Annotated in this window: 42 protein-coding genes (1 of these 42 cut by a window edge); 23 read left to right on the forward strand and 19 right to left on the reverse strand. The window is 58.4% G+C overall.

The window, feature by feature from the left end; translation table 11 throughout:
• Positions 1-913: the 3' portion of an arylsulfatase gene (locus BLU89_RS13425; protein WP_074737341.1), read on the forward strand. 656 nt of this gene lie to the left of the window's left edge; only the last 913 of its 1,569 coding nucleotides appear in the window; its start codon lies beyond the left edge, outside the window; it ends in the stop codon at positions 911-913.
• A 231-nt stretch (positions 914-1,144) separates the two neighbouring features.
• On the forward strand, positions 1,145-2,746 hold the full coding sequence (locus BLU89_RS13430) for a BCCT family transporter (protein ID WP_074737342.1): 1,602 nt from the start codon (positions 1,145-1,147) through the stop codon (positions 2,744-2,746).
• Positions 2,747-2,856: 110 nt separating this feature from the next.
• On the opposite strand, the gene BLU89_RS21330 is transcribed toward BLU89_RS13430, so the two are convergent.
• Complete coding sequence (locus BLU89_RS21330; protein ID WP_143030579.1) at positions 2,857-3,066, reverse strand: hypothetical protein; 210 nt, start codon at positions 3,064-3,066, stop codon at positions 2,857-2,859.
• 818 nt (positions 3,067-3,884) lie between these two features.
• Between BLU89_RS21330 and BLU89_RS13435 the strand changes: the two genes are divergently transcribed.
• Positions 3,885-5,531 (forward strand): VPLPA-CTERM sorting domain-containing protein, encoded by a 1,647-nt coding sequence (locus BLU89_RS13435; RefSeq protein WP_074737343.1) that lies wholly within the window; start codon positions 3,885-3,887, stop codon positions 5,529-5,531.
• A gap of 150 nt (positions 5,532-5,681) precedes the next feature.
• Here BLU89_RS13435 and rpsO read toward each other — a convergent pair whose 3' ends face one another.
• The 6 genes from rpsO to rbfA form a co-directional block, all read right to left on the reverse strand.
• Positions 5,682-5,951, reverse strand: a complete 270-nt coding sequence (gene rpsO / locus BLU89_RS13440) for a 30S ribosomal protein S15 (protein WP_074737344.1) — start codon at positions 5,949-5,951, stop codon at positions 5,682-5,684.
• Positions 5,952-6,095: 144 nt separating this feature from the next.
• The gene (locus BLU89_RS13445) at positions 6,096-7,118 is read right to left on the reverse strand and encodes a calcium-binding protein (RefSeq protein WP_074737345.1); all 1,023 of its coding nucleotides are present in this window, start codon (positions 7,116-7,118) and stop codon (positions 6,096-6,098) included.
• Positions 7,119-7,214: 96 nt separating this feature from the next.
• Positions 7,215-7,718 (reverse strand): DUF1643 domain-containing protein, encoded by a 504-nt coding sequence (locus BLU89_RS13450; protein ID WP_074737346.1) that lies wholly within the window; start codon positions 7,716-7,718, stop codon positions 7,215-7,217.
• Positions 7,719-7,739: 21 nt separating this feature from the next.
• Positions 7,740-8,645: a tRNA pseudouridine(55) synthase TruB gene (gene truB, locus BLU89_RS13455; RefSeq protein ID WP_074737347.1), complete on the reverse strand. Its 906-nt coding sequence runs from the start codon at positions 8,643-8,645 to the stop codon at positions 7,740-7,742.
• 54 nt (positions 8,646-8,699) lie between these two features.
• Positions 8,700-9,443 carry a phosphodiester glycosidase family protein gene (locus tag BLU89_RS13460; protein WP_074737348.1) on the reverse strand — a complete coding sequence of 248 codons (744 nt, stop codon included), beginning with the start codon at positions 9,441-9,443 and terminating at the stop codon, positions 8,700-8,702.
• Positions 9,440-9,835, reverse strand: coding sequence for a 30S ribosome-binding factor RbfA (gene rbfA / locus BLU89_RS13465; RefSeq protein WP_074737349.1), 396 nt, complete (start codon positions 9,833-9,835; stop codon positions 9,440-9,442). Before rbfA ends, BLU89_RS13460 begins: the two co-directional genes overlap by 4 nt.
• A 92-nt stretch (positions 9,836-9,927) precedes the next feature.
• Between rbfA and dapB the strand changes: the two genes are divergently transcribed.
• A complete protein-coding gene (gene dapB, locus BLU89_RS13470; RefSeq protein ID WP_074737350.1) occupies positions 9,928-10,737 on the forward strand; it encodes a 4-hydroxy-tetrahydrodipicolinate reductase in 810 nt (269 codons plus the stop codon).
• 71 nt (positions 10,738-10,808) lie between these two features.
• Here dapB and tmpB read toward each other — a convergent pair whose 3' ends face one another.
• Together tmpB and tmpA are read right to left on the reverse strand one after the other, a co-directional pair.
• Positions 10,809-11,399, reverse strand: a complete 591-nt coding sequence (gene tmpB / locus BLU89_RS13475; protein WP_074737351.1) for a (R)-1-hydroxy-2-trimethylaminoethylphosphonate oxygenase — start codon at positions 11,397-11,399, stop codon at positions 10,809-10,811.
• Positions 11,396-12,532, reverse strand: coding sequence for a 2-trimethylaminoethylphosphonate dioxygenase (gene tmpA / locus BLU89_RS13480; RefSeq protein ID WP_074737352.1), 1,137 nt, complete (start codon positions 12,530-12,532; stop codon positions 11,396-11,398). Before tmpA ends, tmpB begins: the two co-directional genes overlap by 4 nt.
• A gap of 98 nt (positions 12,533-12,630) precedes the next feature.
• Between tmpA and BLU89_RS13485 the strand changes: the two genes are divergently transcribed.
• Positions 12,631-13,488 carry a LysR family transcriptional regulator gene (locus tag BLU89_RS13485; RefSeq protein ID WP_074737353.1) on the forward strand — a complete coding sequence of 286 codons (858 nt, stop codon included), beginning with the start codon at positions 12,631-12,633 and terminating at the stop codon, positions 13,486-13,488.
• Here BLU89_RS13485 and BLU89_RS13490 read toward each other — a convergent pair whose 3' ends face one another.
• Positions 13,489-13,671, reverse strand: coding sequence for a DUF1674 domain-containing protein (locus BLU89_RS13490; protein ID WP_074737398.1), 183 nt, complete (start codon positions 13,669-13,671; stop codon positions 13,489-13,491).
• 91 nt (positions 13,672-13,762) lie between these two features.
• Here BLU89_RS13490 and BLU89_RS13495 point away from each other — a divergent pair, with 91 nt between their 5' ends.
• The 7 genes from BLU89_RS13495 to BLU89_RS13525 all read left to right on the forward strand — a co-directional run bounded on the left by BLU89_RS13495 (position 13,763) and on the right by BLU89_RS13525 (position 22,234).
• Positions 13,763-15,022: an RsmB/NOP family class I SAM-dependent RNA methyltransferase gene (locus BLU89_RS13495; RefSeq protein WP_074737354.1), complete on the forward strand. Its 1,260-nt coding sequence runs from the start codon at positions 13,763-13,765 to the stop codon at positions 15,020-15,022.
• Positions 15,023-15,110: 88 nt separating this feature from the next.
• On the forward strand, positions 15,111-16,850 hold the full coding sequence (locus tag BLU89_RS13500) for a heparinase II/III family protein (RefSeq protein ID WP_074737355.1): 1,740 nt from the start codon (positions 15,111-15,113) through the stop codon (positions 16,848-16,850).
• Positions 16,851-16,872: 22 nt separating this feature from the next.
• Positions 16,873-18,465 (forward strand): bifunctional phosphoribosylaminoimidazolecarboxamide formyltransferase/IMP cyclohydrolase, encoded by a 1,593-nt coding sequence (purH, locus tag BLU89_RS13505; RefSeq protein ID WP_074737356.1) that lies wholly within the window; start codon positions 16,873-16,875, stop codon positions 18,463-18,465.
• The gene (lspA, locus tag BLU89_RS13510) at positions 18,465-18,935 is read left to right on the forward strand and encodes a signal peptidase II (RefSeq protein ID WP_074737357.1); all 471 of its coding nucleotides are present in this window, start codon (positions 18,465-18,467) and stop codon (positions 18,933-18,935) included. Before purH ends, lspA begins: the two co-directional genes overlap by 1 nt.
• Before the next feature lie 50 nt (positions 18,936-18,985).
• Positions 18,986-19,501, forward strand: a complete 516-nt coding sequence (locus BLU89_RS13515) for a DUF3035 domain-containing protein (protein ID WP_074737358.1) — start codon at positions 18,986-18,988, stop codon at positions 19,499-19,501.
• A gap of 85 nt (positions 19,502-19,586) precedes the next feature.
• Positions 19,587-20,927, forward strand: coding sequence for a M16 family metallopeptidase (locus BLU89_RS13520; RefSeq protein WP_074737359.1), 1,341 nt, complete (start codon positions 19,587-19,589; stop codon positions 20,925-20,927).
• Positions 20,924-22,234, forward strand: a complete 1,311-nt coding sequence (locus BLU89_RS13525; protein ID WP_074737360.1) for a M16 family metallopeptidase — start codon at positions 20,924-20,926, stop codon at positions 22,232-22,234. Before BLU89_RS13520 ends, BLU89_RS13525 begins: the two co-directional genes overlap by 4 nt.
• 162 nt (positions 22,235-22,396) lie before the next feature.
• Here the strand turns inward: BLU89_RS13525 and BLU89_RS13530 are convergent, their stop codons facing one another.
• Genes BLU89_RS13530 through deoC form a run of 3 tightly spaced genes read right to left on the reverse strand, consistent with a single transcriptional unit; the run spans position 22,397 to position 26,580 of the window.
• Positions 22,397-23,212: an SDR family oxidoreductase gene (locus BLU89_RS13530; protein ID WP_074737361.1), complete on the reverse strand. Its 816-nt coding sequence runs from the start codon at positions 23,210-23,212 to the stop codon at positions 22,397-22,399.
• Positions 23,213-23,236: 24 nt separating this feature from the next.
• Entirely contained in the window at positions 23,237-25,570 is a 2,334-nt protein-coding gene (locus tag BLU89_RS13535) for an aldehyde dehydrogenase family protein (RefSeq protein WP_074737362.1), read from the reverse strand.
• 11 nt (positions 25,571-25,581) lie between these two features.
• Positions 25,582-26,580 (reverse strand): deoxyribose-phosphate aldolase, encoded by a 999-nt coding sequence (gene deoC / locus BLU89_RS13540; RefSeq protein ID WP_074737363.1) that lies wholly within the window; start codon positions 26,578-26,580, stop codon positions 25,582-25,584.
• 197 nt (positions 26,581-26,777) lie between these two features.
• On the opposite strand from deoC, the gene BLU89_RS13545 reads away from it, so the two are divergent.
• The 6 genes from BLU89_RS13545 to BLU89_RS13570 all read left to right on the forward strand — a co-directional run bounded on the left by BLU89_RS13545 (position 26,778) and on the right by BLU89_RS13570 (position 34,089).
• Positions 26,778-27,731: a metal ABC transporter solute-binding protein, Zn/Mn family gene (locus BLU89_RS13545; RefSeq protein WP_074737364.1), complete on the forward strand. Its 954-nt coding sequence runs from the start codon at positions 26,778-26,780 to the stop codon at positions 27,729-27,731.
• Between the two features lie 3 nt (positions 27,732-27,734).
• The gene (locus BLU89_RS13550; protein WP_074737365.1) at positions 27,735-28,538 is read left to right on the forward strand and encodes a metal ABC transporter ATP-binding protein; all 804 of its coding nucleotides are present in this window, start codon (positions 27,735-27,737) and stop codon (positions 28,536-28,538) included.
• A 2-nt stretch (positions 28,539-28,540) separates the two neighbouring features.
• The gene (locus tag BLU89_RS13555; RefSeq protein ID WP_074737366.1) at positions 28,541-29,746 is read left to right on the forward strand and encodes a metal ABC transporter permease; all 1,206 of its coding nucleotides are present in this window, start codon (positions 28,541-28,543) and stop codon (positions 29,744-29,746) included.
• Positions 29,743-30,672, forward strand: a complete 930-nt coding sequence (locus BLU89_RS13560; RefSeq protein ID WP_074737367.1) for a metal ABC transporter permease — start codon at positions 29,743-29,745, stop codon at positions 30,670-30,672. Before BLU89_RS13555 ends, BLU89_RS13560 begins: the two co-directional genes overlap by 4 nt.
• Positions 30,673-30,956: 284 nt before the next feature.
• Positions 30,957-32,807 carry a DNA mismatch repair endonuclease MutL gene (gene mutL / locus BLU89_RS13565; protein ID WP_074737368.1) on the forward strand — a complete coding sequence of 617 codons (1,851 nt, stop codon included), beginning with the start codon at positions 30,957-30,959 and terminating at the stop codon, positions 32,805-32,807.
• 52 nt (positions 32,808-32,859) lie between these two features.
• Positions 32,860-34,089, forward strand: coding sequence for a DNA recombination protein RmuC (locus tag BLU89_RS13570; protein ID WP_074737369.1), 1,230 nt, complete (start codon positions 32,860-32,862; stop codon positions 34,087-34,089).
• A 10-nt stretch (positions 34,090-34,099) separates the two neighbouring features.
• Here the strand turns inward: BLU89_RS13570 and BLU89_RS13575 are convergent, their stop codons facing one another.
• Both BLU89_RS13575 and BLU89_RS13580 read right to left on the reverse strand, forming a co-directional pair.
• Positions 34,100-34,750 (reverse strand): ChrR family anti-sigma-E factor, encoded by a 651-nt coding sequence (locus BLU89_RS13575; RefSeq protein ID WP_074737399.1) that lies wholly within the window; start codon positions 34,748-34,750, stop codon positions 34,100-34,102.
• Positions 34,751-34,760: 10 nt separating this feature from the next.
• The gene (locus BLU89_RS13580) at positions 34,761-35,417 is read right to left on the reverse strand and encodes a sigma-70 family RNA polymerase sigma factor (RefSeq protein WP_074737370.1); all 657 of its coding nucleotides are present in this window, start codon (positions 35,415-35,417) and stop codon (positions 34,761-34,763) included.
• A gap of 149 nt (positions 35,418-35,566) precedes the next feature.
• On the opposite strand from BLU89_RS13580, the gene BLU89_RS13585 reads away from it, so the two are divergent.
• The 4 genes from BLU89_RS13585 (at position 35,567) to BLU89_RS13600 (ending at position 37,962) form a co-directional block, all read left to right on the forward strand.
• On the forward strand, positions 35,567-36,337 hold the full coding sequence (locus BLU89_RS13585) for a DUF1365 domain-containing protein (RefSeq protein ID WP_074737371.1): 771 nt from the start codon (positions 35,567-35,569) through the stop codon (positions 36,335-36,337).
• 87 nt (positions 36,338-36,424) lie between these two features.
• Positions 36,425-36,742, forward strand: a complete 318-nt coding sequence (locus BLU89_RS13590) for a DUF3775 domain-containing protein (protein ID WP_074737372.1) — start codon at positions 36,425-36,427, stop codon at positions 36,740-36,742.
• A 137-nt stretch (positions 36,743-36,879) separates the two neighbouring features.
• Positions 36,880-37,470: a tetratricopeptide repeat protein gene (locus tag BLU89_RS13595; RefSeq protein WP_074737373.1), complete on the forward strand. Its 591-nt coding sequence runs from the start codon at positions 36,880-36,882 to the stop codon at positions 37,468-37,470.
• Positions 37,471-37,497: 27 nt separating this feature from the next.
• The gene (locus BLU89_RS13600) at positions 37,498-37,962 is read left to right on the forward strand and encodes a hypothetical protein (protein WP_143030580.1); all 465 of its coding nucleotides are present in this window, start codon (positions 37,498-37,500) and stop codon (positions 37,960-37,962) included.
• Positions 37,963-38,000: 38 nt separating this feature from the next.
• Here BLU89_RS13600 and BLU89_RS13605 read toward each other — a convergent pair whose 3' ends face one another.
• Genes BLU89_RS13605 through BLU89_RS13620 form a run of 4 tightly spaced genes read right to left on the reverse strand, consistent with a single transcriptional unit; the run spans position 38,001 to position 41,497 of the window.
• Positions 38,001-39,143 carry a saccharopine dehydrogenase family protein gene (locus BLU89_RS13605; RefSeq protein WP_074737375.1) on the reverse strand — a complete coding sequence of 381 codons (1,143 nt, stop codon included), beginning with the start codon at positions 39,141-39,143 and terminating at the stop codon, positions 38,001-38,003.
• 3 nt (positions 39,144-39,146) lie between these two features.
• Positions 39,147-40,202: a saccharopine dehydrogenase gene (locus BLU89_RS13610; RefSeq protein WP_074737376.1), complete on the reverse strand. Its 1,056-nt coding sequence runs from the start codon at positions 40,200-40,202 to the stop codon at positions 39,147-39,149.
• 14 nt (positions 40,203-40,216) lie between these two features.
• On the reverse strand, positions 40,217-40,831 hold the full coding sequence (locus BLU89_RS13615) for a glutathione S-transferase family protein (RefSeq protein ID WP_074737377.1): 615 nt from the start codon (positions 40,829-40,831) through the stop codon (positions 40,217-40,219).
• 15 nt (positions 40,832-40,846) lie between these two features.
• Positions 40,847-41,497 (reverse strand): histidine phosphatase family protein, encoded by a 651-nt coding sequence (locus tag BLU89_RS13620; protein ID WP_074737378.1) that lies wholly within the window; start codon positions 41,495-41,497, stop codon positions 40,847-40,849.
• 129 nt (positions 41,498-41,626) lie between these two features.
• Here BLU89_RS13620 and BLU89_RS13625 point away from each other — a divergent pair, with 129 nt between their 5' ends.
• On the forward strand, positions 41,627-42,820 hold the full coding sequence (locus BLU89_RS13625) for a Zn-dependent hydrolase (RefSeq protein WP_074737379.1): 1,194 nt from the start codon (positions 41,627-41,629) through the stop codon (positions 42,818-42,820).
• The last annotated feature ends 385 nt before the right edge of the window (positions 42,821-43,205 follow it).

Here is a 43,205-nt window from a genome sequence, read left to right on the forward strand (position 1 = left end):
GAAAACGCTGGATGATGAGGTGACAGCCCACACCATCGACTTCATCAATCGTGCCGTCGACAGCGACACACCGTTCTTTGTTTGGATGGCCCCGGCGCGTGCGCATGTCTGGACCCATCTCAGCGCGGAATACGAGGCGATGCTGGGCGATGGGCGCGGCCTGCAGGATGTGGTCATGAAAGAGCTTGATGACAATGTGGGCAAAGTCACCGCGCATCTCGAGGAATTGGGCATCGTCGACAACACCATCGTTCTCTTCACCTCGGACAACGGCCCGGAAACGATGACATGGCCTGATGGTGGCACCACGCCGTTCCACGGCGAAAAAGGCACAACATGGGAGGGCGGTTTCCGCGTGCCCGCCATCATCCGCTGGCCGGGCACGATCGCCGAAGGTCAGGTTCTGAACGGCATCTTTGACGGTATGGACTGGATGCCCACGCTGGTTGCTGCTGCCGGTGGATCGCAGGATTTGCCCGCCGATCTGTTGAAGGGATATGATGGTTATCAGGTGCATCTGGACGGGTACAATCAGCTCTCGTATCTGGCCGGTGAGACCCCAAGCAACCGCAAGGAAATCGTTTACTACGAAGGCACCGACCTGCAGGCGATCCGCTATCAAGACTGGAAAGCGCATTTCACCATTCAGGAAAAAGGCTGGGCCGGCCCCAAGGAGGAACTGAACGCGCCATTGTTGTTCAACCTGCGCCGTGACCCCTATGAAAAAGCAGCCGAGGAATCGGGTATGTACACCCGTTGGATGGGCAACAAGATGTGGGCCTTCGGCCCCGCCGCCCGACTGGTGCAGGCACATCTGTCAAGTTTTGCCGATTTCCCGCCTCGCGGTGCGACAGTAGGCAACGAAACCCATGTTCAAGAGCAGGTCAGCAGCGAAGGCGGCATGTCGCAATAGCGCCCGGCCGCCCCTTCAGTTGATCAGAAAACGTCCGTCAATGTGCGGGCGTTTTTTGTATTAATATTCGAGTTATTGAATGCATTTGGTGAAAGTTTAGTATCCGTATAGGCTAGAACCACCATACCTGCGGTCGATAAGACGGAACTTCGCCAAGGGAATACCAATACCATCTCCGTCCGCCGGTCGAATACCTTGGCGTTTGCATGTCGCGAACAGAAGGGCAGACGCATGGCACAAACAAAGAAAATGTTGGATCCGGATCCCCGGATTTATGACTTTGAGACCGAATATGAGCTTGGGCAGGATAACGTCCGACCTTTCGGTCTGGACATCCACAATCCGGTCTTTCTGATCTCAAGTGTATTGATATTCGCGTTCGTCCTGATCGCGCTTGCCAATCAAGAGGCCGCAGCAACCTTCTTTGGGTGGCTCCGGCCATGGCTGACCAGCACGTTTGACTGGTTTCTGGTTCTATCAGTCGATGCGATAACCCTGTTCTGTCTGGTGCTGATCATCCTGCCGGTGGGCAAGGTGCGGATCGGTGGCAAAGACGCCAAGCCCGACTATTCGTACGCCGGTTGGATTGCGATGATGTTCGCCGCAGGCATCGGCATTGGGCTGCTGTTCTTCGGCGTGATGGAACCGGTTTATTACAACTTTGCTGAAGACGGCAACGCAGTGCCGCTGGGCATCGACATCGCGGTGCCGGGCAATGAATACGCCGGCATCGTTGGCACGATCCACCACTGGGGGCTTGAAGGTTGGGCGGTCTATGCTGCCGTGGGTCTGAGCCTTGCGATTTTCAGCTATAACCTCGGGTTGCCACTGACCTTGCGCTCGGCGTTTTACCCAATTCTGGGCGAGCGCGTCTGGGGCTGGTGGGGCCACATGATTGATACGCTGGCAGTGTTTGCCACGCTCTTTGGTTTGACCACATCTCTGGGACTGGGGGCGCAGCAGGTTGCGGCAGGCCTGTACGAGGTCTTTGGCATTGAACCCAGCCCCACCGTCACTGTGCTGTTGATCATCGGTATTACCCTGATCGCGCTGGGCTCGGTCCTGATGGGGATGGACGCGGGTGTCAAACGATTGAGCGAGATCAATATGATCATGGCTGTCGGCCTGTTCGTGTTTGTCATCGCAATGACTGGCATCGGCACCGCTATTGCGCGCTATTTCAGCGTGATGACGGATTACGTGCTGCACTTACCAGCACTGTCAAACCCGTTCGGGCGCGAAGACACCAGCTATTTCCACGGCTGGACAACATTCTACTGGGCCTGGTGGATTGCGTGGTCGCCTTTCGTGGGAATGTTCATTGCCCGGATCTCCAAAGGCCGAACGGTGCGGGAATTCATCATCTGCGCCCTTCTGGCCCCTACGGCGGTTTGCGCGCTGTGGATGTCGACTTTCGGTGGTGCAGCCATCGACATGCTGAACGCAGGTGGCGCCGAAGGCGTTCGCGCGACGGTAATTGACAGCTATGCCCCCGAAGGTGCGCTGTTCGGCTTCCTGAAAGAACTCCCGCTCAATGGCATCGTCGCACCCATCGCGCTGATCCTGATCGTGGTGTTCTTTGTCACTTCGTCAGACTCGGGCTCGCTGGTGATCGATACGATCACAGCCGGCGGCAAGATGGACGCGCCAGTGGTGCAGCGCGTATTCTGGTGCACACTTGAAGGTCTGGTTGCCATCGCGCTTCTGCTCGGAGGCGGCCTTGCCGCGTTGCAAGGCGCCGCCGTTTCGACCGGTATCCCGTTTACGCTGGTGGTTCTGATCATGTGCTATTGCCTCTGGCTGGCACTGAAATCGGAACGCTCTAAGATGTAAGCATGGTTTGCTGACAAACACGAAACGCCCGCTGAAAAGGCGGGCGTTTTCTTGTTTACGGTATGATCTTTATGCTCTCGCCAGAACGCTGATGATCCAGCGGAAAGGCGTTACTGCAGCGAGTCCTCGCGCGGGCGCTGGGTCGGGTGTTCCATCCGCTCGTCTTCAAGAATACCTCGGAGGACGGCTGCGGTTTCAACTTTCGAAATCGACTTTTTCGCCAGATCTGGATCAGACGGCATCATGGATGTTCTGGTAATGTTGGCATCGTGAAACATCTTGCTCGCAAGCACACGATTCAGGACTGTTCTCAAAGGCATCATTCAACTCCAGCATAAATTGGTCGTCAAATCGTTGTCGCCGCGGGTCAGGCCCAAGCCACTTGAGGGAAAGGCTCAAAGACCATACTCCGTGAGTGGTAACCCGCAGCGACACGGCGCATGTAAGAAATAGTTGACCCCGAGAAAGGGGGAAGAAATCCGGGTTTCGTATCATTTTTCAGACCGCGCTGAAAAAAACGAAAGCATAGCTTACGCTTACGTCAACTTCCTGAGCCAAAGCCGATTGTTCGCGACGCTACGTCACAATTTCAATCCCGTTGGCGCAGGCTGGACAGCGTTAAAATGACCGCCCGATCAGAAGCGTTGGCATGACCGCAATCCAGGCCGGGAAAGGGTCTTGCGTCACCAACGAAAAAGGGCGCGCCCGGTACAGGCGCGCCCAGTAAAAGGGAGGGCTATGAAAAACCTGACGCTCGAAACAAAAGAAGCGTCCACTCACTAACACACTCAGGATGGTGCAATCCGCACCTGCGGTCAGTGAAGTGGTTCACATGAAGCGAAGATTTTGTCACCGGGCAAAACAATCTGCTGGTGAAGTGCAAGTTGTTACAGGGGTGATGACGGCAGTGCGCCGATCATTGCGCGGCCTTGTGCAAGACCGAATACTCAAGATTGATCATCCAGTTTCGTGGCCAATAGCATGAGATTTTTTTGACCCGGAACTCTGATACCAAGTTCCGGATTAATCGCGCGCTTAATCCGCTTAAAATCCACAATTCTTTACAAATTGGCCGAATACTGATAGTTTTCAGTGTTATTCTGCATGTTTTTTTCTGAGTTCTTTCTGGGGGAAAGTTATGGTTAAGCTGCTTACAAGCGCTTCATGCGCTGCAATTCTCATCGCATTAAAAACGCAGGCCGCGACGATAACCGTCGGCGACGGCATTGTATATCCTGCGAATGGATTGGAAGGTGGTCAAATAGATGCGGGTCGCAGCGGGAATGGCTCAGTTACCATCAATGGAGGAGATATTGTTACGCTGGAAAGCGGAACATCATCCGTAGAGTTTGAAGCGCGCCCCAAGATCGACGTCGGTGATGGCGGGGTTGGCACCGTCACCGTAACTGGTCTGGGGACCACGGTGAACCTGGACGGGACAAACTCTGGTTCCAAGCTTGAGGTTGGTACTTTTGTCGGCAACTCCGGAACCTTGGAAGTTCTTGATGGGGCCACGATCAACATGACGGATGATGGTCCGATTTCAGGTGACGACAACGAAAATGTCTTTTTGCAGTTTGGTGAAGATCAGGCCGATGGCACGCTCATAATGGATAATGGTACAATTAACGCCACCGGGCACAGCCGGATTGGACTAATGGTTGGCGTTCATGGAAACACGCCGATTGCTGGGAATGGTGTGATCGACATGACCAATTCGACGATCGACATGACCAACCTCACAACTACGAGAGAGAGCTTCATTATTGTCGGGGATCAAAGCAACGGGACCGGTGACATCGGCATGGTGAATTCTGACATCAGCTTGGTTACACCCAACGGAAGTACCTATGTTGGACTGGGCACAGATGGCGGTGATGGAAACATTTCACTTTCATCCGGTTCCAACTTTGAGGTGGTAGCCGATGGTCTAGAAGTCGAAATCGGACAAGGGTCTGGATCTTCGGGAACGATCACAGTTGGCACCAATTCCACGACAACTTTTGAGTCAACGGGTTCCGTCGAATTGGATATTGGTCGGAGTCCTGGGAGCACGGGTTCCGTAACCGTTGAGAGTACCGGAGAGTTTACCGTCAGAGGGACATCTGGCCGGGTACAGATCGGTTCCGACAGTTCGACCACAGAGACTGGTTCTGGCACGTTGAATGTGCATGGGCTTTTCGATTCCGATGTAGGTGTTCAGGTTGGTTCAGCATTCTCCGGAACAAATAACCAGACCGGCGAAGTTGTAATGACCGACGGTGTGCTCAGAGCCCCCGAAGTTGTTGTCGGTACAGGAGGCAGTATTACCGGAACCGGCACGATCGATGCGGTTCAAACCGTTTTGTCGGGCGGGTCTATTTCAGCAGGGTTTTCGCCGGGGATACTTGAATTTACCGGTGATCTGGAACTGCGTAGCGGATCATTGCTGTTTGAGATCGGGGGAACGGCCCCATCGCTATTCGACTCGATTTTGGTGGGCGGCACGCTGTTTGCGACCGATGTTTTTGATGTCCAGATCAGCTTTATTGACGGCTTCCTTCCATCGGAGACGGATAGTTTTGAGCTATTCAGCGCAAACTCTATCGAATCCAGCTTCTTTTCATTTGCGAACTTTGCTTCGGATTCTCCGTTCTCGTTTGAAAACAATAATGGTTCATTGAGTTTGAATTTTACTCAAGTTTCTCCCGTTCCAATTCCGGCAGGTTTGCCATTGCTGCTGACTGCTTTGGGGGCGACTGTAGTACTTCGAGGTCGCCGAAAAACTCAGGTGTGCCGTAGCTAGGTCATAACCCTAAGTCTTGGAACAGGGTGAGGTCCAAACCGAATAAGTTCGACCAGTACAAACAAATACGCCCGCCAATTGGCGGGCGTACAAGATGTACTATGTGTTCAAAAAGGCTTTCAGAACCCGTGCAACACGCACAAAACGCGTTTAGCGGCGGATGCCCAGCTTTTTGATCAGGTCCTGGTAACGCGCTTCTTCTTTGCCCTTCAGGTAGTCCAGCAGTTTACGACGCTGGGCGACCATCTTCAGCAGACCTCGACGACCGTGGTTGTCTTTCTTATGGGTCTTGAAGTGCTCGGTCAGGGTGGTGATGCGCGAGGTCAGGATGGCAACCTGGACTTCAGGCGAACCGGTGTCGCCGTCCTTGGTTGCGAATTCTTTCATAACGCTTGCTTTTTCAGCGGCAGTAATCGACATCGGGGTCTCCTTTAAAAGGTTAGAGTTGATGGCGCAGGCCGGGATGTCGTCCAGCACAGGCCCATGGAGAAAACCGCACCGATTCCGATGCGGATGGGCGCGTATAAGCGCATTTGGCACGAATGGCAAAGGGATTCTGTGGGCTCAACCGGTGAAAGCATATTGTGCCAGCTGGGCCTCGGTCACGAACTGAATATCCTCGGCTGTCAAACCTTCTGCACCGTATAGTCGCGCGACGTCTTCGCCATTGATCCTGACATGCGTCAAATCCATGTTTTCGCTGTCTGGTTCTATGGCCAACTCCGGATCTTCGAGGTTGTCCCAAGTGATCAGCAGCTTGTCGTGACCGATCTGGAAATCCATGATTGTGGTGGCTTCATGCTCGGGTTCGGGGTCTACGACGATCTCGTCCTCACCCTCACCCCCCGTCACTACATCGCCGTTTTCGGCCAGAATGATATCGTCCCCGTCGCCCCCGTTCAGAAAATCAGGGGTTGCCTCGTCAGGCCCGTCGTCTCCGGTCAGGATGTCATCCCCATCTCCGCCAAACAGCACATCCTGGCCAGAGCCGCCTGCAAGATGATCGTCGCCATCCCCGCCGTGCAGGGCATCGTCCCCGTCATTGCCGTTCAGGGTGTCATTCCCCTGACCTCCGAAAAGGCGGTCTTCACCCGCGCCGCCATCCAGATCATCTGCTCCGAAATGGCCATACAACTCGTCACTACCTGACATTCCATCCAGGTTGTCATCGCCATATTCACCATGGAGCACATCATCCCCAAAGTTGCCTATCAGCGTATCCTCACCCTCGCCGCCGTGCAGCACATCGTTTCCAGCACCGCCGTCGATGATGTCATTGCCGCCATACCCGTTGATCTGATCGTTGCCATCCTGCCCGGCCAGTTCGTCCGCGCCCTCATCGCCCGCGATGACCTGATGGCCGTCATGTTCGGACACAATCTCCCCTGATCCGGTGTCGTCTGGCGAAATGGGGTCTTCGACACTCTCATCTATATCGAGGAGATTGCCCGTGGGCACGTCGTCCTCAACGGGGTCTTCAATCGGGTCTTCTTCGTCCTCACTCTGGGTTTCAGGAACAAGGACATCGCTTATCGCATATGCGGCGCCGCCCAAGGCAGCCATCCCGAACAACCCGATCAGAAACATGAGTACCCTCCGCAAACGCATCTGCGCTGAGTGTAAAACATCTCATGCTATCAACAGTTTGGTCAAAGCCTGGTTGAAGATGTGGTTAACCTTTTATCACCAGGGTTCGGGTTGCTGCGTGTAGGCGATATAGAGCGGATGTCTGGGGTGGCCGTCCTTGGTCAGCCCCAGTTGATACAGTGGTTGCCCGGTGCCGCGCAGCAGATGTTCCACCGCGGGGCCACGCTCTTGGTGGGCACCGTGGGTTCCCCATGCGGCGATGATCTGATCGGCCCAGTCCACACCTGACAGGATGGTCGCGTCATTTTCTGGCCCGACGGGATCAGCAGCAGCACGCATTTTGCGCGGGTCAGTGTCGCGCCAGGCAAAGATGTTGGTAACCTGAAAGGCGCCAAACCCAAGCGCGCGCGCGCGACGTTCACAACGCTCGACCGTCGGATCGTTCTGAACCTCGGTCGCGGTCGAGGGGTTCAGCATCACGAACAACGCCTTGCGCCCCGTCGGATCCCAGATGCGAGTCAGGCTATAACGGTACTTCTCGCAGTCGGAGTAAACAGCGGTCGAGGGCGCGTCGCCCTTGGTATGGGTACGGGTGATCATGCCCTTCGCCTAGCATGTGATTCAATCGACGAACACCCGGCTTGGATGCAGTTCACCTGATTTGTAGATACCCACGGCCACAGCTTTGCCTTCCAGAGAGGCCCAGGCTTCATCGCCGTACTCAACGTCCGAGGCCAGCACCATGCCCGGATTGCCGTTGCGCAGGCGGGTTGCGCCCTCTGCGGTGCATTTCAACTCGGGCAGGTCAGACAGACCGGTTTCCAGCGGGTGCAGATATTCATCCAGCGCCGTGGTCTTGGCCATCTCGTCGATCTGTTCGATCGTCAGCCCGTTTTCGGCCTCGAACGGGCCGGACCAGATGCGGCGCAGTTCTTTCACATGAGCGTGGCATCCCAGCGCTTCGCCCAGATCGCGGGCGATCGAGCGGACATAGCCACCTTTGCCGCAAGTCATTTCCAGCGTCACGTGATTGGTGTCGGGGCGGTCAACCAGAACCAGTTCCTCAACCCACAGCGGGCGGGCGGACAGTTCTACATCTTCACCATCGCGGGCCAGCTTATAGGCGCGCTGGCCGTCGACTTTCACGGCTGAAAACTTGGGTGGCACCTGCATGATGTCACCCAGAAACGGGGCCAGTGCCTGCTTGATATCGTCGTCCGTCGGGCGGGCATCACTTTGTGCGATCACTTCACCTTCGGCATCGTCGGTGTTGGTGGCCTGCCCAAGACGCACAGTGAAGGTGTAGGCCTTCAGCGCGTCTGTAATGTAAGGAACGGTTTTGGTCGCCTCACCCAGCGCCACGGCCAGAACGCCGGTTGCCTCGGGGTCCAGGGTGCCCGCATGGCCCGCCTTCTTGGCGTCCATCGCCCAACGCACCTTGTTGACCACAGCGGTCGAGGTCATGCCGGCAGGCTTGTCCACCACCAACCAACCGGAAATGTCGCGACCTTTGCGCTTGCGTCCCATCTTGCACCTTGCCCTTTGCTAAGGCGCGCGAGGTAGCGGATCACTTCGTCCCTGTCAATTTGCGGGAACGTCCTCGACCACGCCGACAATCGGCCCCAGCGAGAAACCTACATCCGACCGGTTGCTGGCCCGTTCATACATGCGTGAGATATTGCCATCCAAGAACAGCGCATTCGGTGTTTCCAACACGTCGCGGAACAGGCTGCCGAATTCGTGGAAGGTGACATAATCCTCGGATATCACAAATACCGCGCGCGTCCCGTCATCGCTGGTGCCCACCCCGTTGCGCACATAGAGCGAGGTCGAATCCGGCAGAAAGCGTGGGTGCAGTTCGCCACCGATCACCAGCATCGGGCCGGATTGTGTGGCGAAACGGCAGGCGGGCGCCTGATCCACATAGTCCAAGGTCTCGAACACATCGGCGCGACCCTCGCGGATACAGAACACGCCGTTAGGCAACAGGCCGAAGTTTCCCGGACCTGCGTTCGGGATCACACGCATTTGTTCTTCGCCGTCCTCGACGTAGTGGCCTACAGGCGAACGGTCGTCATGATACATGCCCGCATTCATCGCAAAGGCCAGCCGCTTGCCGCCGGGTTCTAGTGCCTCGTTCACCGACGAGAAATGGCCCAGAAGGTCACCGTTTTCGTCATTCAGGAAAAGGCGTAGATCTTCGGATGCGGCGTCCACCTCGCAAATGGTGTACCGCTTGTCCTCATGGGTCAGCTTTTCACAGGTGACCGCCGAGGCCTGCGCACCCCAAAGGGCCGCACCCAGAATGACAACCGTTCGGATCACTCGTCCAGATCGCGGCGCACCGCGTCCTGCTCGAACATGCGGCGGGTATCGTCCAAGCGATCAAACGTATCGTCCAGCCGGAACCGCAGATCGGGCGAGAATTTCAGACCGACCTTCTTGCCGACCATGCGCCGCAGCTCATGCTTGTTGCGGGCCAGCAGTTCGATCACATCCTCCTGCCCTTTGCCGCCCAGGGGCAGCACATAAGCAGTGGCGATCTTGAGATCGGGCGAGGTGCGGACCTCACCCACCGTGATTGACATGCGGTTCAGGTCGGGGTCGTGGACATCTCCGCGCGCCAGAACCTCGGACAGGGTGCGGCGGATCAGTTCGCCGACGCGCAGTTGTCGTTGGGACGGGCCGGGGCCATCGTGGAATTTGTTCTTTGCCATAAACCCCGATCTAAGGGCAAAGCGGGGCTTTGCCAAGCGGGCGCGAACCGGGTAGGAGGCTTTGAGCCGAATTGAGGAAAAGGACCAGCGCAATGACTCATATTCCGGGGATCGTCATTACAGGGGCTTCGGGCCGGATGGGGCAGATGCTGATCAAAACCGTGACCGACAGTGATCAGGCGCGTCTGGTCGGCGTCGTTGAGCGCGAAGGCCATGACTGGATCGGTCATGATATTGGTGAGGCGATGGGTGGTCAGACGCTAGGCGTTAAAGTGACGGATGATCCGCTTGAGGCATTTGCACAAGCGCAGGCTGTGATCGACTTTACCGCCCCAGAGGCAACGCTGGAATTCGCCGCGCTGGCTGCGCAGGCACGCTGCGTGCACGTGATTGGTACAACCGGAATGTCTGACAAAGAAATCGCAGCGCTGGAACCTGCCTCGCGCCATGCAGTGATCGTGCGGGCAGGGAATATGAGCCTCGGTGTCAACCTGTTGGTGCAACTGACCAAAAAGGTCGCCGCTGCGCTGGATGCGGATTTCGATATCGAAGTGATCGAGAGTCACCACCACCACAAGGTTGACGCGCCCTCGGGCACGGCACTGATGCTGGGTGAGGCCGCCGCCGAAGGGCGCGGTGTCAAGCTGGACGATGTATCCGATCGCGGCCGCGACGGCATTACCGGCGCACGCAAACGTGGCGACATTGGGTTTCATGCGATTCGCGGTGGCGACATCGTGGGCGAACATGACGTTCTGTTCGCTGCCCCGGGTGAACGCATCGTGCTGCGCCACCTGGCGTCGGATCGCGCCGTTTTTGCCCGCGGCGCTCTGAAAGCAGCGCTTTGGGGGCAGGGCAAGGCCCCCGGACAATATGACATGGTGGACGTACTGGGACTGTAGGTTTCGGCAATAGCTGCCAAGAAAATTCGTCGAATTTTCTTGGCAGCGGCAAGCATACGGATCGGGCGGCCTCAGGTGTCTTTCAGATGCTGGTCAACCATCCGCTGCACCATCGGTGCAAAATGCGCGAATTCCGGGGTATCCATATCGGCGCGTTTGCCCGCCTCATCCAGATATCGGACCTGAATGATCTCTTTCAGGTTCGGGTTGGCCTCGAACGCGGCAATTTCCTCGGCGCTCATCGGGCCGCCCTGCAATTCCAGCGTATGGACCGAAGCTGCAGACAGGCGGTTGTAATACTCCGGCTTCGTGGCACAGAGATACCGTTTGGCAGCCACATGGTATCGGCAGCAGTCGGTTATGACCGAAGGAAAGAACTGCTCCAACACCTCGGCACCGGCGTCTTCGTGGTGGCGGTCCTCGGTATCGTCGGGATGATAGGTGCCGAACTCGGATGTGAAGTGGCCGATATCATGCAGAAGCGCACCGACGATGATTTCTTCGGCTTGCCCGTTCTGTTCGGCAATCGTGGCGCCTTGCAGCATATGTTGAGCCATCGTGACGGGTTCGCCCAGATATTCCTCGTCGCCACGGCGTTCGAAGATATCACCGATGAAGGCCACGATGTTGTCCCTGTTCAGGGTCAAAAAATCGGGTTTCATTCCGCTGCCTCCGGCTGGGTCATCTGCATCGCGGCCAGAGTGGAAAGCAGCCCGTCCTTGTCTGCATAACAGCCCTGCAGCCAGCGCGATCCTGCGCCGGAGTAGCCCAATCGCGCGTGGAGCACGCGGGTATTGTCCACGATGAAGCTTTCCCCCGGTTCCAGCTTGAACGATACACCCATCGCGGGGTCGTCGATGATCTCTGCCAGCTGACGGTAAGCGGCGTAGTAGGCCTCCATCTTTTCGAAAGGCACATCTACGAAGGGGGCGGATGAGCGGTTGTTGAAGCGGATGCCGATCAATTCGCCATCCGGAGACAGTTCGATCATCGGGCGACGCGATTGCAGACAGACGCCATCAGAGCCTTTGTATTCGAACCGTGCTGGATAGCCCGCCAGTAAGGCGAAGCCGTCGGGGTTCTGATCGCGCAGTTTTTCGGCTGCTCGGAAGCCGTCGACCACGATGGAATCCCCGCCTTCGGCCGAATTCTCAAGACAATAGAGGATTTGCAGCGTCGGAACCGGGTCGCGGTAGGGGTTGTCCGTATGGGCCTGCAGACCCAAACCGGTGTAGGCGAGGTTGGTTGGGTTCACCTCGGTCCGGACCTCGAAGTAGGGGCCGTAGTTGGTCTCACGCACGTAGCCGAACAGATTTGCCACTTTCAGCAGCGATTCAGGTTCAGTTGGGCCGCCTGTCAGCTTGGCAAAGCCGTATTCAGCCACTGCGGTCAGCCAGTTGCGCTTGGCTGCAGGGTACGCTTGTACTTCGTTCCAATCACCGCTGGGCGCGTCGGTGCCGCGTTCCCAGGTTGTGACGCCTGACGCGATCCGGCCAATCTGGCGGTCCTGAGCGCCATCATAGACGTGTTCGGCCAACCAACTGGCTGGGAAGGTCACAGTTTTGTCTTCCGGCTGAAAGGTGACGTTCAGATCCCCGTTCGCGACCTCTGCGGCGCTGATCGACACAGTGGCGGGAATGTCGCCGATTGTGATCAGGCGTTGGCCATTGCCGGGTGCGCGGGTTTCGGGGTCCAGCGCGTTGTCGCGCAGCCAGATGGCGTGAAAACGGGATTGGGAGCCGTTGGCAAATTCGATGGTGACCATCGACGGGTCATGGGTGGCAGAGCGCAGCATGGGAATCTCCTGTTCAGCGCGGGCTTTGCTTGAGGAGATACGCACCTCATGGCATTAACACAATTAATCCTTCTTTCTGCTAAGGCTTGGAAATTCTTATGACTAAGAAAAAGGTTGGTCTGCCACCGCTGGATTGGCTGCGCGTGTTCGAAGCTGCCGGGCGATTGGGCGGCTTTTCCGCTGCTGCGCGAGAGTTCGGTTTGACACAGGCGGCTGTCAGCCAGCGGATCGGCAACCTTGAAGCCTGGTTGGGCCGGTCGCTGTTCGTGCGCGAGGCACGGGGCGTATCGCTGACGATCGAAGGTGAAAGCTATCTGCCGCTCGTGCAGGACAGTTTACAGGCTTTGGAACGCAATACCGAGGATTTGTTCGGCAAATCCCCGCGTGAGCTTCGGGTTGCGGGGTTATCGTCGCATATTCATGCGTTGGTTCTGCCTGCGTTGCCTGTGTTTCTCAAGATGCAGCCCAAGGTGCGTGTCATGACGGATTCAATGACCCGTCGATCCTCGCTCGAAGAAGAACGGACGTGGCTGCAAATTCGGTATGGCCGCGGCCATTGGCCGGGCCGTAAGGCCAAGCTCATCGCGCCCGAGGTGTTGGTTCCGATGGCGGCTCCTGATGTTGACTGGGGCGCACCGCTGATCGATCTGCGCGGAGAACGCCCCAGTTGGCAGGACTGGGCGCAAGTTGCGGGAATTGAGGAATTGCCTGCGGGCAGAATCAGTTTCGACTCTGTCGGTCACGCGATCACGGCGGCGCGTCAGGGCATGGGGATCGCGTTGGGTTCACTTCCTCTGGCATTGGGCAGCTTAGAGACCGGTCAGCTGTGCAGACTAGAGATGCCCGAACTTGCAACGAAAGATGGCTATTGGCTGACATGGCCCGAGGATCGGGTGCGCTCGAAGCGACAGCGGGTCCTGATCGATGACTTCTTGCAAGCGCTGCGCGGCGGTTGATCAGAAATCGATGGCGATACCTTTTTTCTCCCAATCGCCATAGCGGGCGGGATCCGGACCGTCACGCCCACCCAGCTCCTTGGGCCGGGCCTTCGCTTCGGCCTCGGACTTTTTGCGCCGTTCCTCTGCTTCGGCGAGGGCGCGCTGCGCGGCAGGTGGCAGGTCTTTGCACTCGTCACTCATGACATCGGGTTCCTTTCTGTTCAGGGCCTTGATATACGCCCTCGTCCGCCCAAGGCAATGCGGGCAAAGGTCACGAGAGGCACTCAGCATCATGTCAAATTCCGCCACAGCCGCGCGACGGAGCGCAATCTATCTGTTGGATCAGATACTGGGCGAGGGGCGGCTGTTGCCCGAATGTCTTGCAGCCGGCGCGCTGGATCGTTTGGCCCCCGAAGATCGCGCGCGCGCTCAAAGATTGACGATTGAAACCCTGCGTGGGCTGGAACGGGTCGACCGGCTGTTGGTCGACCACCTGCGGCAGACCCCTGCACTGACGGTCCACAATGCCCTGCGGCTCGGCACGGTCGAGCTGTGTCAGGGTGAGGCCGCGCATGGGGTTGTTAATTCGATGGTCGAGATCGTAGGCCGCTCGCGCAAACACGGGCGGCTTAAGGGGTTGGTGAATGCTGTCCTGCGAAAGATCGCTGCCGATGGACCGGACGCATGGCCCAAGATGCGCGTACCTCGCTTGCCGGAATGGCTGCGCGATCCGCTAATCATGGCGTGGGGCGAGGAGGCGGTGAAGGGCATGGAGCAGGCCCATTTCAACGGTGCGCCATTGGATTTAACCCTAAAATCGGATGCTGAAGCCCCGGATGGAGAAACCCTGCCCACCGGATCGGTCCGACTGCGGGATGCCGGGCAGGTGTCAACCCTGCCAGGGTACGAGGCGGGTACGTGGTGGGTGCAGGACGCGGCGGCGGCCTTACCCGTGCGGGCTCTGGCCCCGAAAGCCGGGGAAAAGATACTGGATCTTTGCGCAGCGCCCGGCGGTAAGACGTTACAATTGGCTGCGGCGGGGGCCGATGTTACGGCTCTGGATATCTCCGATGCGCGTCTTGTTCGTGTTCGCGAGAATTTGAAGCGAACGGGGCTGAAAGCCAAGGTGATTGCAGGAGACGCGCTTGAACATCAGGGGCAGTATGACGCCATTCTGCTGGACGCACCCTGCTCTGCCACCGGCACGATTCGTCGCCATCCGGACTTGCCATTCGCCAAGGACGGATCGGAATTCGGTGAATTGATTGAGCTGCAAGCAAGAATGTTGGCCCATGCCTGGACCCTTCTGAGACCCGGCGGCCGGCTGGTGTATTGCACCTGTTCCCTGCTGCCGGACGAAGGTGAGGTGCAGATCGAAGAGGCGCTGGGACAACACCCGGACATGCAGGTCGACCGTTCAGCGCTTGGCTTTTCGGGCGTCGAGGAGAGCTGGATCACTGAAGAAGGCGGCTTGCGTCTGCGCCCTGATTACTGGCCCGAGCGCGGTGGTATGGACGGGTTCTATATTGCCTGCCTGAACAAATCCGCCTGAGGCTACGCTTTTCGATGACTTGACGAACGGACCGGTCTATCGTGTGCTCAAGCGCCCGCAGAGCGCAAGGGGCAGAGTCGCAAGCGTCATGTCAAACTCGGACACAATGACCAATCGCTGGATGCGGTTTCAGAACCGCCTTTACGCGCGCCTGAGCCAAAGGCAGAAGGCGGTCAAGGGATTTGTAAGCCAGCCCGAGCCTCGCACGGTTGGTTCATTTGCCCGTGGGCGCCAACTTGTGGCCGGAAATCTGCTGTTCGCAGGATATCTGGTCGAGGCCAATGATACAGACCTTTGGGACGTAGCCGCCCCGAGTCCGGATTTCGATGATGAACGGCACGGGTTTGTCTGGCTGGACGATCTGGCCGCCGTGGGTGACATGCGCGCTCGTGAAAAGGCGCAGCGGTGGGTCTGGGGCTGGATTGAGACACATGGGCGCGGAACAGGGCCCGGGTGGGCACCTGATCTGACCGGGCGCCGGGTAATCCGCTGGATCAACCACTCTCAATTCCTGCTGCGCGGTTCAGATGAAACACAGAGCAAGGCGTTCTTCCGCGCATTGGCACAGCAGACGTGGTTCCTGTCCAAACGCTGGACAGCAGCGACACCGGGCTTGCCACGGTTCGAGGCGCTGGCCGGTCTGGTGCAGGCCGGACTGGCGCTGGAAGGGTTGGAGCAGATGGCTGATCCTGCCCTGCGTGCACTGGCGCGGGAATGTGACCGCCAAATTGATGCCGAAGGCGGTATCCCTACCCGCAACCCCGAGGAATTGCTGGAGGTTTTCACCTTACTGGCCTGGAGTTCAGCAGCACTCAGCGAAGTGGGTCGGGGCACGCCTGCTTCACAGACCGAAGCGATCAAACGTATCGCGCCAACCCTGCGTAATCTGCGCCATGCGGATGGGGCGCTGGCACGATTTCACGGTGGTGGCCGCGGGTTGGAGGGGCGACTGGATCAAGCCTTGGCGCAAAGCGGGGTCAAGCCGCAGCAGCATTCAGACCTGTCGATGGGCTATGCGCGACTGGCGGCCTCACGGACCACGGTTCTGGTGGATGCCAGTGTGCCCCCTCAAGGTGCGGCATCGTATAACGCACATGCCTCGACCCTCGCGTTCGAACTGACCTCGGGGCGCCGTCCATTGATCGTGAACTGTGGATCAGGAGGCAGTTTCGGACAGGACTGGCGCCGGGCAGGGCGGGCAACACCGTCCCATTCCACCCTGTGTGTCGACGGGTTTTCCAGTGCCCGGCTTACCTCGCCGGTCAAGGGCACGGCGCTCGAAGCGCTGGTCGATGGACCGCGGGATGTGCCGGTCGAGTTCGAAGACGCCTATGAAGGCACCCGGTTCATGGTCGGCCATGACGGTTATGCCAAAGTGTTTGGCCTGACCCACGCCCGCACGCTTGAGCTGCGCTTTGACGGGCGCGAACTGGTTGGCGAAGATATCCTTCTGACTGCAACCGACAAGGCCAAACGGCAATTTGATCGGGCGATGGATGGGTCTGGCCTTAAAGGTATCGCCTTTGATATCCGGTTTCACCTGCATCCTGATGTAGATGCCGCACTGGATTTGGGCGGCGCGGCTGTGTCGATGGCGCTCAAAAGTGGTGAGATTTGGGTTTTCCGCCACGATAGCTTGGGAAAATTGTCATTGGAACCAAGTGTTTATTTGGAAAAAGGCCGGTTAAAGCCCCGCGCGACAAAACAGATCGTTCTATCTGGCCTCGCAATGGAGTATGCGACGCGCATCCGGTGGACGCTCAGCAAGGCTCAGGATACAGCCTATGCCGTGCGCGACACGCACCGGGACGAGCCCGTTTTCGACTGACGCCAAAAGGACCTTTGGACCCATGACCGATCTTCACCCCGTGCGCCGCGCGTTGCTTTCCGTTTCCGACAAGACCGGGCTGATCGAGCTGGGTAAGGCACTGGCCGAGCGCGGGGTCGAATTGCTGTCGACCGGCGGCACGGCCAAGGCGCTGCGCGATGCAGGGCTTGAGGTGAAAGATGTCAGTGAGGTGACTGGCTTTCCCGAAATGATGGATGGCCGGGTCAAGACGTTGCACCCGATGGTGCATGGCGGCCTGCTGGCGCTGCGGGACAATGACACGCATGTGGCCGCGATGAACGAACACGGAATCGGCGCGATCGATTTGCTGGTGGTAAACCTTTATCCGTTCGAGGCGACCGTGGCCAAGGGCGCCGGGTATGATGAATGTGTCGAGAACATCGATATCGGTGGCCCGGCAATGATCCGCGCGGCGTCGAAAAACCATGCGTTTGTCAACGTGGTGGTCGACGTTCAGGATTACGACACGCTGCTGGCGGAACTTGCTGCAAATGATGGCCAGACGTCCTATGCCTTCCGTCAAAAGCTGGCGCAGACGGCGTATGCGCGCACAGCTGCCTATGACACAGCCGTCTCGAACTGGATGGCTGACGCGTTGGCCGCCGAGGCACCGCGGCGCCGCCGTGCCTTCGCCGGTGAGCTGAAGCAAACGCTGCGCTATGGCGAGAACAGTCACCAGACGGCTGCGTTCTACACCGATGGCTCGGGCCGCCCCGGCGTGGCAACTGCCGTGCAGCATCAAGGCAAGGAACTGAGCTATAACAACATCAATGACACCGACGCGGCGTTCGAGTTGGTGGCCGAGTTCGACCCGGCCGAGGGCGCGGCATGTGCCATCATCAAACACGCCAACCCTTGTGGCGTGGCCAGGGGCACAACACTGTTAGATGCCTACAAGGCGGCGTTCGATTGCGACCGCACCTCGGCGTTTGGTGGTATCGTGGCGTTGAACCAGCCTCTGGATGCCGAAACCGCGCAGGAGATCACCGGGATTTTCACAGAGGTTGTGATCGCTCCGGGCGCCTCCGACGAGGCCAGAGCGATCTTCGCCGCGAAGAAAAACCTGCGTCTGCTGACAACCGAGGCACTGCCGGATGTGTCCGCAGGTGGCAAGACCGTCCGTCAGGTGGCTGGCGGCCTGTTGGTACAGGACAAGGATAATGGCTTTGTCGGCATGGATGATCTGAAAGTCGTTACCCAAAAGGCACCGACCGAAGATCAGATGCGTGACCTGTTGTTTGCATGGAAGGTCGCGAAACACGTCAAATCCAACGCCATCGTTTATGTTAAAGACGGTGCCACCGTTGGCGTTGGCGCGGGTCAGATGAGCCGGGTTGATTCGGCCCTGATCGCGGCCAAAAAGGCTGAACGCATGGCTGATGCGCTGGGTCTGCAACAACCGCTGACCATCGGATCGGCTGTGGCGTCCGATGCGTTTTTTCCGTTCCCCGATGGGTTGATGGAGGCAGCGCAAGCCGGGGCGACCTGCGTTATCCAGCCCGGCGGCTCGATGCGCGACGATGAGGTGATCGCAGCCGCTGATGAGGCCGGTCTGGCGATGGTCTTTACCGGTATGCGGCATTTCCGGCACTGATGCGGAATTCACTCCTCCTCTGGGTCGGGTTGGCCGCGTTTCTGATCGACCAGATCAGCAAGTATCTGGTCGTGCATGTGTTGCGCGTAGCGCAGGGCGATATTGACGTCCTGCCACCGCTGCTGGTGTTCAGATACGGTGAGAATCGCGGCATCAATTTTGGGTTGTTTCAGGGAGATTCGGACGCCGCCCGCTGGGTGCTGATTGGCGTCTCGGTTGCAATTTGTCTTGGCATGCTGATCTGGCTTGGCCGTTCTGCATCCACGAAATTCCGGCAAATTTGCGGTGGTCTTTTGATCGGCGGCGCGCTGGGTAATGTCGTGGATCGGGTATTATATGGCTATGTTCTGGATTTTCTGAACATGTCCTGCTGCGGCATCAACAATCCGTTTGTGTTCAATCTGGCCGATGTGTTCATTTTTGCGGGCGCGTTGGGGTTGGTGCTGTTTGATGGCAAAAAGCCCTCGTGACCTGCCCGATGATATGCGATAAAAGCGCCTGAAACTGGCTGGAGACACTGATGCGTATGCCACGCGCCATTCTTGTTCTGACACTCGCAGCATCTGTTGCGGGCTGTTCCGATATCGGTTTGCGCAATCTTGAACCGCCGGGCAAGGGGCCGGACGAGTTCTCGGTGCTGCCGGTCAAACCACTGACCCAGCCCCAGGATTATGCGTTCCTGCCCGCACCCACTCCGGGGGGCGAGAACCTGACCGACCCCCACCCCAAAGCTGATGCGGTTGTGGCATTGGGCGGCAGTGAGGCCGCGCTAAATCCCAATGCACCTATTCCCTCAGGTGATGCGGCGCTGGTGACAGCCTCGAGCCGATATGGCGTGCCGGCCAATACCCGCCAGGTGACCACCCAGGAAGACGTGGATTTCCGCAAGCGCAAGTCTCGCTGGACCCGATTGCGCCTGTTCCCGGTTGACCGGTATGCGCAGGCTTATGAGCGAGAAGCCATCAATGCCAACAATGCGAACGAGGCCGCGCGTCAGCGTGGGATCGAAACACCTTCGGCGCCACCGCTTGAATGAATTCTTCTTAACTTTCCGTCATTGGCCTTGAACACCGGCACCACCACCGTAGTTTGAATACCAGAAACGAAACGGAGGACGCCCCATGGTTCGGGCCCTGGCACTGTCGGCTGCTCTGATCGCCGCTACACCCTTGTTCGCCAAAGAAGGGCACGAGGCGGTCACCACTTTCACGCTCGACAATGGCATGGATGTCGTGGTGGTCGAAGATCACCGCGCGCCGGTCGTGCAGCATATGGTCTGGTACCGGGCCGGGTCTGCGGATGAACCGATCGGCTCGTCCGGCGTGGCGCATTTCCTTGAACATCTGCTGTTCAAGGGGACCGATACGATGAAGGCGGGCGAGTTGTCCGCCACCGTCGCTGCCAATGGCGGCAATGATAATGCCTTCACCTCGTACGACTACACCGCTTATTTCCAGCGCGTTGCGGCGGACCGGCTGGAACTGATGATGGGGATGGAGGCGGACCGGATGCGCAACATTCGCCTGACCGAGAATGACATCACTACTGAACGTGACGTGATCCTGGAAGAGCGCAACCAGAGGACCGAAAACAACCCCCGTGCCCTGTTCGGTGAACAGATGAGCGCAGCGCAGTATCTGAACCATCGCTATGGCGTTCCCATCATCGGCTGGAAGCATGAGATGGAAGCGCTGGACATGGACGATGCGCTGTCCTTCTATCAGACCCACTATGCGCCCAATAACGCCATTCTGGTTGTAACCGGCGATGTCGACCCGGGCGAGGTCAGGGCGCTGGCTGATCAGTATTACGGCGTGATTCCCGCCAATCTCGATCTGCCGGAACGAGTCCGCTCGCAGGAGCCTCCGCAAACGGCAGAACGCCGCCTGACCTACAAGGATGCCCGCGTGGCGCAACCTTATGTGCAGCGCAGCTATCTGGCGCCCGAACGCGATGCAGGTGAGCAGGAAAAAGCCGCCGCTCTGTACCTGCTGGCCGAGTTGCTGGGCGGTAGCACCACCTCCTACCTGAACGAGAAGCTTCAGTTCGAGCAGCAGAAGGTAGTCTATACCGGGGCGTTCTACCGTGGTGTCTCATTGGACGACACGACCTTTGATCTGATCGTTGTGCCGGCCGAGGGCGTCTCGTTGCAGGAGGCTGAGGATGCAATGGACGAAGCCGTCGCGGATTTCATCGCCAAAGGCGTGAATCAGGAAGATCTGGACCGCATCAAAATGCAGCTCCGCGCGGCGCAAACCTATGCGCGCGACAATGTGGACGGTATCGGAAACCGCTATGGCCGCGCGTTAACCAGCGGATTGACCGTCGAGGACGTGCAGGCCTGGCCCGATATCGTACAGACCGTCACCGGGGATGAAATCATCGCCGCAGCCCGCGAGGTGCTGCAGCTCGAAACATCCGTAACTGGCTGGATGATACGTGACGATGAGGTGACCCAATGAAACGGATTTTCGCGACCCTTATCGCTGTTGTGATTGCGCTGCCCGCATGGGCTGAAATCGAGATTGAAGAAGTTACCTCGCCCGGCGGTATCACCGCTTGGCTGGTCGAGGATCACTCGATCCCCTTCACCGCTCTGGAACTGCGGTTTCGGGGCGGTACCTCGCTGGACGATCCGGACGCACGAGGCGCGGTCTACCTGATGAGCGGGCTGATCGAAGAAGGCGCGGGCGACATGGACGCGCGAACCTATGCCCGCGAACTTGAATCGCTGGCGGCGTCTTTCAGCTATCGTGCGACGGATGACACAGTTTCCATTTCGACACGGTTTTTGACCGAGAACCGGGATGAGGTGATTGATCTGTTGCAGACCACGATTCACAAGCCCCGTTTCGATCAGGATGCTATCGACCGGGTGCGGGCTCAGGTGATTTCAGGCCTGCGATCGGATCAGACAGACCCAAACGATATCGCAGGCCGCAGTTTTGCGGAAATGGCCTATGGCGACCATCCCTATGGGTCGGACGGTAAAGGTACGATCGAAAGTGTCTCTGCCCTGACTCGTGACGATATCGTTGCCGCCTATGACAATGTTTTTGCCAGAGACCGGCTTTATGTCGGCGCGGTTGGAGACATCACCGCCAAAGAGCTGGGCGTATTGCTGGACGATTTGCTGGTGGACCTGCCTGCAACCGGAAAACCTGTTCCGGACAAGGCAGACGTCACAATTGACGGCGGCGTGAATGTGGTGGATTTTAACACTCCGCAATCGGTCGCTCTGTTTGGTCAGGAGGGCATTGATCGCGACGACCCTGATTTTTTTGCGGCCTATATTCTGAACCATATTCTGGGTGGCGGCGGTTTCGAGAGTCGTCTGATGCAGGAAGTACGCGAAAAACGCGGCCTGACCTATGGTGTGGCGACCTATCTGGTGCCCAAGGATCTGGCTTCGGTCTATCTGGGTTCGGTCTCTTCAGCCAATGACCGTATTGCCGAAGCGGTGGACGTGATCCGGCAGGAGTGGGCGCGCGCAGCCACACAAGGCGTGACGCAAAAAGAACTGGATGACGCCAAGACATATCTGACCGGGGCCTACCCGCTGCGTTTTGATGGCAACGGACAGATCGCCGGGATCATGGTGGGGATGCAGATGGAAGACCTGCCCATCGACTATATTGCGACCCGTAATGACAAGGTGAACGCGGTGACGTTGAAAGATGTGAACCGCGTCGCGGCCGAATTGCTGGACCCCGATGGACTGCACTTTACCGTTGTTGGCAAGCCCGAGGGGCTGGAAACCACGAACTGATGAAACAAGGGCGGAGCAGATCAACCGCATTGGTGGGGCACGTCGGGTCACGAGTGACGCCAAGATTCTAAACCAGACATTTGGCTTTGTTTGCTGAATGTCTGGTCTCCTACACACACACCTTTGCACGGGCAGTACCCTCGCAGAATTCCGCAGAGATGCTCAGCCCTGCTTTCCTGCTGCGTCGCGCAGCATCTGCCCCATCATCTGTCCGAACTTGCCGGACCCGCGCTGATACAGCGCACCGTCCACAGACAGAACCGTGCCGCTGATATAGCTGGCCAGATCCGAGCTGAGAAACAGGCAGGCATTGGCAACGTCCCGAGGCTGACCCCAGCGCCCCAGCGGAACGTCACGGCGCAGCGCTTCTCCGGCATCAGGCGTCGGGGCCAGGCGTTTGGCCCCTTCGGTGCCCTCGATGAAACCGGGCACGACCGAGTTCACCCGAATGCCTTCAATGCCCCATTCCATCGACAGCGTGCGGGTGATCTGATCGACACCCGCTTTTGCGGCGCAGACATGGGCCTGCCCTTCGTAGGGCAGAAACGCCTGCGGGGCCGAAATGTTGATGATGCTGGCGCCGGGGCGTTTGAGGAAAGGATAAGCCCCTTTCATCACATGGACCGTGCCCATCAGATCGATATCGATCACGGTCTTGAAGGCGTTGACCGACATCTCGGCGGCCAGTGCAGGGAAATTGCCCGCCGCGCCTGAGACGAGAACGTCAAAATCACCCAAAGCGTCATGGAACTGTTTCAATCCTGCGGCCACCGCGTCTGGATCTCGCACGTCAAAGGCCGCACCGATTGCCTCCTGCGCACCGGCCGCCTTCAGCGCCGCAACTGTATCATCAACTTTTTCCTGTGAACGGCTGGCAACGGCCAATTTGGCACCCGATGCCGCAAAAGCCTCGGCGATGCCTCGATTAATACCGCTGGTGCCACCGATAACGATGGCAGTCTTTCCTGAAAAATCCATTTGGGCCTCCCTGATGCGGGAGCCCTATTCGCCGTAGGGCACCCAGATGTTTTTCACTTCGGTCGCAGCCTGCAGGAAGCGGCGGGAATGGTCTACGCTCCAGTCAAATGCCGTTGCGTTATTGACCCAGGTGCGTTTGATGTTCCCGGCCGAGACGACCTCAATCTCTTTTGACAGATCGGTGGACGAGAACGACCAGACCGCATCGACGTTCAGGTGCGAGGCCAGCGGTTTCGCCAGTTCCGCATGGCTACCGGTCAGGATGTTGACCACGCCTGCGGGCACATCCGAAGTTTCAAGAATCTGGTAGAAATCGGTCGCCGCCAGCGGATAGGGCTCGGAGGCTGCCAAAACCACCCGGTTGCCCATCGCAATCGCAGGGGCCATGGCCGAGACCAGACCCAGAAGCGGCGCCTCATCCGCACAAAGCGCGCCGATGACACCGACCGGTTCCTTCATTGCAATGGCCACGCCCCGGATCGGAACGCCATGCACTTGACCATCATACTTGTCGGCCCAGGCGGCTGCGGTGAACAGGCGCTGGATCGAAGCTTCGACCTCTTTCGCGCCGTCCTTTTTGCCGGTCATTGCGTCGATACGAACGGCGAATTCATCGGCCCGCGCCGAAAGGTTTTCGCCGATGTAATACAGGACCTGCGCCCGCAGGTGGCCGGTGGTCTTGGACCAACCTTTGGCACCTGCCGCGGCCTCAACCGCGTTCCGGACATCCTTGCGATTGCCAAGTCCCACATGGCCCAGCAGGCCGGATTTGCCCCAGACGGGTTTTGAGTAGCCGCTATCGGGCCGGGCCTGCTTGCCGCCTATATACATCTTGGCGGTGCGGTCAATCGGATCGACAGGGGCACCTTCGCCCGTAGTGGCTTCGACCTTCGCCAGCGGCTTAGCCTTGCCTTTGGGCTTGGTATAGGCCGCCAGACCTTCCCAACCGCCTTCGCGGCCAAAGCCGCTTTCGCGCACGCCGCCGAACCCGGCAGCGGCATCGAACAGGTTGGTCGCATTCACCCAGACCACGCCGGCGACCAGCTTGGGTGCGATATCCAGTGCGAGGTTCACGTTCTCGGTCCAGACCGTTGCGGCCAAGCCGTAGCGAGTGTTGTTGGCCAACTCGACCGCTTCTTCCGGGGTGCGGAAAGTAGACGACACCAGAACCGGGCCAAAAATCTCTTCCTGCATCAGCGGGTCTGAGGTTTCTAACCCCGAGATCAATGTCGGCGGGTAGTAGCAGCCATTCTCTGGCAGCTCGCAGGCCGCCTGATGGACGTGACCGGCCGTGTTGCTTTCGACCATGCCCTTGATGGTCTGCAGCTGAACCGGATCCACAACCGCGCCGACATCTATGCATTTGTCCAGCGGGTCGCCGATGCGCAACATGTCCATCCGGGCGCGAAGCTTCTCGTGGAAGCGGTCGGCGATGCCTTCTTGCACCAGCAGGCGCGATCCCGCACAGCAGACCTGACCTTGATTGAACCAGATCGCGTCGACCAGACCTTCGATAGCTGAATCGATATCGGCGTCGTCGAAGACGACGTAGGCCGATTTGCCGCCCAGTTCCAGGGTCAGTTCCTTGCCCGAGCCTGCAGTCGCCTCGCGGATACGGCGGCCTACAACGGTTGAGCCGGTAAAGGCAATTTTATCAACGTCCGAGTTTACAATCATCTCGCCCGCGGCACCGTCGCCGGTCACGATGTTGACCACGCCTTTCGGTAGCCCGGCCTGTGTGCAGATATCGGCAAACAGCAAAGCGGTTAGCGAAGTATATTCGGCCGGTTTCAAAACCACCGTATTCCCCATTGCCAGCGCCGGGGCGATCTTCCACGACAACATCAGCAGCGGGAAATTCCACGGGATGATCTGGCCGCACACGCCCAGAGCCTGAGCGTCGGGCAGCTCGCTTTCCATCAGCTGCGCCATGCCCGCGTGGTAATAGAAATGCCGCTGAGCCAGCGGGATGTCGATATCGCGTGATTCACGGATCGGTTTGCCGTTATCCATGCTCTCCAGCACTGCAAACAAGCGCGAATGCTTCTGCAGCAGGCGCGCAATCGCGTAGAGATACCGAGCACGACCCGCACCACCCAGCTTTTCCCACTTGGGTTGCGCTTTACGTGCGGCACCAACGGCAGCGTCCACGTCAGCCTGTTTGGCTTGTGTCAGCTTGGCCAGAACTTCTCCGGTCGCCGGGTTGCGGCTGTCAAACCCCTTGCCAGGCTTGGTGAAGGCACCGTCGATATAGTGACCGAACTTGTCGCCCTGATCGACCAGCCAAGCCAGTGCTTCGGCGGCGCTTTCAGGGGCAGGGCCATAATCCATGGTCTCGAAAATCTCTTTGACTGTCATTGTTCTTGTCCTCAGCCCATGGAGTGACGGTAGCCAGCGGAGTAGGCACCGGTGACGTAGTGTTCCAATTGCCGCTCGATATCGCCCAGCAATGATGATGCGCCAAAGCGGTACAAGTCCGGCTGCAGCCAACGGTCACCCAGTTCATCCTTGATCAGAGACAGGTAAACCAGCGCGTCCTTAGCCTTTGAGATGCCGCCTGCAGGCTTATAGCCAACGCGGTACCCGGTGCGGTCATAGTAGTCGCGGATCGCACGGATCATGACCAACGAAACGGGCAGAGTAGCGTTCACACTTTCCTTGCCGGTCGAAGTCTTGATGAAATCCGCCCCGGCCATCACGCAGACCAGCGAGGCGCGGGCGACATTGCGCAGGCTGCCCAATTCACCGGTGGCGAGGATGGCTTTGACATGGGCATCGCCACAAGCGACGCGGAACGCCTTCATCTCATCGTACAGGGCCTGCCAGTCGCCAGACAGCACATGGCGGCGTGAGATCACGATGTCGATCTCTTCAGCACCCGCTTTGACGCTTTCTTCAATCTCGGCCACGCGCAGGTGGAAGGGGGATAGGCCCGCCGGAAAGCCGGTGGACACCGCGGCAACCGGTATACCCGTGCCCTTCAACGCATCAACGGCAGTTTCGATCATGTCATGGTAGACACAGACCGCTCCGGTGGTGATTGGCGGCATATCCAGTGCCTGCAGGACCGCTGGCGCCACCGGTTGACGGGCCTTGGCGCACAGACGGCGGACCCGGCCCACCGTGTCATCGCCCGACAAAGTGGTCAGGTCGATCATGGTGATCGCCTTCAGCAGCCACGCGGCTTGATAATCCTTCTTCACCGATCGCCGACCGGGAAGGGTCGCGGCGCGGCGTTCAATGGCCGACGTATTGGCCTGTACGGCCCGCACCCAATCCAGATCCAGTTCCATGCCGGGGTTCCGGGGTTCAGTCACCTGCGGCAGATGCGGGGTGCGCACGGGGCTTTCTGAGCTCTGCGTTTCCATTACTTCCGTCCTTTAGGAGGTTTGCAGTAAAATCGCATGGGTCGCAGGGAAAGGAAAGGTGTGCCAACACGTGAACAGCTAAAAATTTGACCAAATGGACAAAATAGGTGTTTTCTTGCGAGTAATTCGCATTTGCATTGACTTACTTGCGAATGGTTCTCATATTGGGTGAATAAGACACCCGAACGGAGTCGGAGATGATTCGTCGCACCTTTCTTGCAGCATTGGCGTTGGCCGCTGCATTGCCGGCAGTTGCCATGGCTGAGGCGCCGCTTAAAGTGGTCGCCACCACCGGCATGATTGCCGACGCTGCCCGTCAGGTTGGCGGGGATCAGGTTGAGGTCAAAGGCCTGATGGGCCCGGGTGTCGACCCGCATGCCTATCGCCAGACCCGGACCGATATCGTGGCGATGACTCGCGCCGATCTGGTGCTGTGGCACGGGCTCTATCTGGAAGCACAGATGGGTGATTTCTTTGACGATCTGGGTCGCAAGCAGAGCGTTGTGGCTGTGGCTGAAGGGATCGACAAAACCAAACTGCGCGCCCATGATAATTATGACGACAAATACGACCCGCACGTCTGGATGAGCCCGGTGTTGTGGCGTGATGTGGTGCTTGAGGTGCAACACGCGCTGACCGAAGCCCGACCTGAGGCCGCAGATGTTTTTGCCGCAAATACCCAGGCGTTCCTGGCCGAGATCGACGCATTGAGCGCTTATGGTGACCAAATGTTGATCGCAGTTCCTGAAGACAATCGTGTGCTGGTTACGGCCCACGACGCCTTTGGATATTTCGGTGCTGAATATGGTTATGAAGTTTTGGGCATTCAGGGCATCTCAACCCAGTCCGAGGCGGGCCTGAACCGGATTGGTGAACTGGTCGACACACTTGTGAACCGGCAGTTGAATGCGGTCTTTGTGGAAAGCTCGGTTTCCGACCGCTCGATGCGTGCCCTGATCGAGGGTGCCGCAGCCGAAGGGCATGACGTGGGTGTTGGCGGGGAACTTTATTCCGACGCCATGGGCGAACCGGGCACCTATGAGGGCACCTATATTGGTATGCTCGATCACAACATCACCGTGATCGCCGGTGCACTGGGCGCGGACGCGCCCGCGCGTGGCATGAACGGCAAATTGTCGGCGGGGTTCTGAGCGATGCTGGAACTTGCCGCAGTTCAGGGTGTTTCCACAGAAGAACAGAACGTTGATCACAGCCCTCTTGCCATTCGCGGTCTGACTGTTTCGTACGGGCAAAAACCTGCTGTGTTCTCGGTGGATATGACGGTGCAACCTGGCGCGATGACCGCGATCATCGGGCCGAACGGGGCCGGCAAATCGACCATTCTCAAGGCCGCACTGGGTATCGTTTCGCCGCTGTCTGGGCAGGTGATGGTCTATGGTCAGCCGCTCGATGATCAACGCGCCCGTATCGCATATGTGCCACAACGCGCCAGCGTGGACTGGGATTTCCCAACGCGCGTGATTGACGTGGTTCTGATGGGCTTGTCACGTCAGTTGGGTCTTCTGGGCCGTGTTCGCGCACGCCACAAGGCCCGTGCGATGGACTGCCTGAACCGTGTGGGTATGCGTGAATTCGCCGACCGTCAGATTGGCCAGCTATCTGGTGGTCAGCAGCAGAGGGTCTTTCTTGCCCGTGCCTTGGCGCAGGACGCCGATCTGTATCTGCTTGACGAACCCTTTGCGGGCGTCGATGCCGCGACCGAAAAGGCCATCATCGCTGTGCTGAAATCGTTGAAAGAGGCGGGTAAGACTGTCGTCGTGGTGCATCACGATCTGGCCACGGTTACAGATTATTTCGACCATGTATTCCTGATCAACACCCGCAAAGTGGCCGAAGGCCCGGTGGCGCAGGCCTTTACTGTCGAAACGCTGCAAGCTGCCTATGGCGGGCGCCTCGCAACGGCCCAAATCGATCAGATATCACGCGCGTTGGGATAGCCATGCTCTGGGAAGCTCTGACCCTACAGCTTGGCTATAACGCCACGCTGGTCGCAATCGGTGCGACGTTGTTAGGCGTTTCGGCGGGTGTGACCGGGACATTCTTGTTCCTGCGCAAACGTGCTCTGGTCAGCGATGCCATCAGCCATGCGACCCTACCAGGCGTTTGCCTTGCTTTCATGGTTTTGGTGGCCTTTGGTGGCGATGGGCGTAACCTGATCGGTCTGCTTGCGGGTTCGGCCATGTCCGCGTGGATCGGTCTGCTCTGTATGAACTGGCTGACACGCCATACACGGCTTGCAGAAGATGCCGCCATCGGCGCAGTTCTGTCAGTGTTCTTCGGGTTTGGTATTGTTCTGCTGACCGTCATTCAAACCATGGGAGTTGGTCGGCAAGCCGGGCTGGAAGGGTTCTTGCTGGGCTCTACTGCGGGGATGCTGTGGGCGGATGCCCTGGTGATCGCGATCGGAGGCGCGGCGACGCTGGTGCTGGTGATGATCATCCGCCGTCCGATGACAATGGTGGCCTTTGACCCCGAATTCGCTGCTGCGCGCGGGTTGCCCGTGCATCGGATTGATCTTGCGATGATGGGCCTTGTCATGGCTGTCACCGTGGTTGGGCTGAAAATCGTTGGCCTGATCCTGATCGTTGCTTTGTTGATTATTCCTCCGGTGACGGCCCGGTTCTGGACTGACCGATCCGACCGCGTGGTATTGATCGCGGGGCTGGCCGGAGGTCTTGCGGGCTATTTGGGGGCGGCGCTGTCAGCCTTGGCCCCGAACTTGCCGACAGGTCCGATCATCGTTCTGGTCAGCTTTGGATTCTTTGCGCTGTCCTTGTTGCTTGCGCCAGTGCGAGGTGTACTGGCCGCCGTTCTGCGCCATTTGCGGTTCCAGCGCCGAGTGCATATCCGGCAGGGTTTGTTGGCGTTGGCGCAAGGGCAGAAGATATATGAACCGCTGACCATTCGCTTGTTGCGCCGTGCTGGCGCCGTGCGTGCCGATGGTGTCGCGACTGAGGCTGGCAAATCGCGTGCCGCCAAAGCCTTGCGGGATGAAAAGCGGTGGGAGATCGTGCGCGCCGATCAGGCGCATGAGGCGACCGCGGCGCTGTACAATGGTCTACGCGATATTGAAACCGTGCTGACACAAGACCAGATCGCCGAGATCGACCGCCGTATCGGTGGTCCGCAGGAGGTTACGCCATGAGCGGCGAAGAGTTTGTACCCCTGTCGCTGACGCCGTTGTTGATCGGCACATTTGCCGCCATCGCCTGTGCACTGCCCGGCAATTTTCTGGTGCTGCGCAAACAGGCCCTGATCGGCGATGCGATCAGCCATGTGGTGCTGCCCGGTATCGTCGTGGCGTTTTTGCTGACGGGGGCGATCTCAACCTGGCCGATGATGCTGGGTGCGGCCGGGGCCGCTGTTGTCGCCGTTGTGATGATCGAAGCCATCCGGCGATTGGGTCAAATCGAACCGGGTGCTGCGATGGGTGTCGTATTCACGACCATGTTCGCGGGCGGTGTTCTTCTGCTTGAGCAAACCGACACTTCGACAGTCCATCTGGATGTGGAGCACGCGCTGTACGGGAATCTGGAAAGCCTGATATGGCTGGATGCAACGGGCTGGTCGTCGCTGTTGGATGTGCAGGCATTGGCTGGGCTGCCGCCTGAATTGCCGCGCATCGCGCTGACATTGACGGGTGTCATCCTGTTTACGTGGCTGTTTTGGCGACCGCTCAAGATATCTACCTTTGACGAGGGCTTTGCCCGGACCATCGGTATCCGAACCGGTGCGCTTGGGCTGGCTTTGGTGATCACCGCTGCGATCGCCGCTGTTGCTGCATTTGATGCGGTGGGCTCAATCATTGTGATTGCCATGTTTATCTGCCCGCCATCAGCGGCCCGGATGATGACCAACAGGCTTGAAACCCAGATCGTCTGGAGCGTAATTTTTGCGACCGTCTCTGCCGTGTCAGGCTACGTGTTGGCAGGGTATGGCCCGCTGTGGCTGGGTGCTGCAGATGCCGTGAGCGCGGCAGGGATGATTGCGACGATCTCGGGCCTGATTCTGGCCCTAACCGCCGCCCTTGGCCCGTGCCGCGCCCGTACAGGAGCACCAAGTCACGCTTGACTTGGCGTATTCACGCCAACGGTCTCCGCAGGGTATCGGCTGAACTTCGCCAAGTGGAAACAGTCCCTTAATCTTAACAAGATTTATTCCATATCGCGTGATACCAAATCTTCAATTGTTAACCGCATGACCACCACTCACTTTGGTTTGTCCGGCCAGTTCTGACCCTAGTCGCTACCCCCTCTTCGGCGCGGTCAAGTTGGCCGGACACCCTGTTTTAGACCCCCTTGGCATCCATTCAAATCAGTGGTCGAATCGCGTGTACCTATGCTAGGTCTAGCGGTATGGTTTATGCAGACCCCAATATCAGCGATAATCGCCCGGTGATCCGACAGCTTGATGATGCGGCTATCAACCGGATTGCGGCGGGTGAGGTCGTGGAACGACCGGCCTCTGCGGTCAAGGAACTGGTCGAAAACGCCATCGACGCCGGGGCCGCTCGGATTGCCATTGATATCGCGGACGGGGGTAAGACTCTGATTCGTGTCACAGATGACGGCTGCGGCATCGCGGCAAGTGATCTGCCGTTGGCATTGTCGCGTCATGCCACTTCAAAGATCGACGGGTCGGACCTGTTGAACATTCATACATTCGGGTTTCGCGGTGAGGCCCTGCCATCGTTGGGGGCAGTTGGGCGTCTGAGTATCACCAGCCGTGTTCCGGGGGCTGACGCGGCCTCGATCCGCGTATCAGGTGGTCAAATGGAGGCGGTGAAACCCGCAGCATTGCGCGCAGGCACGGTGGTCGATCTGCGCGACCTGTTCTACGCCACTCCAGCTAGGCTGAAATTCATGCGCACGGACCGGGCCGAGGCGCAGGCGATCTCGGACATCGTGAAACGTCTGGCGATGGCTGAGCCTGCGGTCGCGTTCACTCTGCGCGATGTCTCGGGCGGTCGTGAGGGGCGCGTGACCTTCCGCGCCGACCGCGAGAATGGTGATCTGTTCGATGCGCTGCACGCCCGTCTGGCCCGTGTTCTTGGTCGTGAGTTTGCCGAGAACGCCTTGCAGATTGATGCCACCCGTGAAGGGCTCAGGCTGTATGGATATGCTGCGCTGCCGACCTATTCGCGCGGTGCTGCCGTAGCGCAGTATCTTTTCGTCAACGGGCGACCTGTGCGGGACAAGATGCTGACTGGAGCCCTGCGCGCCGCCTATTTCGATTTTCTCAGTCGCGACCGGCATCCTGCGGCGGCACTTTTTGTTGATTGCGATCCGACGCTGGTCGATGTGAACGTGCATCCTGCAAAATCCGAAGTGCGGTTCCGCGATCCGGGTCTGGCGCGCGGCTTGATCGTGTCCAGCCTGCGCCATGCGCTGGCCGAGGCCGGGCACAGGGCATCCTCGACTGTCGCCAACGCTACCTTGGGTGCAATGCGGCCAGAACCTGAGTCCGTTGCGCCGGCGCGGGTGTATCAGATGGATCGCCCTTCGCCCGCAGCACGTCAGGCAGCCTATCGGGCGCAGTCTCCGGGCTTTGCGGAGCTGTCGCAGGATTATAGCGGACGTTTCGTTGAGCCGGTGCCCGAAGTTGCGCCGATCGAGGAGAGGCAAGACCTGCCCTTGGGTGCTGCGCGTGGGCAAGTGCACGAGAACTACATTATCGCTCAGACTGCCGATGGTATGGTGATTGTGGATCAGCACGCGGCGCATGAACGTTTGGTCTACGAGAAGCTGAAGTCTCAGATGGCCAAAAACGGCGTCGCGGCGCAGGCTTTGCTGATCCCCGAAATCGTCGACCTGACCGAAAGCGATTGCACGCGCCTGATGGCTGTTGCAGAGGATCTGGCGCGTTTTGGATTGGCCATAGAACCCTTTGGCGGCGGTGCTATCGCCGTGCGTGAGACCCCGGCCATTCTAGGCGAGGTCGATGCCCGCGCGATGATCCTCGACATTCTTGATGAGCTTGCCGATCAGGGCGAAAGCCGAACCGTGCAGGCGCGGATCGAGGCGATCCTGAGCCGCGTGGCTTGCCACGGCTCTGTCCGGTCCGGGCGTCGGATGCGCGCCGAAGAGATGAACGCCCTGTTGCGCGAGATGGAGGCGACGCCTCATTCCGGCCAATGCAACCACGGACGGCCAACTTACGTGGAACTGAAGCTGAGCGATATCGAACGCCTGTTCGGCCGCAGTTGATCCGAGGGTCCGCTCGGGTTATGAAGAATAAAACAAGAACACCCGAGGCGACATGATCGAGATTGCTGGCACCCAATATGCATTGAATGACCCCGTTATCCTGATTGCGGGCGGTGTGGTGACGTTGATTCTGTTGCTGTTGTTTCTGTCGCTACGCGCTGCAAACCGTTCGGCGCGGATGGCGGAACCTCTGGCGCGGCAGATAGCGCATCTGGGCCAACACGTGCAGGCACTGGGGCAAGGGCAGGAGCAAATGCGTGGTGGTCTGCAGCATGTTTCAGACGCGCAGGCCAATGCGCAGGTGCAAGTGATCCAGACTGTCGAATCCCGCCTATCCTCGGTGCAGCAACAAATGAATGACCGACTGGCGGATAACGCGATGAAATCGGCGCGCGCGCTGGCCGAGATGCAGGAGCGGATGAAAGAATCTCTGCATGGATCATCGAAGCAAACAGCGAGTTCGCTGACGCAACTTCAGGAACGTCTCGCGGCGATTGACAAGGCGCAAGACAACATCACCAAGCTTTCAGGAGATGTATTGAGTTTGCAGGATATTCTGTCGAACAAGCAGACGCGCGGCGCGTTCGGGGAGATCCAGCTGAACGATATCGTCTCTAAGGCGCTGCCATCGGATAGTTTTAAGCTGCAGGCAACATTGTCGAACGGGCGACGAGCGGATTGCCTGATCAACCTGCCGAACCCTCCTGGACCGATTGTGATCGACAGCAAATTCCCGCTGGAAGCCTATGAGGCGCTGATCGGATCGACTAATGATCTGGAGCTGAAAGCTGCGGCACAGATGTTCCGCAGTACGGTGCGGAAGCACATCAACGATATAGCCGAGAAGTATATCCTGGATGGCGAAACTGCTGATGGAGCGCTGATGTTCCTGCCGTCCGAGGCGGTCTATGCCGAGCTGCACGCCAAGTTCCCTGAACTGGTGCAGGAGAGCTTTTCGAAACGCGTTTGGATCGTGTCCCCGACCACCTGCATGGCGACACTGAACACGATGCGTGCGATCCTCAAGGACGCGAGGATGCAGGAACAGGCGGGTGCGATCCGCAAAGAACTGGGGATGCTGCACAAGGATGTTGAACGTCTGGGCGATCGTGTGTTGAACCTTGATCGCCATTTCGGGCAGGCTGCCAAGGATATTTCGGAAATCAAGATCAGTGCCGAAAAGGCCGGTCGCCGCGCGCAGAGGTTGGACAATTTCGATTTCGAAGAGATTGCACCCGATGATCAGTCCAACGTGGTGCCGCTGGGAAAGACCGAAAGCTAGCTACCCGTAGTCAGATTCGCAGGAAAGGCTGGAGCAGGCGCGGCATCAGTTTGCTGAACTTCAGCGGTGCGTCAGTGACGGCCAGACAAATACAATCGTCTGATATATCTGCCGTAGGCGTATGGTGAACATCCTGATCGGCGATTTCGACATCGCCACGCGCGAAATGATCGAGCTCATCCGAGAAGGCACCCTGCAGGACCATGGTCAGCTCAATGCCGTTATGGCTGTGGTCAGGCACAGCGGACCCGGCCGGAATGAACAGCAACCGCGCGGTGGCTTCGCTGGTTGTCGGCAGAATGGCTTGTTTGACACCCATGCCGACTGGCTTCCATTTGATGGCATTCACATCACCGCCAACATAATCTTGCAGCGGTGCAGGTAAGACCGAACAGAACGAGCGTTCGGGTCGGGGCGTGGGCACACCTTGGGCGATCAATGCCATCGTCGCCGCCAGCGAGCCGTCGTTCATGCTTTCAGTGGTATCCTGCGCCTGCAGAACACAGCCGCCAACGGCGTCAAAGCTTTCGGCGCGGGCACGGCAGTGGTCACACAATGACAGATGCGTGGCAACCATCAGGTCGAACGCTTCGGGCAGGCTACCTGCGGCATAGGCCATCAGCAGGTCGTCGGTCAGGTGATGTTTGATATCGTTACTCATCATCGTCATCTCAATTCATCGCGTGGCGCAAGCGATCCAGCGCCAACCGTATCCGTGATTTGATCGTGCCCAAAGGCAATCCGGTCTGAGATGCGATTTCTCGATGGCTCAGATCTCCGAAATAGGCTTTCTCGATCAGCTGTCTTTGCGCCTCGGGTAACGCCGTCATGGCATCACGCAGCTGCGCGGTTTCCTGCTGCAGTACCAGAACGTCTTCCTGCTCGGGCTCTGCTTCTGGTCCCCACCAGAGGTCTTCAGGTTCGGGGCGGCGTTGCTTGCGCAACACATCGATGCGCTTGTTCCTTGCGATTGTGAACACCCACGTCGCTACGGTCGCGCGGGAAGGATCGAACAGATGGGCCTTGTGCCAAAGGGTCGCCATTACCTCTTGCGCACATTCCTCGGCCAGCGCCGCATCCGATCCGGACTTGATCAGGAATGCTTTGATGCGGGGTGCGAAATGCTGAAAAAGCTCAGCAAAAGAAACCTGATCCTGCGCGTCGCGGATACGACGAACGTGGCCCACCCATTCTCTCTTGGTGTCGCAGGTTTTGTTTTGTTTGTTCACCGGTTTGCCCTTGAAGCGTTTGGGGCCGCGCCAGACAGACTTGGCGGCAATTTCAGGTGCCGGTTCGTCCAAAGTCGCGGTGTAGATCTCAGTAAACATAACCTCAATACGCGACGTGGCCCAAGCTGGATCAGTTTGGATTACAATTTTTCATCCACTACGGGCTGTTTATCGTAATGTAAGCAGAAGGAGTATGCGGAAAAGAATGTCGTTTGAACAGTTTGCAGGAAGTACGGAACATCTGCATCATGAACACAGTTGATCACATTGCAGGTCATACTTTTCACGGACGCAAGGGCGCCGTCGAGAATGCATTTCGCTATTCCATCGACTACATTCTGTTCAACCCGGAAGCCTGCCTCGAGACACCTGCGCTGTTCTCGGTCAATGCTGCTAACATCACCAACTGGCGTGATCTCGATCACGGGGGAGAACCCGGTCAGGGGCGCGGGGCGGTCTGGCTGCGCGAATGTTTTGAAACGCAAGGTATTCCGCTACCGGCTCGAATGATGTTGCTGACTCAACCCCGGCTGCTTGGGCATGTGTTCAACCCTGTCAGCTTCTGGTTTTGCTTTGATGAAGCGGATCAGCTCTATGCAGTGGTGGCCGAGGTGACCAACACCTATGGTACACGCCACAGCTATCTGTGCCATAAACCCGATTTTTCGATCATCACGCCGGCAGACCGGATAGTGGCCGACAAGCTGATGCATGTCTCTCCGTTCCAGAAGATCGAAGGCACGTATACCTTCCGGTTTGACTATCGGGATGAGCGCGTCGGTGTCTGGATTGACTATGGGCGCGCCGGTGGTGGCCTGATCGCAACGCTGACCGGCCCTCGCCAACCGCTTAGCAACCATATTATTCTGCGATCGCTATGGCGGCGTCCGTTTGGGGCGCGGCGGGCCGTAGTGCTGATCCACTGGCAGGCATTGAAGCTGTGGCTCAAACGGGCGCGGTTCCGACCGTTCCGCACCGCGCCGGTGCCGGATCGGCCCGTCTCTCGTACGCGCCGGTAAAGCCTGCCGCTTTGCGCAAGATCAAAGACGGTTGCGTACGGGAGGGTTCAGATATGTCTGAACCGCGAACACGAGGAGTTGGGACAAATGTTGGAAATCTCGGCAAGAAAAATTGCCCAGGTCGCCATGATGGGGCGTGAACTGAACCGGGCCGAGGCCGAATTGCGCGCTTTCATTGAACGGATGGGCGAGGACGAGCAAGCCGAGTTGGTGGCCGTCATGTGGATCGGTCGCGAGAGCTTTTTTGCCGAGGATTTGGTCGAGGCCATCGCCACCGCAAAGGCCGAAGCGTCGACCCCTTGTGCCGATTACCTGATCGGAACTCCCCATCTGTCGGATCATCTGGAAAACGGGCTGGATGCGCTGGGGATATCGGCTGAGGATGTCGAGAACGATCTGATGTAACTGCCGGCGCTTGTGCTACGGGAGCGAGGGGTCGGTCCCACATGCGCCTCGGAGTATTTCTGGTCAGATGAAGCGGACGTGGACAACCGACAAATGGTCTGCTTAGTGTCGGATTTGATATATTCTAGGTTGTTTGAATGAGCTCTGGTCATCCTGATGGCGCCCCGCCCCGCTCTGTTTCTTTGGTGAAGATAGCGGCGGTTTTGATCATCCTTGCCACCCTTGGCCTGTTGTTTCTGCAGAAAAAGCAAAAAACTTGGATCGTTGCGTGCTCGGACACAGCGGGCGAACCGGAGCATGTCCTTGCTGCCTGTGATCAGGCACTGAGATGGGCGGTTCGTAAGCCCGCTGCACGGTCGTTGATGTATCGACATAAAATGCGGGTGTACCTGGCGCGCAACCACTTGGGCGCTGCGGTGCGCGAGGCCGACCTGGCTATCGAAGAACACCCTGAAAGCCGCGTACCCTGGCAGTGGAAGGCTATGACGCTCGCTCGGGCCAAAGAATACCCGGCAGCGATGGAGGCGATCGAGGCAGCGCTCGCACGCGCGCCGGGAGACGACTATTCGCTGGAAACGAAAGCCAAGCTGTTACAGAAGATGGATCGGCTGGAAGATGTGGAGCCGCTGGTGGAGGCAGCTGTTGCGCAGTACGAAATGGGATCGTGGGCTTGGAACTACGCAGGCTATTTCAGGTTGAAGAGTAAAGAGTACAAGTCGTCGGCATAGACATTTGCCGAAGCCATGAGACTGGATTTGACCGACGATTACAGTCGACGGAAATTCTTTGAGGCCTGCGTGGCTGCCGGATCCGATTGCCCGGCCTTGTTTAGCGAAAAGCGCAGTGACTACCCGGTTCTAAACTGCAGAATTGCGATTGAAAACTGGGGTGATCTGTATCCCCAGCTTGCTGAGGAGCTATTGGCTGATACGGGGTATGAGACGATGACCGAGCTGTCAGAGAAAGGCGGGGAGCCGTTCAGGTATATTTTCCAAGCGATCTATCTTGGCCCGGCAATGGATGTGATGTCGAACTATCCTGCGGACTCAGCCGAGGAATTTGTCACTAATGAGCGGGTCTTTGACTGTGTATACGGCGGTAAGTTTGTATTCCCGGATGGGTATATCGACGACGGGGATCTGAAGCTCGCAAACAAGAACCTCTTCAGCCCCGAGGTGCGCCAGAACCTGATTGATCTGGCGCACACCGCTTTGAACTAGAACGCCACCGCTGACTTGGCCAGCCTGTCGTAGCTTAGCTAATCAAGATGATCCACAATCTGCAAATGCTGCACCAGCGTGTCGATCTCGGACATCCAATCGCGCACCAGTTTCGGATCGCTCGGTGCGGCGTGGACGCCTGCGGGAATTGCTCGGTTCAGGACGGCCTCGACCGCCAATGACACCGGGATGGATACCAGACGCGCCATCGCGGTGCCGCGTGCGTCCCCCCACGCATCCATGACATAAGTCTTGTGCCAGACTTCAACGCCGCCTGCCTCGGCCTTCAGCCCTACGCACAGAACCACGCGGTCGGATTCTCCCTCGTCATAGGCATTATCGGCCCAGAACTGATCCGACATCTCTTTCAGGCGCGCATCGCCTTCAGGACCCGAAAGCGTTTCGATCTCAGTGAACACGTCCGACCATGCGTCGGCCCAACCGTTCAGGCGCAGGGTGCCACGGACGAATTCCTTGACGGTCCAGTGATCCTCGAACTGGTATTCGGCCATAAAGGGCAGCGAGTCGCGGTTCGGGTAGACCTCGAAACTTTCGGGCGTCGGCAAGGGGGCGATATAGCTGGTGATCGCGTCCCATGGGCGTGTAACGTCAAGCGGGGCGAAATTGCGGATCGATTTCGACGGCGAACGCAGCGCCTTGAGTACCCCCAATGGCGACCAGCTGAATTTGTAGCGGAACGGGTTCGGGTTCTTGGGTATACCCCCGCAATAAGAGATGAAACTCAGGTGGTTTTGCGGATCGAACGCGTCCGAGGCGCGGTAGTCGGCGACCAGCGCGTGCGCCATCAGGTGATCTATCCCCGGGTCCAACCCGACTTCGTTGACCAATGCCACGCCGGCTTCCCGAGCCATGCTGTCCAATCCGCGCATTTCGGGCGCGATGTAGGAGGATGAGACAAAGTTGGCCTCTTTCGATATCGCCAGTTCGGCCAGCGGCACGTGCCAGTCGCCCGGTAGCATGGAAACGATCACGTCGCCCTTCTCAAGCACCGTGTCCAAGGCGTCGATGTCGAAGGCATGGATGTCGTCGGTTAGATCTCCGACCTCGGTTTTGGCCTTCTCGATGGTTCGGTTCCAGACGGTAACCTTGTGCCCGCCTTCAATCAGGCGGCGCAGGCCGGGAATAGCCGACAGGCCGGTGCCACACCAGTGAATCGTCATCGCTCAGATTCCTTCGATATGAGTTTCATAAGTTGCTTCTGCCCGTGCCCAGACACCCTTGTCCAGATCGGTCAGGCTCAGCAGTGAGGGCAGCAATTGCGCGGCGTAGTCTTCCGAGCTTTCGACCGGAAGCATCGAAGGCAGGTTGTCGATCGCCATCACGTCCATCACCGGGTCGGTGGCGACACGCAGCGTGGGGGCGTCCCATGTGGTGGCGCGGTCGTAAACCGGTACCGGGTTGTAATCGCTATCCGGATCGCAAGCGACATCACCGATGGCGGTTAGTTTGCGCGTAGCAGTGAGCGCTGAGCGTGGAACAAAGACTGGCGTACCCGGGCGCGCGAAGATGCAGTTCAGGAATAGGTTATGGTCCAGGATTTCGGGGAAGGGACCGCCACTGGCAGTTTCAGCCATGTCCCATTTGGTGACTGCGACACCCATCGCTTCGCACAGATCAGCGGCGCCTGCGCCCACACGACCCAACGCACCAATAACGATAGCGCGGGGGCGGTCGGCGCCGGTGGCGTCCAGCTCGGCCAGCAGCTCTGCATTCAGCGTGTCTTTGCCCGCATAGACCCCGACCGGCGGGCATTCCGCATCCCGTTGTTGAGCCGCCCAAGTCTTGAGCGTCACAGCCGCACCTGCATACCCGGCCCAATAGCCAAAGGCCGCGACCCGGCGGCCGTCCTCATCCACCAGGTACTCCAAATCATAGAGAGTGCCACCGCCAGCCTTGAACCGCTGCAGGAGTGCGCGACCGGAATGCTGACCCTTATAGGCATGGCCGAACATGATGTGGCGATGGGGCAAGGGAGTGCCGTCTTCGGGCAATTCCTTGAGGCCGAAGATGATGGCGTCCAGCGGAGCCTTGGGCCAGGAGTTCTCGGCCGCGATCTCGCAACCTGCATTCTTGTAGCTTTCAATCGGGATCGCACGGACATGGCTTTCCTCGACCGTCACGCGGATACCGACCGCGATAAGCGCGGCGGCACCTTCGGGGGTCAATCCAACCCGTTCCTCGTTCGGGCGCTGCTCTGCCCGGACCCAGAGATGTGTCATCGTATTTCCTTTTGTCAGAGCATTCCGGCTGTGCGCACCGCCTGAATGGATGGTCGCGCTTCCATCGCTTTTCGGAACGCCAAAATCTTGGGAAAAGCCGAGACGTCAACGCCGTCGCCTTCCAGCCAACTGCAGACCACGTACAGATATGCGTCGGCCAGCGAAAATGCCTCACCCAATACAAAAGGTCCGCGTAGTCCGTTGGAACAGATATAGGCGCATGATGCCGTCATCGTCTGCGCGACCTTGACTTTCATATCCTTCCAGCTGGATTTCTGATCAGCCCAACGGTGCCCGCGCAGCTTGTGGGCGTGGTTCACATGCATGGTCGAGGCGAGATAATACATAACTTCTCGCATCCGCGCAGCCATGACCGGATCGGCGGGTACCAGCCCGGTACTGGGCGCCCTAGCCGCAACATATTCCAGCAGCGCCCCGGTTTCTGTCAAAATGCCGCCGTCAACCACCAGCGCCGGAACCCGGCCCTTGGGGTTGATCTGCTTGTAGGCGGGTTTGGTCTGCTCACCGCCGGCAAAATCCAGCTGGATCGCGTCATAATCCAGCCCGGACTCATGCAGAGCGATGGCAACGGCGACCGAGATGGTACGGGGTGCATAATATAGCTGCATCAGGAACCTCCGAGGTTACAGGTGGGTCTGCGCAAAATGTCGGTCAGGCGCTTCCAGATGGGGGATCGCGTTGAACAGTACCGGGCTTAGTTGCGCGCCAATCGGGTGCAGACGATGCATCGACGTGTTCATGATGGCAAGAGCCACACGCGCCATCGACGGGATGTCCAGCCCCATAGCCTGCCGCACGACCATTGATATCAACCCGCCCGAGGTCACAACAATCGCCGGGCCGCCGTCGGTTCCAATCTCGTGCAACGCATCTGAAACCCGGGTTTCGAATGCGTTGAAAGTTTCCGGAGCATTGTCGATCTCGCCATTGGCCCAGGCGGCAAAGGTTCGGGGCAGATGCTCCACGAAACCCTCGCGATCGGTTGGAATCGTTACTCCGTGCTGATCCTGAAACAGCTGCGCGAGGGTGAAGTATTCGATCTCGTTCAACCGCGCGTCGCGGACGGGCGATGGCAAGGCCATGCTTGCGGCGGTCTCCACATGCCGGGTCAGGGTACCGCAATAGACCCGCGGATGATGAGCCCGTGTATCCTTCAGGTGCGCACCCAACCACCGGGCCTGCTGATGGCCCAGCTCACTGAGCTTGTCATAGTTCGTCTCGTCTCGTGCGGTTGTGTTGGCCTGCCCGTGACGCACCAGTGTGATATGTGACATGTCGATCCCTCTTGCGCTTAGGTCTTAGGGCAGGTTCAGGGCCGGTGCCAGTGCGGTTTCGTGCACGACAGAAAAAACCCCTATGAGAGTTGCGGTTTATAGCTATGGTCGGGCATCAAAGGGGGCGCCATGGCTGTCAATCACACCCGTTTTTTGGCCGATCTGCACAAACTGCGCACATTCGGAGCTTCGGGCATAGGCAAAGGCGTTGTGCGACCTGCCTACTCCGAGGCTGATATTGCCGCGCGCCGATGGCTGGCCGGGCGGATGTCGGATGCTGGCCTGACACCGCATTTCGATCCGGTCGGCAATCTGTTCGGTCTGGCTGAGGGGCCTTCGCTGCTGATGGGCTCACACTCCGACAGCCAGCCCGAAGGAGGTTGGCTGGATGGCGCGCTGGGCGTCATCGCCGCGCTGGAGATCGCGCGCTCCGGTGACTGGCCCGTCTCGGTCGTCAGCTTTCAGGATGAAGAGGGGCGATTCGGGGTCACCACCGGGTCGGCGGTCTGGTCAGGCGGGTTGCCTCTGGAAAAAGCGGATGATCTGATCGACGGCGCAGGCGTCAGTTTTGGTGCGGCGCGGTCCTCGATGGCTGACCTGTCGCAGGATTTCATCGACCCTGCCTGCTTCCATGGCTTCATCGAGATGCATATCGAGCAAGGCCCCGCATTGGATGTGGCTGGTGAACGGATCGGGGTGGTCACCGATATCGTCGGCATCCGAGATATGGTTGTCACCTTCGAAGGGCAGCAGAACCACGCCGGAACCACGCCAATGCACCTGCGTCGCGATGCGTTTCAGGCTCTTTCTCTGTTCAACGCGCGGCTCAACGAGCGTTTTCAGAATGTAGTAACGCCACAAACGGTCTGGACCATAGGGCGGGTCGATCTGCATCCGAATGCATCGTCTATCGTGCCGGGGCGGGCGAGGTTCTCAATGCAATGGCGCGATGGTGATGGTGACCGGCTGGCGCGCATGGAAGAGATCATCCGTACCACTGCGCAGCAGGTGGCCGAGGAACAGGGCATGATGTTGGAATATGGCCCTATGCTGGGTTTGGAGCCCGTCAGCATGGACATGACCTTGCGCAATGCGCTGGAAACCGGTGCGCAGGCCGTCGCGCCGGACAACTGGCGCCCGATGCCGTCCGGGGCACTGCACGACGCTACCAATGTCTCGCGCTTGATGCCGGTTGCTATGTTGTTTGTGCCCTCGATCAACGGAATCAGCCATGATTTCGCCGAGGACACGGCTGAGGATGATCTGGTCACCGGTCTGCGCGTATTGGACCATGCGGTTCGGTCTTTGCGCAGTTCGGCATAGGGCATGGGGAAAATGTCAATTTTCCAGCTATTTGCTTTGATGCTGGTAGGGCGTATCAGGTCTGTTTCGCACACGGCTCAACATGGTCTTATTGGTTCTGCACAAGGAGTGTTGCCTAACGAAAAAAGGTTTCCTATAGGAATATTATTGATGTATGCGTCCGTATGCAGACCTGCCATGGCAGAGGTGAGTTAGCAAAATTCGGGGCTGAATCGTTGCATTTTGTGCAGCTTGAGTCAGACTGACAGGTATGAGTTCCGGCCATTAACTGCAGAAAAAAGGTGCCCGCCATGACATCCATAAAACGCACGCCGTTGCACTCCCTTCATGTTGAGTTGGGGGGTAAGTTGGTTGATTTTGCGGGCTGGGAGATGCCTGTGCAGTA

Origin of the sequence: Ruegeria halocynthiae (assembly GCF_900106805.1) — a bacterium.
In the GTDB taxonomy this organism is placed as follows: Bacteria; Pseudomonadota; Alphaproteobacteria; order Rhodobacterales; family Rhodobacteraceae; genus Ruegeria; species Ruegeria halocynthiae.

Bases quoted from the DNA above. Each gene is read 5' to 3' on its own strand.
- BLU89_RS13430 (WP_074737342.1), top strand. From the start codon at position 1,145: ATGGCACAAACAAAGAAAATGTTGGATCCGGATCCCCGGATTTATGAC.
- BLU89_RS21330 (WP_143030579.1), bottom strand. From the start codon at position 3,066: ATGCCTTTGAGAACAGTCCTGAATCGTGTGCTTGCGAGCAAGATGTTT.
- BLU89_RS13435 (WP_074737343.1), top strand. From the start codon at position 3,885: ATGGTTAAGCTGCTTACAAGCGCTTCATGCGCTGCAATTCTCATCGCA.
- rpsO (WP_074737344.1), bottom strand. From the start codon at position 5,951: ATGTCGATTACTGCCGCTGAAAAAGCAAGCGTTATGAAAGAATTCGCA.
- BLU89_RS13445 (WP_074737345.1), bottom strand. From the start codon at position 7,118: ATGTTTCTGATCGGGTTGTTCGGGATGGCTGCCTTGGGCGGCGCCGCA.
- BLU89_RS13450 (WP_074737346.1), bottom strand. From the start codon at position 7,718: ATGATCACCCGTACCCATACCAAGGGCGACGCGCCCTCGACCGCTGTT.
- truB (WP_074737347.1), bottom strand. From the start codon at position 8,645: ATGGGACGCAAGCGCAAAGGTCGCGACATTTCCGGTTGGTTGGTGGTG.
- rbfA (WP_074737349.1), bottom strand. From the start codon at position 9,835: ATGGCAAAGAACAAATTCCACGATGGCCCCGGCCCGTCCCAACGACAA.
- dapB (WP_074737350.1), top strand. From the start codon at position 9,928: ATGACTCATATTCCGGGGATCGTCATTACAGGGGCTTCGGGCCGGATG.
- tmpB (WP_074737351.1), bottom strand. From the start codon at position 11,399: ATGAAACCCGATTTTTTGACCCTGAACAGGGACAACATCGTGGCCTTC.
- tmpA (WP_074737352.1), bottom strand. From the start codon at position 12,532: ATGCTGCGCTCTGCCACCCATGACCCGTCGATGGTCACCATCGAATTT.
- BLU89_RS13485 (WP_074737353.1), top strand. From the start codon at position 12,631: ATGACTAAGAAAAAGGTTGGTCTGCCACCGCTGGATTGGCTGCGCGTG.
- BLU89_RS13490 (WP_074737398.1), bottom strand. From the start codon at position 13,671: ATGAGTGACGAGTGCAAAGACCTGCCACCTGCCGCGCAGCGCGCCCTC.
- BLU89_RS13495 (WP_074737354.1), top strand. From the start codon at position 13,763: ATGTCAAATTCCGCCACAGCCGCGCGACGGAGCGCAATCTATCTGTTG.
- BLU89_RS13500 (WP_074737355.1), top strand. From the start codon at position 15,111: ATGTCAAACTCGGACACAATGACCAATCGCTGGATGCGGTTTCAGAAC.
- purH (WP_074737356.1), top strand. From the start codon at position 16,873: ATGACCGATCTTCACCCCGTGCGCCGCGCGTTGCTTTCCGTTTCCGAC.
- lspA (WP_074737357.1), top strand. From the start codon at position 18,465: ATGCGGAATTCACTCCTCCTCTGGGTCGGGTTGGCCGCGTTTCTGATC.
- BLU89_RS13515 (WP_074737358.1), top strand. From the start codon at position 18,986: ATGCGTATGCCACGCGCCATTCTTGTTCTGACACTCGCAGCATCTGTT.
- BLU89_RS13520 (WP_074737359.1), top strand. From the start codon at position 19,587: ATGGTTCGGGCCCTGGCACTGTCGGCTGCTCTGATCGCCGCTACACCC.
- BLU89_RS13525 (WP_074737360.1), top strand. From the start codon at position 20,924: ATGAAACGGATTTTCGCGACCCTTATCGCTGTTGTGATTGCGCTGCCC.
- BLU89_RS13530 (WP_074737361.1), bottom strand. From the start codon at position 23,212: ATGGATTTTTCAGGAAAGACTGCCATCGTTATCGGTGGCACCAGCGGT.
- BLU89_RS13535 (WP_074737362.1), bottom strand. From the start codon at position 25,570: ATGACAGTCAAAGAGATTTTCGAGACCATGGATTATGGCCCTGCCCCT.
- deoC (WP_074737363.1), bottom strand. From the start codon at position 26,580: ATGGAAACGCAGAGCTCAGAAAGCCCCGTGCGCACCCCGCATCTGCCG.
- BLU89_RS13545 (WP_074737364.1), top strand. From the start codon at position 26,778: ATGATTCGTCGCACCTTTCTTGCAGCATTGGCGTTGGCCGCTGCATTG.
- BLU89_RS13550 (WP_074737365.1), top strand. From the start codon at position 27,735: ATGCTGGAACTTGCCGCAGTTCAGGGTGTTTCCACAGAAGAACAGAAC.
- BLU89_RS13555 (WP_074737366.1), top strand. From the start codon at position 28,541: ATGCTCTGGGAAGCTCTGACCCTACAGCTTGGCTATAACGCCACGCTG.
- BLU89_RS13560 (WP_074737367.1), top strand. From the start codon at position 29,743: ATGAGCGGCGAAGAGTTTGTACCCCTGTCGCTGACGCCGTTGTTGATC.
- mutL (WP_074737368.1), top strand. From the start codon at position 30,957: ATGGTTTATGCAGACCCCAATATCAGCGATAATCGCCCGGTGATCCGA.
- BLU89_RS13570 (WP_074737369.1), top strand. From the start codon at position 32,860: ATGATCGAGATTGCTGGCACCCAATATGCATTGAATGACCCCGTTATC.
- BLU89_RS13575 (WP_074737399.1), bottom strand. From the start codon at position 34,750: ATGAGTAACGATATCAAACATCACCTGACCGACGACCTGCTGATGGCC.
- BLU89_RS13580 (WP_074737370.1), bottom strand. From the start codon at position 35,417: ATGTTTACTGAGATCTACACCGCGACTTTGGACGAACCGGCACCTGAA.
- BLU89_RS13585 (WP_074737371.1), top strand. From the start codon at position 35,567: ATGAACACAGTTGATCACATTGCAGGTCATACTTTTCACGGACGCAAG.
- BLU89_RS13590 (WP_074737372.1), top strand. From the start codon at position 36,425: ATGTTGGAAATCTCGGCAAGAAAAATTGCCCAGGTCGCCATGATGGGG.
- BLU89_RS13595 (WP_074737373.1), top strand. From the start codon at position 36,880: ATGAGCTCTGGTCATCCTGATGGCGCCCCGCCCCGCTCTGTTTCTTTG.
- BLU89_RS13605 (WP_074737375.1), bottom strand. From the start codon at position 39,143: ATGACGATTCACTGGTGTGGCACCGGCCTGTCGGCTATTCCCGGCCTG.
- BLU89_RS13610 (WP_074737376.1), bottom strand. From the start codon at position 40,202: ATGACACATCTCTGGGTCCGGGCAGAGCAGCGCCCGAACGAGGAACGG.
- BLU89_RS13615 (WP_074737377.1), bottom strand. From the start codon at position 40,831: ATGCAGCTATATTATGCACCCCGTACCATCTCGGTCGCCGTTGCCATC.
- BLU89_RS13620 (WP_074737378.1), bottom strand. From the start codon at position 41,497: ATGTCACATATCACACTGGTGCGTCACGGGCAGGCCAACACAACCGCA.
- BLU89_RS13625 (WP_074737379.1), top strand. From the start codon at position 41,627: ATGGCTGTCAATCACACCCGTTTTTTGGCCGATCTGCACAAACTGCGC.